The 57,152-nt window shown below is 61.3% G+C and carries 53 protein-coding genes, 1 tRNA gene and 1 pseudogene (2 of these 55 cut by a window edge); 29 read left to right on the top strand and 26 right to left on the bottom strand.

From position 1 onward, the window contains the following. The 3 genes from HX839_RS04765 to HX839_RS04775 all read left to right on the top strand — a co-directional run. Nucleotides 1-976, top strand: partial view of a bifunctional diguanylate cyclase/phosphodiesterase gene (locus tag HX839_RS04765; protein ID WP_102370019.1) — the end only. Its footprint begins 2,768 nt before the window's first position; 976 of the gene's 3,744 nt are visible here — the last part of the coding sequence; its start codon lies beyond the left edge, outside the window; it ends in the stop codon at nt 974-976. Nucleotides 977-991: 15 nt separating this feature from the next. After that, nucleotides 992-1,068 (top strand) — tRNA-Ile (locus HX839_RS04770). Nucleotides 1,069-1,215: 147 nt separating this feature from the next. Beyond that, complete coding sequence (locus HX839_RS04775) at nt 1,216-1,728, top strand: hypothetical protein (protein WP_177066800.1); 513 nt, start codon at nt 1,216-1,218, stop codon at nt 1,726-1,728. Nucleotides 1,729-1,817: 89 nt separating this feature from the next. Here HX839_RS04775 and HX839_RS04780 read toward each other — a convergent pair whose 3' ends face one another. From HX839_RS04780 to HX839_RS04795, 4 genes are all read right to left on the bottom strand, one after another. After that, nucleotides 1,818-2,219 carry a type II toxin-antitoxin system HicB family antitoxin gene (locus HX839_RS04780; protein WP_003211020.1) on the bottom strand — a complete coding sequence of 134 codons (402 nt, stop codon included), beginning with the start codon at nt 2,217-2,219 and terminating at the stop codon, nt 1,818-1,820. A gap of 55 nt (nt 2,220-2,274) precedes the next feature. Next, nucleotides 2,275-2,457: a type II toxin-antitoxin system HicA family toxin gene (locus HX839_RS04785; protein WP_003211022.1), complete on the bottom strand. Its 183-nt coding sequence runs from the start codon at nt 2,455-2,457 to the stop codon at nt 2,275-2,277. A gap of 185 nt (nt 2,458-2,642) precedes the next feature. Further along, complete coding sequence (locus HX839_RS04790) at nt 2,643-3,896, bottom strand: amidase (RefSeq protein ID WP_177066801.1); 1,254 nt, start codon at nt 3,894-3,896, stop codon at nt 2,643-2,645. Nucleotides 3,897-3,906: 10 nt separating this feature from the next. Next, complete coding sequence (locus HX839_RS04795) at nt 3,907-4,332, bottom strand: VOC family protein (RefSeq protein ID WP_003211024.1); 426 nt, start codon at nt 4,330-4,332, stop codon at nt 3,907-3,909. Nucleotides 4,333-4,445: 113 nt separating this feature from the next. Here HX839_RS04795 and HX839_RS04800 point away from each other — a divergent pair, with 113 nt between their 5' ends. Continuing rightward, on the top strand, nt 4,446-5,312 hold the full coding sequence (locus tag HX839_RS04800; RefSeq protein ID WP_003211026.1) for a LysR family transcriptional regulator: 867 nt from the start codon (nt 4,446-4,448) through the stop codon (nt 5,310-5,312). 42 nt (nt 5,313-5,354) lie between these two features. Here HX839_RS04800 and HX839_RS04805 read toward each other — a convergent pair whose 3' ends face one another. After that, nucleotides 5,355-7,715, bottom strand: a complete 2,361-nt coding sequence (locus HX839_RS04805; protein ID WP_177066802.1) for a glucose/quinate/shikimate family membrane-bound PQQ-dependent dehydrogenase — start codon at nt 7,713-7,715, stop codon at nt 5,355-5,357. Between the two features lie 161 nt (nt 7,716-7,876). Between HX839_RS04805 and HX839_RS04810 the strand changes: the two genes are divergently transcribed. The 9 genes from HX839_RS04810 to pqqE all read left to right on the top strand — a co-directional run bounded on the left by HX839_RS04810 (nt 7,877) and on the right by pqqE (nt 16,828). Further along, a complete protein-coding gene (locus HX839_RS04810) occupies nt 7,877-8,359 on the top strand; it encodes an Lrp/AsnC family transcriptional regulator (RefSeq protein ID WP_102604402.1) in 483 nt (160 codons plus the stop codon). Nucleotides 8,360-8,526: 167 nt separating this feature from the next. Then, nucleotides 8,527-10,209, top strand: coding sequence for an NAD(P)/FAD-dependent oxidoreductase (locus tag HX839_RS04815; RefSeq protein ID WP_032899288.1), 1,683 nt, complete (start codon nt 8,527-8,529; stop codon nt 10,207-10,209). Between the two features lie 10 nt (nt 10,210-10,219). Continuing rightward, nucleotides 10,220-11,014 carry a carbon-nitrogen hydrolase family protein gene (locus HX839_RS04820; protein ID WP_177066803.1) on the top strand — a complete coding sequence of 265 codons (795 nt, stop codon included), beginning with the start codon at nt 10,220-10,222 and terminating at the stop codon, nt 11,012-11,014. Between the two features lie 50 nt (nt 11,015-11,064). After that, nucleotides 11,065-13,437, top strand: coding sequence for a pyrroloquinoline quinone biosynthesis protein PqqF (gene pqqF, locus HX839_RS04825; protein WP_177066804.1), 2,373 nt, complete (start codon nt 11,065-11,067; stop codon nt 13,435-13,437). A 159-nt stretch (nt 13,438-13,596) separates the two neighbouring features. Continuing rightward, nucleotides 13,597-13,671 carry a pyrroloquinoline quinone precursor peptide PqqA gene (pqqA, locus tag HX839_RS04830; protein WP_003194766.1) on the top strand — a complete coding sequence of 25 codons (75 nt, stop codon included), beginning with the start codon at nt 13,597-13,599 and terminating at the stop codon, nt 13,669-13,671. A 77-nt stretch (nt 13,672-13,748) separates the two neighbouring features. After that, nucleotides 13,749-14,660: a pyrroloquinoline quinone biosynthesis protein PqqB gene (gene pqqB / locus HX839_RS04835; RefSeq protein WP_003211040.1), complete on the top strand. Its 912-nt coding sequence runs from the start codon at nt 13,749-13,751 to the stop codon at nt 14,658-14,660. Nucleotides 14,661-14,671: 11 nt separating this feature from the next. Beyond that, a complete protein-coding gene (gene pqqC / locus HX839_RS04840) occupies nt 14,672-15,424 on the top strand; it encodes a pyrroloquinoline-quinone synthase PqqC (RefSeq protein ID WP_003211042.1) in 753 nt (250 codons plus the stop codon). Next, entirely contained in the window at nt 15,421-15,696 is a 276-nt protein-coding gene (gene pqqD / locus HX839_RS04845; protein ID WP_003211043.1) for a pyrroloquinoline quinone biosynthesis peptide chaperone PqqD, read from the top strand. Before pqqC ends, pqqD begins: the two co-directional genes overlap by 4 nt. Beyond that, the gene (gene pqqE / locus HX839_RS04850) at nt 15,689-16,828 is read left to right on the top strand and encodes a pyrroloquinoline quinone biosynthesis protein PqqE (protein ID WP_008434380.1); all 1,140 of its coding nucleotides are present in this window, start codon (nt 15,689-15,691) and stop codon (nt 16,826-16,828) included. The genes pqqD and pqqE overlap by 8 nt, the downstream gene beginning before the upstream one ends. 6 nt (nt 16,829-16,834) lie before the next feature. On the opposite strand, the gene HX839_RS04855 is transcribed toward pqqE, so the two are convergent. Together HX839_RS04855 and HX839_RS04860 are read right to left on the bottom strand one after the other, a co-directional pair. After that, nucleotides 16,835-16,993 carry a YqaE/Pmp3 family membrane protein gene (locus HX839_RS04855; protein ID WP_003211049.1) on the bottom strand — a complete coding sequence of 53 codons (159 nt, stop codon included), beginning with the start codon at nt 16,991-16,993 and terminating at the stop codon, nt 16,835-16,837. 186 nt (nt 16,994-17,179) lie between these two features. Further along, complete coding sequence (locus HX839_RS04860) at nt 17,180-18,460, bottom strand: aspartate aminotransferase family protein (protein WP_177066805.1); 1,281 nt, start codon at nt 18,458-18,460, stop codon at nt 17,180-17,182. Between the two features lie 209 nt (nt 18,461-18,669). Between HX839_RS04860 and HX839_RS04865 the strand changes: the two genes are divergently transcribed. After that, complete coding sequence (locus tag HX839_RS04865) at nt 18,670-19,560, top strand: LysR family transcriptional regulator (RefSeq protein WP_003211052.1); 891 nt, start codon at nt 18,670-18,672, stop codon at nt 19,558-19,560. 226 nt (nt 19,561-19,786) lie between these two features. Here the strand turns inward: HX839_RS04865 and HX839_RS04870 are convergent, their stop codons facing one another. The 10 genes from HX839_RS04870 to bioB form a co-directional block, all read right to left on the bottom strand. Continuing rightward, nucleotides 19,787-21,565: an acyl-CoA dehydrogenase C-terminal domain-containing protein gene (locus HX839_RS04870; protein ID WP_177066806.1), complete on the bottom strand. Its 1,779-nt coding sequence runs from the start codon at nt 21,563-21,565 to the stop codon at nt 19,787-19,789. Between the two features lie 122 nt (nt 21,566-21,687). Then, the gene (locus tag HX839_RS04875) at nt 21,688-23,472 is read right to left on the bottom strand and encodes an acyl-CoA dehydrogenase C-terminal domain-containing protein (RefSeq protein WP_177008814.1); all 1,785 of its coding nucleotides are present in this window, start codon (nt 23,470-23,472) and stop codon (nt 21,688-21,690) included. Nucleotides 23,473-23,562: 90 nt separating this feature from the next. Further along, nucleotides 23,563-24,852 (bottom strand): diguanylate cyclase, encoded by a 1,290-nt coding sequence (locus HX839_RS04880; RefSeq protein WP_023659318.1) that lies wholly within the window; start codon nt 24,850-24,852, stop codon nt 23,563-23,565. 204 nt (nt 24,853-25,056) lie between these two features. Continuing rightward, the gene (locus HX839_RS04885) at nt 25,057-26,862 is read right to left on the bottom strand and encodes a phenylacyl-CoA dehydrogenase (RefSeq protein ID WP_087694738.1); all 1,806 of its coding nucleotides are present in this window, start codon (nt 26,860-26,862) and stop codon (nt 25,057-25,059) included. Nucleotides 26,863-27,201: 339 nt separating this feature from the next. Then, a complete protein-coding gene (locus HX839_RS04890) occupies nt 27,202-27,483 on the bottom strand; it encodes a hypothetical protein (protein WP_003211062.1) in 282 nt (93 codons plus the stop codon). Between the two features lie 107 nt (nt 27,484-27,590). Further along, a complete protein-coding gene (gene bioD, locus HX839_RS04895; protein WP_008434374.1) occupies nt 27,591-28,271 on the bottom strand; it encodes a dethiobiotin synthase in 681 nt (226 codons plus the stop codon). Next, entirely contained in the window at nt 28,268-29,077 is an 810-nt protein-coding gene (gene bioC, locus HX839_RS04900; protein WP_177066807.1) for a malonyl-ACP O-methyltransferase BioC, read from the bottom strand. Before bioC ends, bioD begins: the two co-directional genes overlap by 4 nt. Next, complete coding sequence (locus tag HX839_RS04905; protein ID WP_177066808.1) at nt 29,070-29,801, bottom strand: alpha/beta fold hydrolase; 732 nt, start codon at nt 29,799-29,801, stop codon at nt 29,070-29,072. Before HX839_RS04905 ends, bioC begins: the two co-directional genes overlap by 8 nt. Further along, nucleotides 29,794-30,972, bottom strand: coding sequence for an 8-amino-7-oxononanoate synthase (gene bioF, locus HX839_RS04910; protein ID WP_087694742.1), 1,179 nt, complete (start codon nt 30,970-30,972; stop codon nt 29,794-29,796). Before bioF ends, HX839_RS04905 begins: the two co-directional genes overlap by 8 nt. Nucleotides 30,973-31,125: 153 nt before the next feature. Next, on the bottom strand, nt 31,126-32,181 hold the full coding sequence (bioB, locus tag HX839_RS04915) for a biotin synthase BioB (RefSeq protein WP_003211072.1): 1,056 nt from the start codon (nt 32,179-32,181) through the stop codon (nt 31,126-31,128). 89 nt (nt 32,182-32,270) lie between these two features. Between bioB and HX839_RS04920 the strand changes: the two genes are divergently transcribed. The 5 genes from HX839_RS04920 (at nt 32,271) to rarD (ending at nt 37,945) form a co-directional block, all read left to right on the top strand. Beyond that, nucleotides 32,271-33,008, top strand: coding sequence for a ComF family protein (locus HX839_RS04920; RefSeq protein ID WP_008434366.1), 738 nt, complete (start codon nt 32,271-32,273; stop codon nt 33,006-33,008). 57 nt (nt 33,009-33,065) lie between these two features. Further along, nucleotides 33,066-33,830, top strand: a complete 765-nt coding sequence (locus HX839_RS04925; RefSeq protein WP_003211075.1) for a TOBE domain-containing protein — start codon at nt 33,066-33,068, stop codon at nt 33,828-33,830. Between the two features lie 71 nt (nt 33,831-33,901). Further along, entirely contained in the window at nt 33,902-35,800 is a 1,899-nt protein-coding gene (locus HX839_RS04930; protein WP_177066809.1) for a PhoX family phosphatase, read from the top strand. Between the two features lie 178 nt (nt 35,801-35,978). After that, nucleotides 35,979-36,953, top strand: coding sequence for a serine/threonine protein kinase (locus HX839_RS04935; protein WP_087694744.1), 975 nt, complete (start codon nt 35,979-35,981; stop codon nt 36,951-36,953). Between the two features lie 107 nt (nt 36,954-37,060). Next, nucleotides 37,061-37,945 carry an EamA family transporter RarD gene (rarD, locus tag HX839_RS04940; RefSeq protein ID WP_177046495.1) on the top strand — a complete coding sequence of 295 codons (885 nt, stop codon included), beginning with the start codon at nt 37,061-37,063 and terminating at the stop codon, nt 37,943-37,945. 222 nt (nt 37,946-38,167) lie between these two features. Here the strand turns inward: rarD and HX839_RS04945 are convergent, their stop codons facing one another. Together HX839_RS04945 and HX839_RS31515 are read right to left on the bottom strand one after the other, a co-directional pair. After that, nucleotides 38,168-38,686, bottom strand: coding sequence for a glycine cleavage system protein R (locus HX839_RS04945; protein ID WP_003211081.1), 519 nt, complete (start codon nt 38,684-38,686; stop codon nt 38,168-38,170). Between the two features lie 24 nt (nt 38,687-38,710). Next, nucleotides 38,711-38,797: pseudogene (locus HX839_RS31515) on the bottom strand (outer membrane lipoprotein carrier protein LolA); the annotation flags it as partial. A 373-nt stretch (nt 38,798-39,170) separates the two neighbouring features. Between HX839_RS31515 and HX839_RS04950 the strand changes: the two are divergent. After that, nucleotides 39,171-41,348, top strand: a complete 2,178-nt coding sequence (locus HX839_RS04950; protein WP_177020649.1) for a malate synthase G — start codon at nt 39,171-39,173, stop codon at nt 41,346-41,348. A gap of 44 nt (nt 41,349-41,392) precedes the next feature. Here the strand turns inward: HX839_RS04950 and HX839_RS04955 are convergent, their stop codons facing one another. After that, the gene (locus HX839_RS04955; protein WP_177066810.1) at nt 41,393-41,821 is read right to left on the bottom strand and encodes a hypothetical protein; all 429 of its coding nucleotides are present in this window, start codon (nt 41,819-41,821) and stop codon (nt 41,393-41,395) included. A 134-nt stretch (nt 41,822-41,955) separates the two neighbouring features. Further along, nucleotides 41,956-42,402: a response regulator gene (locus HX839_RS04960; protein ID WP_003211086.1), complete on the bottom strand. Its 447-nt coding sequence runs from the start codon at nt 42,400-42,402 to the stop codon at nt 41,956-41,958. A gap of 246 nt (nt 42,403-42,648) precedes the next feature. Between HX839_RS04960 and HX839_RS04965 the strand changes: the two genes are divergently transcribed. From HX839_RS04965 to HX839_RS05000, 8 genes are all read left to right on the top strand, one after another. Then, the gene (locus tag HX839_RS04965) at nt 42,649-44,571 is read left to right on the top strand and encodes a putative nucleotidyltransferase substrate binding domain-containing protein (RefSeq protein WP_003211088.1); all 1,923 of its coding nucleotides are present in this window, start codon (nt 42,649-42,651) and stop codon (nt 44,569-44,571) included. Further along, nucleotides 44,568-45,275 (top strand): PolC-type DNA polymerase III, encoded by a 708-nt coding sequence (locus HX839_RS04970; protein ID WP_003211091.1) that lies wholly within the window; start codon nt 44,568-44,570, stop codon nt 45,273-45,275. The genes HX839_RS04965 and HX839_RS04970 overlap by 4 nt, the downstream gene beginning before the upstream one ends. Nucleotides 45,276-45,535: 260 nt before the next feature. After that, nucleotides 45,536-46,054, top strand: coding sequence for an RNA polymerase sigma factor (locus HX839_RS04975; RefSeq protein WP_134327431.1), 519 nt, complete (start codon nt 45,536-45,538; stop codon nt 46,052-46,054). Next, nucleotides 46,051-47,019 (top strand): FecR family protein, encoded by a 969-nt coding sequence (locus tag HX839_RS04980; RefSeq protein WP_177066811.1) that lies wholly within the window; start codon nt 46,051-46,053, stop codon nt 47,017-47,019. Before HX839_RS04975 ends, HX839_RS04980 begins: the two co-directional genes overlap by 4 nt. Nucleotides 47,020-47,230: 211 nt before the next feature. Beyond that, nucleotides 47,231-49,660, top strand: coding sequence for a TonB-dependent siderophore receptor (locus tag HX839_RS04985; protein ID WP_177066812.1), 2,430 nt, complete (start codon nt 47,231-47,233; stop codon nt 49,658-49,660). 62 nt (nt 49,661-49,722) lie between these two features. Then, nucleotides 49,723-50,826 carry a PepSY domain-containing protein gene (locus HX839_RS04990; protein WP_003209218.1) on the top strand — a complete coding sequence of 368 codons (1,104 nt, stop codon included), beginning with the start codon at nt 49,723-49,725 and terminating at the stop codon, nt 50,824-50,826. Then, nucleotides 50,823-50,999: a hypothetical protein gene (locus HX839_RS04995; RefSeq protein WP_003209216.1), complete on the top strand. Its 177-nt coding sequence runs from the start codon at nt 50,823-50,825 to the stop codon at nt 50,997-50,999. Before HX839_RS04990 ends, HX839_RS04995 begins: the two co-directional genes overlap by 4 nt. A gap of 35 nt (nt 51,000-51,034) precedes the next feature. After that, nucleotides 51,035-51,664, top strand: coding sequence for a glutathione S-transferase (locus HX839_RS05000; RefSeq protein ID WP_008434349.1), 630 nt, complete (start codon nt 51,035-51,037; stop codon nt 51,662-51,664). A gap of 200 nt (nt 51,665-51,864) precedes the next feature. Here HX839_RS05000 and creD read toward each other — a convergent pair whose 3' ends face one another. The 4 genes from creD to HX839_RS05020 are packed head-to-tail and all read right to left on the bottom strand — an operon-like array spanning nt 51,865 to nt 55,884. Beyond that, entirely contained in the window at nt 51,865-53,214 is a 1,350-nt protein-coding gene (creD, locus tag HX839_RS05005) for a cell envelope integrity protein CreD (protein ID WP_177066813.1), read from the bottom strand. Between the two features lie 52 nt (nt 53,215-53,266). Then, nucleotides 53,267-54,706, bottom strand: a complete 1,440-nt coding sequence (creC, locus tag HX839_RS05010) for a two-component system sensor histidine kinase CreC (RefSeq protein WP_008434344.1) — start codon at nt 54,704-54,706, stop codon at nt 53,267-53,269. After that, nucleotides 54,706-55,374, bottom strand: a complete 669-nt coding sequence (gene creB / locus HX839_RS05015) for a two-component system response regulator CreB (RefSeq protein WP_003209207.1) — start codon at nt 55,372-55,374, stop codon at nt 54,706-54,708. Before creB ends, creC begins: the two co-directional genes overlap by 1 nt. Before the next feature lie 9 nt (nt 55,375-55,383). Beyond that, a complete protein-coding gene (locus tag HX839_RS05020; RefSeq protein WP_003209205.1) occupies nt 55,384-55,884 on the bottom strand; it encodes an ATP-dependent zinc protease in 501 nt (166 codons plus the stop codon). 173 nt (nt 55,885-56,057) lie between these two features. On the opposite strand from HX839_RS05020, the gene HX839_RS05025 reads away from it, so the two are divergent. Further along, on the top strand, nt 56,058-56,945 hold the full coding sequence (locus tag HX839_RS05025; protein WP_003209204.1) for an acyltransferase: 888 nt from the start codon (nt 56,058-56,060) through the stop codon (nt 56,943-56,945). On the opposite strand, the gene HX839_RS05030 is transcribed toward HX839_RS05025, so the two are convergent. Continuing rightward, nucleotides 56,942-57,152, bottom strand: partial view of a DUF2780 domain-containing protein gene (locus HX839_RS05030; RefSeq protein WP_003209203.1) — the end only. The gene runs 359 nt beyond the window's last position; 211 of the gene's 570 nt are visible here — the last part of the coding sequence; the start codon falls outside the window, past its right edge; its stop codon occupies nt 56,942-56,944. The two genes, HX839_RS05025 and HX839_RS05030, sit on opposite strands and share 4 nt — an antisense overlap.

Genomic DNA, 57,152 nt, shown 5'->3' on the forward strand with positions numbered 1-57,152 from the left:
TGAGTTCTTCATCAGCGCCAGCATCGGCACCAGCCTGTACCCACGGGACGGAAACGACGTCGCCACCCTGGTCAAAAACGCCGACGCCGCCATGTACCGCTCCAAGGCCAAAGGCCGCAACCGCGTCGAAAGCTACACCCAGGACCTCACCGCGCAAGCCAACGAACGCGTGGCCCTGGAACACGAACTGCGCCGAGCGATCGAGCGCGACGAATTGTCTCTCTATTACCAGCCGAAACTCAGCCTCGACACCCAACAACTGATCGGCGCCGAAGCCCTGATTCGCTGGCGCCACCCCACCTTCGGCGAAGTGCCGCCCGAGCACTTCATTGCCCTGGCCGAAGAGAACGGCATGATCCTGCAGATTGGCGACTGGGTACTGGAGCAGGCCTGCCGACAGATGCACGACTGGCGAGAAATTTTTGATGACTTCGGCCCGCTGTCCGTCAACCTCGCCGGCGCGCAACTGCGCCACCCCAACCTGCTGGCGCGCATCGAGCAACTGCTGCGGGACAACCGCCTGGAGCCTGGCTGCCTGCAACTGGAGATCACCGAAAACTTCATCATGAGCCAGGCCGAAGAAGCGCTGGAGGTGCTGCACCAGCTCAAGCATCTGGGCGTGCAACTGGCCATTGATGACTTCGGCACCGGCTATTCGTCCCTCAGCTACCTGAAACGCCTGCCGCTGGACTTCCTGAAGATCGACCAATCCTTCGTCCGTGGCCTGCCCGACGACCCACACGATGCGGCGATCGTGCGCGCCATCATCGCCCTTGGGCACAGCATGCAATTCACCATCATTGCCGAGGGCGTAGAAACGCCGGCCCAGCAAGCGTTTCTGGCGGCTGAAGGTTGTGAGCAGATGCAGGGCTACATCGTCAGCCTGCCGCTGCCGCCGGACCTTTTCGCCGCTACGTTCCTTCGTATGAGCGTTTCGGACTTTTCGGATGGCACAGCGAAGAAACCATCGCTATAATCCGCGGCCTACTGAGGGCCTATAGCTCAGTTGGTTAGAGCAGGGGACTCATAATCCCTTGGTCGTAGGTTCGAGTCCTACTGGGCCCACCATCTTGAAAGCCGCGCATTGCGCGGCTTTGTCGTTTCTGGCGCGCGTGAGTCGTGCAGCAATGAAACATTAGTTAGTTGTCCCGAACGGCTACGGCACTGACCATGATTCCCAGTCAACGCCAATTCAGCACGAGGGAAACTTGTTCCATGCATCAGCAAAAACGCTCGCCGCGCAACGCAATCCACGGCCTGGGCATACGTGCCACAGCCGCCGTCGTAATCACCCTCGCAACCTTGAGCGGCGCACAAGCCGCCCCCGCCGCCACTGACTCCATCAAGGCATTCAAGCTCTGCACCGGCGCCGACAACAATTCGCACGTACTGGAAGGCACCATCGACCAGAGCATGCGCAATGACGTGACCGCCGTTCACTTCAAGCAAACGGCGGCGCATTCCTCGTATAGCTGGCATAACGACCCGGAGCCACAGTACGTCATGACGCTGTCCGGCACCCTGGCGTTCGTGACACGCGGCGGTGAGAAGTTCACGTTGCATCCGGATGAAGTACTGATCGCCGAAGACAACACCGGCACAGGGCATCGCTGGAATCTGGTGGACGATCAACCGTGGCGGCGAGGGTACGTGGTGCTGAAGCCGGGCGCGCCGGATTCATTTATCCCGAACGATGCTGCCGCTGCGAAGGTGTGCAAGGGGTCGTAGTCTCGCTGATCACACCTCCTCGAATAAAAGAAAGACTTACGCTTTGCGGTGTAAGCCTTTTTTGTACTGCGTGCTCTACCGGCCCGTTATCAAACGGAAAGTTCGCGCAAAGCCGCCGTCGCCAGGAACCCAGAGCGCGAGGCATAGCGATGGTCTTTTTGCACTCGCTCATCGATACGATTCAAAAGTTGCTCAGGCAGTGAGGCGTTGAACCTGACTGACTTGCCCAGGTAAGGAGTGAGATCAAAGTCGATCACCGCCCACACGCCACCCGCAAAGTCCGGATTCTCCAAATGGACGTCGACCTCTCTAGCCTGAGGAAGCCGCTCCTCATCAGCAACCAATCCCTCGAGGTGCAGCGCTAAAGCTTCGCGGACATTATCCAGAGCTTCGGAAAAGGTTGTGCCCGCAGAAAAGCAACCTGGCACGTCCGGGACGGTCACGCTGTAATCTGAATCAGCGTCTTTGTGTATCACCACTGGAAATTTCATTTTTCCTCCTTTGAATGAGCCGCAGCGGGATCATTCACCACATAACCTACGGTCATCACTTCAGGCCTGCTGATTTCAAAATGCTGTGCAAGGTCCCCTTGGCTATCTCTGATTTAGGATGAGGAACCGTCACCCGGCCGGGCTTGGTTGAGTGCTTGAATTGATGGTGACTGCCTTTCGCCGCCACCTCAAACCATCCATCCGCCATCAGCAAGTCAATTACCTCTCTGCTTCTCATCGCGCCCGCTCCACAGTGTGTATCTTACACACCGAAGGTATCCTGCAGCATCTTTTATACACACAGGACACACCAATGAAAAAAGCCCGCTCATTTCTGAACGGGCTCATGCGAAGAATATGATGACGACGCCTATCGCCGCTTCGCCAGCGAACTAATGTCAGTTTTTGTGCCTTGACTGACTCTCAGCTTACCAACGCATTAACAATGACTTGCGCCGTACCTAGCAACGGCGCATCCCCTCTAAACGCCCCAATTACCTGCAACCCCACCGGCAACTCCCCTTCCCCACGCATCACCGGTACATTCACCTGCGGCAAGCCAAACGCGCCCCAGAACTTGATGAAGTCCGACGGGCCCGTGGTCGCCAACCCCACCGGCGCCAGCATCCCGCAGGAAGCACTCAACATCGCATCAAACGGCTGGCAGATTTGCGCAAGCTGCGGGGCCAGTTGTACCAAGCGGGCCTTGGCTGCCGACTCCTGCTCCCAACTCGTCGTCTGGGCGCGCTCGATCATGGCCAACGTCGAGTCGCTGAGTAGTTCGGGATGAGACTGAAACTCCTTGGCCAATGAACGGGCACCTTCGCAATCGTTGATCAACTGGTGATCGTCGAATACTCCGTCGAACGCTTCAGGCAACACGACCTCACTGACAAGAGGCCCCAACCGTGCAACCGCTCGTTCAATAGCCTCGGCCACCAACGGCTGCACATCCGACCAGCGAGAGGTACGGCAGAAACCAAGCCGCAAGGGCCGACGCCCCGCCTCAACAGCCGGAAACCCAGGGATCAACACCCGCGCCACCCGCTCAAGATCACGCACCGAACGGCCATACCAACCCACGGTATCGAAGCTCGGCGCCAGGGGTTTCACGCCTTCCAGCGAGACCAGTCCAAACGACGGTTTGAAGGCATACAACCCGCAATAAGCGGCTGGCTTGAGCAGCGACCCAGCCGTCTGGGTACCCAACGCCAACGGGAAAAACCCGGCCGCCATCCCCGCCGCGGAACCCGCGCTGGAGCTACCCGGCGTGCGGGACAGATCGAGCGGATTACGCGTCGGCCCTGTGTGCATGTAGGCAAATTCGGTGGTGTGGGTCTTGCCCATGATGATCGCGCCCGCCTGTCGTAGCAGCGTCACCACATGGGCATCCCGCGATGGACGATTACCCAGGTAAATCGGCGAATAGAATTCCGTTGGGTGGTCGGCGGTATCAAAGATGTCCTTGACCCCCACGGGCAAGCCCGCCAGCGGACCGGAACAGCCTTCAAGCTGCAACGCCTGCTCGCGCACCGCCTCAGCGTCGAAGGATACAAACGCCTGGATATCTGGTTCGTCGACACCTATGCGCGCAAGAAAGTGTTCAGCAACCAAAGCCGGCGTAATCGCCCCCGAACCCACCGCCTCGGCGATGCCCGTTGCATCCAGGCCATTCATCAAAGCGCCCTCACTTGGCAAACAACTGCCCAATGTCCTTGAACGCCTTGAACTCCAACGCGTTGCCGCACGGGTCAAACAGAAACAACGTCGCCTGCTCGCCCACCTGGCCTTTGAAACGAATATGCGGTTCCAACACAAACTGGGTATTGCGCGCCTGCAAACGCTCCGCCAACGCATGCCAATCATCCCAACTCAACACCACGCCAAAATGCGGCACCGGCACGTCGTGGCCGTCCACTGCATTGGTGTGCGCCGCCTCTTGAGAAGCGGTTTTCGGGTGCTCATGAATCACCAATTGATGCCCGAAGAAGTCGAAGTCGACCCAGTGATCACTGGCACGTCCCTCCTCCAACCCAAACACCTCGCCATAAAACTGCCGCGCAGCCGCCAGGTCGAATACCGGAATTGCCAAGTGAAAAGGAGCCAGTGCCATCAGGTCTAACCTCTATGGGTATTAAGTCCTTGCGAGTCTAGCCTTGCCGTAACCGATGGAAAGACGATAGTTTTCGCAGCGAGCTCAAATTATTTCGATCAATCGAGACGCCCATGCTGCGGGAACTGAAAACCTTTATCGCCGTTACCCGCCATGGCACGTTCGCCGCAGCGGGCATGCATATCGGGCTGACACAATCGGCGGTGAGTGCGCAGATCCGTCAGTTGGAGCAGGTGCTCGGCGTGCAGTTGTTCGACCGAACCGGGCGCCAGGCCACGCTGAACGCGGCGGGGATCCGCGCGCTGCCGCTGGCCAGGGAGATTCTCGAGACGTTCAACCGCATGGCTGTGCCGGTGGATGCCAATGAGTACAGGGGCGAGTTGAAGGTCGGCGCCATCACCACCGCCCAGACCGGCCTGCTGCCCCAGGCTCTGGTGCGTTTGCGCCAGGCGGCGCCGACGGTGGAGTGCAAGTTGGTGCCGGGAGTTTCCCTGGAGCTGCTCAGCCAGGTGGATGCAGGCGAACTCGACTCGGCGATCATCATTCGCCCACCCTTTGACTTGCCCAAGGAACTGCACGTGCAACTGCTGCGCAGGGAGCCGTTTGTGTTGATCGCGCCGCTGACGGTCGAGGGGGATGACCCGCTGCAACTGCTCGCCGCTCATCCTCACGTGCGCTACGACCGGGCTTCGTTTGGCGGGCGGCTGGTCAGTCGCTTTCTGCGGGATCAGCGGCTGGACGTGCAAGTGGCGCTGGAACTGGACGAGATTGAGGCGCTGGTCAAAATGGTCGAATGCGGCCTGGGCGTTTCACTGGTTCCCCACGCCGGACTATGGCTGGACCGATCCCCGCAGGTGCGTGTCATCCCGCTGGGCGAGCTGACCTTTAACCGGGAAATCATCTTGCTGAGCCGCTACAGCCAGCGCAACCTTCCGGTGCCACAACTCTTTGCCCGATGCCTGCTGGCAGACACGATCTAAGACGCAAAAAAAAGCCGCACATCCGTGCGGCTTTTTCACGCCCTATTTCTTGGGCAACGCGTAGGCAATCACATAATCCCCACGGTCCGGCGACTGTCGCGCGCCGCCAGCGGTGAGCACGATGTACTGCGTGCCGGTCTTGGGCGACACGTAGGTCATCGGCCCCGACTGGCTACCCACCGGCAGCCGTGATTTCCAGATCTCGTTGCCGTTGCCGGTGTCGAAAGCGCGCAGGTAGAAGTCCTGGGTGCCGGCGAAGAACAACAGACCAGACTGGGTCGCCAGCGATGCGCCAAGGGTCGGCATGCCAATCGGAATCGGCATGTGCATGCGGATACCCAGCGGCCCGGTGTCTTCAACCGTGCCCACCGGCACTTGCCACATCAGCTTGTGGGTTTTCAGATCGATGGCCGACATAGTGCCAAACGGCGGTTTCTGACACGGAATGCCCGCCGCCGAGAGGAAGCGCTCGCGCATCGCGCCGAATGGCGTACCGTCTTGCGGCACTACGCCCATTTCGATGCCACTGGCACCGGCGGCGATCTTGTCGCGCGGAATCATGTAGTTGGCCAAACCCAGGCGCATGTCGTTGACGAACATATAGTGGGTGTTCGGGTCCACCGACACGCTGCCCCAGTTCATACCCCCAAGCGAACCCGGGAATTGCAGCGCACGGTCCAGGCCTGGCGGCGTATAGACGCCCTGGTGACGCATGCCCTTGAACTGGATGCGGCACATCAGTTGGTCAAACGGCGTGGCGCCCCACATGTCGGATTCGGTCAGCTGCTGATTGCCGATCGAAGGCATGTCCACCGAGAACGGCTGAGTCGGCGAATAACGCTCGCCGGGCACGTTGCCCTGGGGCACCGGGCGCTCTTCAACCCTGGCGATGGGCACGCCGGTTTCGCGGTTGAGCAGGAAGATCTCGCCTTGCTTGGTGACTTGAGCCAGTGCTGGCTGTACGCCGCCGTTGCCGTCCGGAATGTCGTAGAGCAGCGGTTGCGCCGGCAGGTCAAAGTCCCAAAGGTCGTGGTGAGTGGTCTGGAAGTGCCAGCGCACTTGGCCGGTCTTCACGTCGAGGGCGACGATGGAGGAACTCCATTTGTCGTCATAGGCGGTACGTTCACCGGCGAAGAAATCCGGAGTGGCGTTACCGGTAGGCAGGTAGACCAGGCCGAGCTTGGCGTCGTAGGACATGGCCGACCATACGTTCGGCGTGCCGCGGGTGTAGGTCTCTCCCGCAGGCGGACGTTTGGTGGTGTTCGGGTTGCCCGGGTCCCAGGCCCACATCAGTTCGCCGCTGTGCACGTCAAAGGCGCGCACTACGCCTGGCGGTTCACCGGTGGAGAAGTTGTCTGCCACACGCCCGCCCACGATCACCACATCGCCCGCCACCAGTGGCGTCGAGGTTTGCTGGTAATAACCGGGCTTCACTTCGCCCATGTCGGTCTTCAGGTCGACGGTGCCGTGGTCGCCGAAGTCTTCGCAAGGCGCGCCGGTTTCAGCATTGATCGCAATCAACCGGGCATCGCCGGTCGGCAGAAACAGACGTTTCACACAGGCTTTGGCGCCGGCGGGTTGCTCGCTGGCACTGCTGTCGAAATACCCCAGGCCACGGCAACGCTGCCAGTTGGGGCCGCTGCCCTGGGGATCGAATTTCCAGCGTTGGGCACCGGTATCGGCATCCAGGGAAAACACTTTGCCGTAGGCGGTGCACACGTAAACGCTGTCACCGATCTGCAGCGGGGTGTTCTGGTCTTCGGCACCGGCGCCATTGCTCTCGGGGATATCGCCGGTGTGGAAGGTCCAGGCCACCTGCAACTTGTCGATGTTGCCTTTGTTGATCTGGTCCAGCGCGGCAAACCGATTGCCGGCGGTGGTGTTGCCCCAGTGGGCCCAGTCTTTTTGCTCGGTGCCCGGCGTTACCGCAGTCACCGCAGGCTCACTGCTGGCCTTGACCACGTGGGTCGGTACAAACATGTACGCCAGGGTGGCGACCACGCCCAGGCCCAGCAGCCCGGCAACGCCATAGGCGCCGCGCCCGGGTGTCGATCCGGAAGCGCGGGCGAGCTGTGGATAAATCAGCGCGACTACCAGGCCGATGACGGCGAAGGTCAGGACTCGCGAAACCAACGGCCAGTATTCCAGACCGGTATCCCACACCGCCCAGGTCGCAGTCAGCACCAATGCCACGGCGTACAGCCATGCGCCCTGAGGCCGGCGCTTGGCGATCAGCACACCAGAGACCAGCATCGCCAGGCCCATCAGCAGGAAATACCAACTGCCGCCCAGCACTACGAGGTAACCGCCACCGCCTGCCAAACCCAGGCCAATCAAGGCGATCAGCAGGCCCAGCCCAACCAGCAACCATCTGCTGCCGGTGGCAGCCCCAAAGTTATTCATCGCGCAAACGTCCTTCCTGTATACCTAACGCAAAATAATGTACCAAACAGTTACTTTTCACAATCTGGCACAAAATAATGTGTTCGATCAGCGGCGAAAATAAATTCCCGGCCGGGCGGGCAGTATCGCCAGGACCGAGCCTGTAACATGCTCGCCCATTGATGCCCGCGCCGGAGAACACCTTGTCCGCCTCTCACCCTCCCGTCCTCGATGAAATCGATCGCCAGTTGATCGCCGCCTTGCAGATCAACGCGCGTGAAAGTGTGGCCATGCTTGCCCGGCAACTGGGCATCGCGCGCACCACCGTCACCTCACGCCTGGCGCGCCTGGAAAAAACCCAGGTGATTACCGGCTATGGCGTGCGCCTCAGCCAGCGGGTGGTGGACGGTGGTTTGCAGGCCTACGTGGGGATCACCGTGCAACCGCGCTCCGGCAAGGAAGTGCTGCGCCGGATCAGCGCCATGGCGCAGGTTCAGCAGTTATGTGCGGTAAGCGGCGAGTTCGATTACGTGGCCTGGCTGCGCACCGATTCGCCGGAACAGCTGGATCAACTGCTGGACCAGATCGGCAGCGTCGACGGCGTGGAGAAGACCACCACCTCGATCATCCTCAGTAACAAACTGGATCGCGGACAACCAATCTGACCAGCAATCTCGTCATTCTGACTAAAAACAATTCAATCCGACGACACATTGCGTCTTATTAACGAACGCTACGCTCCCTAGAATGGCTGCCATCTTTTCCTATACTCAGCGGGTCGCGCCCCGCCGAGCCGCCAGCAAGGTCAGCCATGAGCATTCCTTCCAGCACCATCAGCAAGACCAATCGCCACCCCGCCACCGGTAAAAAGCCGATCACCATCTTTGGCCCGGACTTCCCGTTTGCCTTTGATGACTGGATCGAGCATCCGGCGGGCCTGGGCAGCATTCCGGCGGCCAACCACGGCGCCGAAGTGGCGATCGTCGGCGCCGGGATTGCCGGGCTGGTAGCCGCCTATGAGTTGATGAAGCTGGGCCTTAAACCCGTAGTGTATGAAGCCTCGAAAATGGGTGGCCGCCTGCGCTCCCAGGCGTTTGAAGGCGCCGAAGGCATCATTGCGGAACTGGGTGGCATGCGCTTCCCGGTGTCCTCCACCGCGTTCTACCACTATGTGGACAAGCTCGGGCTGGAGACCAAACCCTTCCCCAACCCGCTGACGCCGGCTTCCGGCAGCACGGTCATCGACCTCGAAGGCCAGACGCACTACGCACAGAAACTCGCTGACCTTCCTGCACTGTTCCAGGAAGTGGCTGACGCCTGGGCCGACGCCCTGGAAGCCGGCTCGCAGTTCGCCGATATCCAGCAAGCCATCCGCGACCGTGACGTACCGCGCCTGAAAGAGCTGTGGAATACGCTGGTTCCGTTGTGGGACGACCGCACCTTCTACGACTTCGTGGCGACCTCCAAAGCGTTCGCCAAGTTGTCCTTTCATCACCGCGAAGTGTTCGGCCAGGTCGGCTTTGGCACCGGCGGCTGGGACTCGGACTTCCCCAACTCGATGCTGGAAATCTTCCGCGTGGTGATGACCAACTGCGACGATCACCAGCATCTGGTGGTCGGCGGCGTCGCCCAAGTGCCCATGGGCATCTGGCGCCATGTGCCGGAGCGTTGCGCCCACTGGCCCGAAGGCACCAGCCTCAGTTCCCTGCACAACGGTGCGCCACGGGCCGGGGTCAAGCGCATTGCCCACGCGCCGGACGGCCGTTTCGCCGTCACCGACAACTACGGTGACACCCGCGAATACGCCGCCGTGCTGACCACCTGCCAGAGCTGGCTGCTGACCACCCAGATCGAGTGCGACGAAACCCTGTTCTCGCAAAAGATGTGGATGGCCCTGGACCGTACCCGCTACATGCAGTCGTCGAAGACCTTCGTGATGGTCGACCGGCCATTCTGGAAGGACAAGGATCCGGAAACCGGCCGCGACCTGATGAGCATGACGCTGACGGATCGCCTGACCCGCGGCACCTATCTGTTCGACAACGGTGACGACAAGCCGGGGGTGATCTGCCTGTCCTACTCCTGGATGAGCGATGCGCTGAAAATGCTTCCGCAACCCATCGAGAAACGCGTGAAACTGGCTCTGGATGCGCTGAAGAAGATCTACCCGAAAGTCGATATCGCCGCGCGCATCATCGGCGATCCGATCACCGTGTCATGGGAAGCAGACCCGCATTTCCTCGGTGCTTTCAAAGGCGCACTTCCCGGCCACTATCGCTACAACCAACGGATGTATGCGCACTTCATGCAGAAGGACATGCCGGCGGAGCAACGCGGTATTTTCATTGCCGGTGACGACGTGTCCTGGACCCCGGCGTGGGTTGAAGGCGCCGTGCAAACCTCGCTGAACGCGGTGTGGGGCATCATGACTCACTTCGGTGGCAGCACTCACCCGCAGAACCCGGGGCCGGGGGATGTGTTCGACGAGATCGGACCGATCGCACTGCCCGAGTAAGGAGTTGCCCATGCGTGTTGCCCTGTATCAATGCCCGCCTTTGCCGCTGGACGTGGCCGGCAATCTCAAGCGCCTGCATCAGTTGGCGCAAGAGGCCACCGACGCCGACCTGCTGGTACTGCCGGAGATGTTCCTCACCGGCTATAACATCGGCGTGGAAGCGGTCGGCGCCCTGGCTGAAACCCAGGACGGTCCCGCTGCCCAGTCCATCGCCGCGCTGGCGAAAAACTCGGGCGTGGCGATTCTGTATGGCTATCCGGAGCGCGGTGCAGACGGGCAGATCTACAACGCCGTGCAGTTGATAGACGCCAACGGCCAACGCCAGTGCAACTACCGCAAGACCCACCTGTTTGGCGATCTCGACAACTCGATGTTCAGCGCCGGGGACGATGATTTTCCGCTGGTGGAATTGAACGGCTGGAGGCTGGGTTTCCTGATTTGCTATGACCTGGAATTCCCGGAGAACACCCGGCGCCTGGCGCTGGCCGGGGCGGAGTTGATCCTGGTGCCGACGGCCAATATGGTGCCCTTCGATTTCGTCGCCGATGTGACCGTGCGGGCGCGGGCGTTTGAAAACCAGTGTTATGTGGCCTACGCCAATTACTGCGGGCAGGAAGGCGAGATCCAGTATTGCGGGCAAAGCAGCATCGCCGCGCCGGATGGCCAGCGGATTGCCCAGGCCGGTCTGGATGAAGCGCTGATCGTGGGCACACTCGATCGGCAGTTGATGGGCGACTCACGCGCGGCCAATCGCTACCTGCTGGACCGGCGTCCCGAGCTTTATGGTGCGTTGCACAAGCACTGATCCGGCAGGTTTGCGCTAGCATAGGCACTTCCTACGTTTCGGAAGTGCTCATGCCTGCGCCGGCCCACCCTCATCACCTTCAATTGACCCTGGCCAGCGGCCTGCGGGTTTCCTTGCATCATGCGCCGCGCTTGAAGCGCGCCGCGGCTGCCTTGCGCGTTGCAGCGGGCAGCCACGATGTACCCCTGGCGTGGCCGGGACTGGCGCATTTTCTTGAGCATTTATTGTTCCTGGGCACCGAGCGTTTTCCTGCAAGCGAAGGGCTGATGGCCTACGTCCAGCGCCAGGGTGGACAGGTGAATGCCAGCACCCGCGAGCGCACTACCGACTTTTTCTTTGAGGTGCCTGTTACGGCATTTGAAGCCGCACTGGAGCGCCTGGGGGACATGCTCGCCCATCCGCGCCTGGCCCTGGAAGACCAGTTGCGTGAGCGCGAAGTATTGCAGGCGGAGTTTATTGCCTGGTCGCAAGATGCCACGGCGCAACAGCAACAAGCGTTGCTGGGAGGGGTTGCGGCGGATCATCCGTTGCGCGCGTTTCATGCGGGCAACCGGGATAGCTTGGCGGTAGAGCGTGAGGATTTTCAGCAGGCGTTGCGGGATTTTTATGAAGGTTTCTATCATTCCGGGCAGATGACCTTGAGCCTTGCGGGCCCTCAGTCGCTGGTGGAGCTGGAGGCATTGGCGCATCAGTTTGGCGCTGCGCTGAAGACTGCACCTCTGCGGCGACAGACGCCGGCGCCAGCGTTGCTGGCCGGCAATCAACGTACCTATCAACACACCGATGAACACCACTGGCATCAGGTGGTGGCAAGCGAGGCTTCCCCTGAGGCGCTGGATTTCCTCTGCCTGTGGCTGAACACTTCGGCGCCCGGCGGGTTGCTCGCCGAGTTGCAGTCGCGGCAGTTAGTCAGTGCCATTAACGCAACGGCGCTGTATCAATTTGCCGGACAGGCGTTGTTGGATATCAAGTTCACCCTGGACACTCAGGGTGCGCAGCAGACGACACTGATCGAAGAACTGCTGCACGACTGGCTGAGCTTTTTCGCACACAGTGACTGGGCGCCCCTGCGGGAAGAGTACGCCTTGCTGCTTGCTCGCAAACAACAGGTCAGTGGTGCCCTGGCATTGGCCCGGCAGGCCAACGAACTCGTCCTGTCCGAGCAAAGCGCCAGCTCCCTCAAGACCCTGTTGGACTCGCTGCAATTGCCGCCGTCCCGGCACGCCTGGCAACTGCCGCCCACCAATCCGTTCCTGCAGCCGACAGCCAGGGAAGAGCGCCCGGGGCTGATTCGCGGGCAAACCAGCGCCCATCGTGGCCTGCGCACGTTCGCCCAGGATCGCTCCCGTGGGCGGAAGGACCTTTCGGCGCTGACCTTCAGCCAGGCCTTGCCAGGCGACACAGATGAAGGCGCGCTCTACCTGCGCTGGCATCTGGATTCGCCGCTGGATGCAGAGCTTTTCCCACGGCTGCGTGAGAACGCCAGCCAGGCTGGCGTCCAGTTGTCTTTCGAGACAATCGGCGGTCACTGGCAGCTGAAGATGCTAGGGCTGCACGAACCCATGCCCGCGATATTGGAGGAAGTGGCCCGTGAGCTGACCCGCCTCGACGAAAATGCCAGAGCGTCATCGTTCCCGGCACCGGCAATGGCGATCCGACAGTTGCTCAAGGCATTACCCGAGTATTGCGCCGACATCCCAGCTGCACAGCAGGTTGCTGGGCAAGACCGATGGTCAACCGCTCGCTGGCAAGGGCTTGCCGTGGGACTGTCCGCCGCCTGCGAGACGGCGATAAAAAGTGCAGCCGGGAAACTGCCCGGCCAACCCCAAGCGGCTATCAGCGAACTGCCGTCAATCAGCAGCCAGCATCGTTGGCACGAAGTCAGGACCGATTCCAGCGATGCCGCGTTGCTGCTGTTCTGCCCGACAGCCACACGCTCCTTGGCGGACGAGGCTTGCTGGCGCCTCCTCGCACATCTGGTGCAAGCGCCGTTCTACCAGCAACTGCGTGTTGAGCTTCAATTGGGCTACGCGGTGTTCAGCGGCATCCGACAGTACAACGGGCAAACCGGCCTGCTGTTTGGGGTGCAATCCCCAAGCGCGTCTCTTGCGCAAATACTTGATCGCCTGCAGGCGTTCCTGAAGCAACTGCCCGCGCTGATCAACGCCAGCGAACTGTCGAACGATCTGGCCCGGCAATTTTCCCTCGACGCCCTACCCACTTCCCAAGCCGCTGAACTGCTCTGGCACGCGCACTTGGCAGGCCACCCGTCGGATTACATCCAGCAGCTGCAAGATTTCATCCAGACCCGCACCCGCGAGGATTTAATGGTAGCTGCACAGCAACTCAATGCTGCTGCAGGCGGATGGCGCTGTGTGGCCAATGGCGCTTGTGCCGCCGGCTCCTGGCAACGATCTGGCTGATCATTGCCGCTTCGGTAAAAGGCTTTTTCCCGCAGGACAGCGCTATCTTCAAAAGAAGTACGTAACATTCACATGCACACATCTGAACATCTCCGCTTGGAGGTGGACTATATGTATTACTTGGTAGTAAACGTCCCTTCCCTTCGTAGGAGTAAGAACATGACCTGGTCCAAACCTGCTTACACTGATCTGCGTATCGGCTTTGAAGTCACCATGTACTTTGCCAGCCGCTGATTGGCTTTGTATCGCAATGCAACGCCTCGGCTCGCCCGGGGCGTTTTTATTTTTGAGTTGTGTGTAATGGAGCGGCCATGTTTGTCCAGATTCTAGGTTCCGCCGCGGGCGGTGGTTTCCCGCAATGGAACTGCAACTGCGTGAACTGTGCAGGTTTTCGCGACGGCAGCCTGCGGGCCGAGGCGCGTACCCAGTCGTCCATCGCGATTTCCGATGACGGCGTGAACTGGGTGCTGTGCAACGCCTCGCCAGATATCCGCGCCCAGCTTCAAGGCTTCGCCCCGATGCAACCGGGCCGCGCGCTGCGGGATACCGGCATCAGCGCGATCATCCTGATGGACAGCCAGATCGACCACACCACCGGCCTGCTCAGCCTGCGCGAAGGCTGCCCGCACCAGGTGTGGTGCACCGACATGGTCCATGAAGACCTGAGCACCGGCTTCCCGCTGTTCACCATGCTGACCCACTGGAACGGCGGCCTGGCCTGGAACCGCATCGAGCTGGACGCCAGCTTCACGATCCCCGCCTGCCCCAACCTGCGCTTTACGCCATTGCCCCTGCGTAGCGCGGCACCGCCCTACTCGCCTCACCGATTCGACCCACACCCGGGCGACAACATCGGCCTGATCGTCGAAGACCTGCGCACCGGCGGCAAGCTGTTCTATGCGCCGGGCCTGGGCAAGGTTGACGCACCGTTGCTGGAAATAATGGCCGGCAGCGATTGCCTGCTGGTGGACGGCACGATGTGGGACGACGACGAAATGCAGCGCCGTGGCGTCGGCACCCGCACCGGTCGCGAGATGGGCCACCTGGCACAAAACGGCCCCGGCGGCATGCTGGAAGTGCTGGAGCAGTTGCCCAAGCAGCGCAAGGTGCTTATCCACATCAACAACACCAACCCGATCCTGGATGAAGACTCGCCCGAGCGAGCCGAGCTGCTGCGACGCAATGTAGAAGTGGCGTACGACGGCATGAGCATTGAATTGTAGGAGCGAGCCAAATGACTGACACACCGCTGACCACCGCCGAGTTCGAACAGGCCCTGCGCGCCAAGGGCGCCTTCTACCATATCCATCACCCGTATCACGTGGCGATGTACGAAGGCCGCGCCACCCGCGAGCAGATCCAGGGCTGGGTCGCCAACCGTTTTTATTATCAGGTGAACATTCCCCTCAAGGACGCCGCGATCCTGGCCAACTGCCCGGACCGGGAGATTCGTCGTGAGTGGATCCAGCGCCTGCTGGATCACGACGGCGCTCCCGGCGAAGACGGCGGCATTGAAGCCTGGTTGCGCCTGGGACAGGCCGTCGGCCTCGACCCGGATCAACTGCGCTCCCAGGAGTTGGTACTGCCGGGCGTACGATTTGCGGTAGACGCCTACGTCAACTTCGCCCGCCGGGCCAGCTGGCAGGAAGCCGCCAGCAGTTCCCTGACCGAGTTGTTCGCCCCGCAGATCCACCAGTCGCGCCTCGACAGCTGGCCCCAGCATTACCCATGGATCGACCCCGCCGGCTACGAGTATTTCCGCACCCGCCTGGGCCAGGCTCGCCGGGATGTGGAGCACGGTCTGGCCATCACCCTGCAGCACTACACCACCCGCGAAGGCCAGGAGCGCATGCTGGAAATTCTCCAGTTCAAACTGGACATTCTTTGGAGCATGCTCGATGCAATGAGCATGGCTTATGAACTGAAACGCCCGCCGTATCACAGCGTGACCGATCAGCGTGTATGGCATAAGGGGATCACCCTATGAGCTTCGATCGCAGCAAAAAACCGACCTGGCGCCAGGGCTATCGTTTCCAGTACGAACCGGCGCAAAAAGGCCATGTGCTGCTGTACCCGGAAGGCATGATCAAGCTCAACGACAGCGCCGCCTTGATCGGTGGCTTGATCGACGGCGAGCGCGATGTCAGCGCAATCATCGCCGAGTTGGACAAGCAGTTCCCTGGCGTGCCCGAGCTCGGTGAAGACATCGAGCAATTCATGGAGGTTGCCCGTGCTCAGCACTGGATCGAACTTGCCTGACCTGCCACCCAAGCCGGAAATCGGCCTGCCGCTCTGGTTGCTGGCCGAGCTGACCTACCGCTGCCCGCTGCAATGCCCGTACTGCTCCAATCCGCTGGATTTTGCCGAGCAGGGCAAGGAACTGAGCACGGAACAGTGGATCAAGGTATTTCGTGAAGCCCGGGAAATGGGCGCTGCGCAACTGGGGTTTTCCGGCGGTGAGCCGCTGGTGCGCCAGGACCTCGCCGAACTGATCGCCGAGGCGCGCAAGCTGGGTTTCTATACCAACCTGATCACCTCCGGCATCGGCCTCACCGAGCAGAAGATCAGCGACTTCAAGAAGGCCGGCCTGGACCATATCCAGATCAGTTTCCAGGCCAGTGACGAGCAAGTGAACAACTTGCTGGCCGGCTCGAAAAAAGCCTTCGCGCAAAAACTCGAAATGGCCCGGGCAGTGAAAGCCCATGGCTACCCGATGGTGCTGAACTTCGTCACCCATCGGCACAATATCGACAAGATCGACCGCATCATTGAGCTGTGCATTGCCCTGGAAGCGGACTTTGTCGAGCTTGCCACCTGCCAGTTCTACGGCTGGGCCCAGCTCAATCGGGTCGGCCTGTTGCCGACCCAGGAACAGCTGGTGCGCGCCGAACGCATCACCAACGAATACCGCGCCAAGCTCGAAGCCGAAGGCCACCCGTGCAAGCTGATATTCGTCACGCCGGATTACTACGAGGAACGCCCGAAAGCCTGCATGAACGGCTGGGGCAGCATCTTTCTGACAGTAACGCCGGACGGTACTGCCCTGCCGTGCCACGGAGCCCGACAGATGCCGGTGCAATTTCCCAATGTGCGCGACCACAGCATGCAACACATCTGGTACGACTCGTTTGGCTTCAACCGCTTTCGCGGCTACGACTGGATGCCCGAGCCGTGCCGTTCATGTGACGAGAAGGAAAAGGACTTCGGTGGGTGCCGCTGCCAGGCGTTCATGCTGACCGGGGATGCCAGCAATGCTGACCCGGTGTGCAGCAAATCGGAGCACCACGGCATGATCCTCCAGGCCCGCGAAGAAGCGGAGCACGCCACCCAGACCATTGAGCAACTGGCCTTTCGCAATGAGCGCAACTCACGGCTGATCGCGAAAGGCTGAGGTCTTTTAGCGTTTGGCGATGATGTACACCGCGTGCACGATGCCGGGAATGTAACCGCACAAGGTCAGCAGGATGTTCAGCCAGAACGCGCCAGCGAAACCCACTTGCAGGAACACACCCAGTGGCGGCAGCAGAATAGCGATGATGATGCGAATGATATCCATGGGTTCAGCTCCAGAAAATCGGCTCGTGTGAGCCGTACAAGCTAATCGACCTTGGCTGCTGGTAAGGGTTCAGTGGGATCTGGCACTCAGCCATCGTCCAATTCGCGGACAAAAAAACGCCCCCAGCCAAAAGAATCAGGCTGGAGGCGCCGCGTATACCGCGAGACGGTTCAGGAAATATGGGGGTTAAACGGCAATGCCCTTGCGGCATTGCAGCTGTGCAGTGCGCACCCGGGAGAAGGCACGGGCCAGACGCAGGAGCATTTCGTCGACGTTGCTTTTGCTCAATGTGAGCGCCGGGGTGAAGCGCAGGCAATCGGGTTGCGGCGCGCTCAGGATCAGGCCTTCACTGAGCGCGGCGTTTACCACCGCATCTGCCGAATCCTCCGACAGAGTCAGTCCCCACATCAGGCCCTGGCCGCGCAGTTCACCCTGGTCATAGCGATGCGCCAGGCGGGCAAGCCCTTCACCCAGGTAAGTGCCGACCTCGCAGACGTGTTCAAGAAATCCGTGGTTCAGCACCGTATCAAGCACCGCCACACCGGCGGAAGCCATCAGCGCGTTGCCGTGGTGGGTGCCTTCCAGCTCACCCAGCTCAAAACAACACGCTTTGCCCCGTGCCAGCAACGCCGCCAGCGGCACACCGCCCCCCAAGCCCTTGCCCAGGGTGATGATGTCGGCGCGAACGCCATAGTGCTGTTCGGCGAGCAACGTGCCACAACGGCCGGTGCCGGTTTGCACTTCATCAAGGATCAACAGAATTCCCAGCTCACGGCACAGGCGTTCGACACCCTTGAGGTAATGCTCGGTCGCGGGAATGACGCCGGCATCGTTCTGGATCGGTTCCAGCATGATTGCCACGGTTTGCGCATCCACCGCCGCGTGCAGCGCCGGCAGGTCGTTGAACGGCACGTGGCTGAAACCTGGCAACTGGGGCTCAAAACGGTTTTCACTGGCGGCTGCCGAGGCCGACATCGCGGCAAAGCTACGGCCATGGCAACCGTTGCTCGCGGTGATGATGCGATAGGCGCCGCCACGGTGCAGTTGGCCCCATTTGCGCGCCAGCTTGATAGCCGCTTCGCAGGCTTCGGCGCCGCTGTTGAGCAGGTAGGCCTGGTCGCTGCCGGTGCGATGGCACAGGCGGTCGGCGAGGTTCAGTTGAACGCGGTTGTGCAGGCTATTACCGGGATTGATCAGCGATTGGGCCTGATCGGCCAACGCCTGGGTCAGTACCTGCGGGCTATGGCCCAGGCTGTTGGCGCCGCCACCCTGGCTGAAGTCGAGATAGGCGCGGTCTTCGCTGTCCCACAGCCAGGAGCCCTGGCCGCGTACAAACACCTGGGGCGGGCGGGCCACGCTGGGCATCAGGCAATCGCTGGAAAGATCGTCTCGCAGAGCCGGGGTCTTCGCCTCGAGGATCAGATCATCCAGGCTGGGGGCGGGGCGACGCAGGTTGAACAGGTTCATGGATGAACCTCTTTGGCAATCGCACCTTGGTCGGTATTACCGATAAACCCATGGCGGAGGTTTTTTGCCTTGCCTATGCAAACACCGTCAACATAAACACTACTCATCTTGCTTTCCGGCCCTGTAAGCCCTGTGAATAGGCGCTAGACTAGGCGCCTTGGGGGCACTCGGCCATTTCGATTTTCCAGCATTTTCGATAAGCATTACTTATGGATTTCAAGCAACTGCGTTATTTCGTCGCGGTGTACGAAGAAGGCCATGTGGGGCGGGCAGCGGAGCGCCTGTCGATCTCCCAGCCAGCTTTGTCGCAGCAGATTCGCCAGCTCGAGCAAAACCTTGATGTGAGCCTGTTCGAACGCAGCAGCAAGCGCCTGCTGCCGACCCTCGCCGCCCACACTTTGTATAACCACGCCCTGCCCTTGCTCGACGGTATGCAGCACGCGGTGGAAGCACTGCGCAACTTCAAGGGCCAGGCACTGCGCACCTTGGCGATCGGCGTGCTGCAAACCGTGCACACCAGCCTGGTGCCGCAGATGCTCGAACGGGTGCGCAAGGCCCAGCCGCACCTGGTCGTACAGATCTACGAGCTGACCGGGATGGAAATCGAACGCCGGCTGCTCAACGGCTCGCTGGATATCGGCATCAGCTACCTGCCGCCACGCCAGCCGGGGCTGCACGGCGTGCTGCTGTATGAAGATGAACTGAAGGTGGTCATCCCGGCTGATCACCCGCTGCGGGAATTCAAGAAAGTCTCCCTGAAGCAAGCCGCCGAGTTACCCATGTTGCTGCTGGGGGAAGAGTTTCAGGTGCGCCAGATATGGCAAGGTCAATTGGCCAACCTGGGCCGACGCCCGCAAGTGCAGGCCGAGTTGAATACGATGGCGGGGATTCTCGACAGCCTGCCCCATACCAAGCTGGCGACGGTGCTTCCCGGACGCTCCCAGGATGAACACAACAGCAAGGCGTTGCTGTGGAAACCCTTGAGCGAACCACGGGTGCCGTTGAAAGTGGGGTTGGTGTGCCGGGATGTGCAGCGCCAGCAGGCGACGCTGGAATTGTTGCGCACGCTGCTGGAAGACGTGATGAACGCGCCCGCCTGACTTTTTCGCAGGCAAAAGAAAACCCCGCCGAAGCGGGGCTTTGCAGACTGTTTCCCTGACATCCATTTCACTCCGCCTTCCTGGCAGAATCCTACGTGTCCGTGTTGTTGCTTTGCGCTTCCTGCGCGACGTCCATGTGAAGTAGATTATCCGTGGATCCAATTTGGCGATAGAGGACGAATAGCAGCACGTCATGTAAGAGAATGCTTACACGCCCTCCAAGTCCTTAGAACAGTGCTTCATCCAGCAAGAACAGCGATTCGCTACCGGCTTTTACCGAGGCGCTGAGGGACGCGATCCGCGGCAGCAAGCGCGCAAAGTAGAAACGCGCGGTGCCCAGCTTGCTCGCGTAGAAGTCTTCCTGAGCCTCTTTACCCAGAGCCGCCTTGGCCATCAGGGCCCACATGTAGGCATAAGCCATGTAGCCGAACGCGTGCAGGTATTCCACGGATGCCGCGCCGATTTCATTCGGGTTGGATTTGGCGCGGTCCAGCAGCCAGGCGGTCAGTTCGTCCAGGTCATCCACGGCCGCGTTCAGCGGTTTGGTGAATTCGGCCAGTTCGGCGCCGGCAGTGGCGGTGAAATGGCGGATCTCATCAGCGAACAGCTTGTAGAACGCCCCACCGCTGCCGACGATCTTGCGCCCCACCAGGTCCAGGGCCTGAATGCCGTTGGTGCCTTCGTAGATCTGGGTGATGCGCACATCACGCACCAGTTGCTCCTGGCCCCATTCGCGAATGTAGCCGTGGCCGCCGAAAATCTGCTGGCCGTGCACGGTGGTTTCCAGGCCCAGGTCGGTCAGGAACGCCTTGGCAACCGGGGTCAGCAGAGCAACCAGATCGTCCGCGCGTTTGCGGGCGGTGGCGTCTTCGCTGAACTTGGCGGTGTCGAGCTGCATCGCCACATAGGTGGAGAACGCACGGCCACCTTCATTCGAGGCTTTCATGGTCAGCAGCATGCGCCGCACGTCCGGGTGGACGATGATTGGGTCAGCGACTTTGTCCTTGGCTTTCGGACCGGTTGGCGAACGGCTTTGCAGGCGGTCGCGCGCATATTCGATAGCGTTCTGATAAGAGCGCTCACCGGAGGCCAGGCCCTGGATGCCCACACCCAGGCGCTCGTAGTTCATCATGGTGAACATCGCGGCCAGGCCACGGTTCGGCTCGCCCACCAGGTAGCCCACGGCTTCGTCGAAGTTCATCACGCAGGTCGCAGACGCCTGGATGCCCATCTTGTGTTCAATGGAGCCGCAGGTCACCGGATTACGCGCCCCCAGGCTGCCGTCGGCATTGACCATGAACTTGGGTACCAGGAACAGCGAAATACCCTTGGGACCCGCCGGTGCGTCCGGCAGCTTGGCCAGCACCAGGTGGATGATGTTCTCGGTGAGGTCGTGCTCGCCACCGGTGATGAAGATCTTGGTGCCGCTGACCTTGTAGGAACCGTCTGCCTGAGGCTCGGCCTTGGTCCGAATTATCCCCAGGTCAGTGCCGGCATGAGGTTCGGTCAGGCACATGGAACCGGCCCACACGCCGGAGTACATATTCGGCAGGTAAGTGGCCTTGAGCTCTTCACTGGCGTGGGTGTTGATCGACACGCAGGCGCCGGAGGTCAGCATCGGGTACAGGCCGAAGGCCAGGCCCGAGGAGTTGATCATCTCTTCTACCTGGGCCGACACTGCCTTGGGCATGCCCATGCCGCCGTACGCCGGGTCGCCGCCAACACCTACCCAACCGCCTTCAGCGTAGGTTTTGTAGGCGTCCTTGAAGCCAGCCGGGGTGAAGACCGCGCCATTCTCCCAGCGGCAGCCTTCTTCGTCGCCGCCGCGGCTGAGCGGGGCGACGGTCCTGGAGGTGACTTTGCCGGCTTCTTCGAGGATTGCCTCAACGGTCTCGGCGTCGACGGTTTCCGCCAGCGCGGGCAGTTGGGCCCAGAGTTTGGCGACCTCGAAAACTTCGTTGAGGACGAAGCGCATATCGCGCAGCGGCGCTTTGTAGTCAGCCATGGCAAACCTCGTGAGAACTTTAACGTTATTCGGGTGGGGTCGGTTTTACAGACCCCGAGTGTAACCGAACAACTTTTGTGACACATAGGGTCTGCTTGTGACCAACAAGTATTTTACGGTCACTAAAGCGCAAACAGCTCCGCCGGCAGACTCATCAGGCACTCACTGCCCGCCTCCACCGCCGCCCGGTGCGCGGCCGTGCGCGGTAGCAGGCGCTTGAAGTAGAACTCGCAGGTCGCCAGCTTGCCTTGGGCGTAATCGGCATCACCGCTACCGCTGTCCAACTGCTCCTGTGCCACCAGCGCCATGCGCAGCCACAAGTAGGCAAGGATGATGTAGCCGCTGTACATCAGGTAATCCAGGGCTGCAGCGCCGACTTCATCCGGGTTTTTCATGGCTGCCATGCCTACCTTGACCGTCAGCTCACCCCACTGCTGATTCAACTGGTTGAGCTGAGCCACATGGGCCTTGAGTTGCGGATGTTCGGCGTTGGCCGCGCAAAACTTGTGGACGATTTTGGTAAAGCCGCGCAGCAGCTTGCCCTGGCTGCCGAGTACCTTGCGCCCGAGCAAATCCAGGGCCTGGATGCCGTTGGTCCCTTCATAGATCGGCGCAATCCGGCAATCGCGAACCAGTTGCTCCATGCCCCATTCACGAATGAAGCCATGGCCACCGAACACCTGCATGCCGTGGTTGGTCACCTCCAGCCCGGTTTCGGTCATGAACGCCTTGCAGATCGGCGTAAGGAAGGCCAACAGGTCTTCGGCTTCCTGGCGTTGCCCCTCGTCGCCACTCAGGTGTGCGGTATCGAGCAACTGTGCCGAGAAGTAGGTCAATGCGCGGTTGCCTTCATTGAAGGCTTTCATGGTCAGCAACATGCGCCGCACATCCGGGTGGACGATGATCGGATCAGCGGCTTTTTCGGGTGCCTTGGCGCCGGTCAGCGAGCGCATCTGCAAGCGGTCGTTGGCGTACTTGATCGCACCCTGGAAGCTCGCTTCCCCCAGGCAAAGGCCCTGCATGCCGGTGCCCAGGCGCGCATGGTTCATCATGGTGAACATGCAGTTGAGGCCCTTGTTCGCCTCACCGATCAGGAAACCCCGGGCGCCATCGAAGTTCAGCACACAGGTGGCCGACGCCTTGATGCCCATCTTGTGCTCGATGGAGCCGCAACTCATCGTGTTGCGCTCGCCCGAGTCGGCATGGAACTTGGGCACGATAAACAGCGAGATTCCCTTGGTGCCGGCCGGCGCATCCGGCAGCTTGGCCAGCACCAGGTGGATGATGTTGTCACTCATGTCATGCTCGCCGGCCGAGATGAAAATCTTGCTGCCGGTGACTGCATAACTGCCGTCGGCCTGCGGTACGGCGCGGGTCTTGATCAGGCCAAGGTCGGTGCCGCAATGGGCTTCAGTCAGGCACATGGTGCCGGTCCACTGGCCCGCGGTGAGTTTGCTCAGGTAGGTGTTTTTCTGCTCTTCAGTGCCGTGGGCACGGATCGCCGACATCGCACCGTGGGTCAGGCCAGGGTACATGCCCCAGGACGTATTGCTGGAGGAGATCATCTCCGCGAGCACCAGGCCCAGGGACATTGGCAAGCCCTGCCCGCCGTAGGCCGGGTCAGCCGCCAAACCGTGCCAGCCGCCTTCCACGTACTGCGCGAAGGCTTCCTTGAAGCCCTTGGGCGTGGTCACCACACCGTTGTCGAAATGGCAGCCTTCTTCATCGCCGGAGCGGTTCAACGGCGCCAGGACGTTTTCGCAGAACTTCGCACCTTCCTCGAGGATCGCGCCGACCATGTCCGGGCTGGCATCGCTTGCACCCAGCGCGGCGTAGTGGCCGTGGAAGTCAAAGACGTGATCGATCAGAAAGCGCATGTCGCGCAGGGGAGCTTTATAGTCAGGCATGGCAATGTCTCCGGCAGCAGATGCCTTCAACCTACTGCCCCACGGCCCACCGGACAATCACTGTAGGGCCGCTGAATACACCACCATCACTCAACCGGCAGCGCTGTCCATGCGGACCGCGCCGCGGCGGGTCTGCCCCGCAGCGACCACGCAGTTACGCCCCGCGCCCTTGGCGTTGTACAGCGCCTGGTCGGCGGATTTGAGCACTTCTTCAGGGCTGCGCTGCTCGGCCTGGCGTTCGGCCACACCGATGCTGACGGTCACCGACACGCTGGAAGCGCCATTGCCCACACGACGCTGGCGCCCCTGCTGGTCGTCGTGGGGACGGTCCGGGTTACGCAGCTTGATGTCGTAGTTGGCGATGATTTCGCGGATCTCTTCCAGGTGCGGCAGGCATTCATCCAGGGTCTTGCCGGCGAATACCACGGCAAATTCCTCACCGCCATAGCGGTAGGCCCGGCCGCCGCCGTTGACCTTGGACAACTTGCTGGCCACCAGGCGCAGTACCTGGTCGCCCACGTCGTGGCCATGGGTATCGTTGAAACGCTTGAAGTGATCGACGTCGCCCATGGCCAGCACATAATTGCGCCCCAGGCGTTGCATGCGCTCATTGAGCGCGCGGCGGCCCGGCAACCCGGTCAGCTCGTCACGGAAGGCCATTTGATAAGCCTCGTGGGCCACCCCGGCAGCAATCATCAGCATCACCTGGCTGCACATGATGTTCAGGGTGAACGGCAGGATGAACGTCTGCGGCAACATCCAGAACAAGCCCAGCAACCCTACCAGCTGCGCGGCGTGCAGCGGTCTTGGTTGATACCAGTACTGCGCGGCCAGGGTCACAAAACCAATCAGGAACATCGGATAGGACAGCTGGATCAGGCTCATCCAGCGTCCATGCAAGGCGGGCCAGCGAATTTCAGCCAACCAGCTCAACAAGGCATGGGGAAAACTTTGTTCAAGGGCAAGCGCCACGCTGCCTACCGCAAACAGCACCGCGCAGCGTGCGACGAAGTCGCGAAACAGGTGGGTTTTTTCTTGCCAGACCGCGTAGATGCCGAACAGCAACGGTAACAACAGGCAACACAGATGGAAGACCACGGCCGCGTCGTCCCGCACGCGACCGTTATCGCGGTAGTAATCGGTCTGGGTATCCAGCAGGAAATAGACCACGTACACCGTGATCATCAGGAACAGCTCTCGTTGGCGCCGGTAGACCGCGCAGTACGAACCGCCCAGCAGCAGCACGAGGGTCGGCAGCACATTGAACAGTGAAGTGAAGAACACATTGAGATCCTTCACATACGCAGCCGAGAGCCCCGCCAGCAGTAAAAGCAGTGAAGGTAAAAAATGACTGAAACGTACAGCAGACGCGCGCGACAAGGGTAAAGCTCCGACCCACAAAAAAGATGGCACATTGCCTTCACTGATCACAGTTAAGCACATTCAATGTGATGCGTATCACATTGCCATCACTGTAACGGCCGCTCGGAGCAATCCCTGAGTGCGGTACTGTGGTTTTTTATCGCGCAAAAAAAACCGCCGCTCCCGAAGGAGCGGCGGCTTTTGAAGCGAACTGGCCGAGGCTTAGTAGCCCAGGTCGAAGTTCTCTTCTTTCATGTCCATCAGGTTGTTGGCGCCCGACAGCATGGTTGCAACGTGGGTGCGGGTACGCGGCAGGATGCGCTGGAAGTAGAAGCGCGCAGTCTGCAGCTTGGCGGTGTAGAAGCCTTCTTCGCTGGTGCCGGCAGCCAGTTTCTCGGCGGCCAGGCGGGCCATGTCGGCCCAGAAGTAGGCCAGGCAGGCGTAGCCGGAGTACATCAGGTAATCCACCGAAGCGGCGCCGACTTCTTCACGGTCCTTCATGGCTGCCATGCCGACCTTCATGGTCAACTCGCCCCACTCTTTGTTCAGTGCCGCCAGCGGTGCAACGAATTCTTGTACCGCTTCGTTGCCTTCGTTGGCCTGGCAGAACTTGTGGACGATCTTGGTGAAGCCCTTCAGCGCTTCGCCTTGGGTCATCAGCACTTTACGGCCCAGCAGGTCGAGGGCCTGGATGCCGGTGGTGCCTTCGTACAGCATCGAAATGCGGCTGTCGCGAACGTTCTGCTCCATGCCCCACTCGGCGATGAAGCCGTGGCCGCCGTAGATTTGCACGCCGTGGTTGGCGGCTTCAAAACCGACTTCGGTCATGAACGCCTTGGCAATCGGGGTCATGAACGCCAGCAGTGCGTCAGCCTGTTTCTTGGCTTCGTCGTCAGTGCCGTACTTGACCACGTCAACCTGCTTGGCGGTGAAGTACACCATCGCGCGGTTGCCTTCGGCGAAGGCTTTCATGGTCAGCAGCATGCGGCGCACGTCAGGGTGCACGATGATCGGGTCAGCGGCCTTGTCCGGCGCTTTCGGGCCAGTCAGGGAGCGCATTTGCAGGCGGTCACGAGCGTATTTCAGGCCGCCCTGGAAGCCGATTTCAGCGTGGGACAGGCCTTGCAGCGCGGTGCCCAGGCGAGCGGTGTTCATAAAGGTGAACATGCAGTTCAGGCCTTTGTTCGCCGGGCCGATCAGGAAACCGGTGGCCGCGTCGAAGTTCATCACGCAGGTGGCGTTGCCGTGGATACCCATCTTGTGTTCCAGGGAACCACAGGACACCGCGTTGCGTTCGCCAATCGAACCGTCGGCGTTTGGTACGAACTTGGGAACGATGAACAGCGAAATGCCCTTGGTGCCAGCCGGTGCGTCCGGCAGGCGAGCCAGCACGATGTGGACGATGTTGTCGGCCATGTCGTGTTCGCCGGCCGAGATGAAGATCTTGGTACCGGAAACCTTGTAGGAACCATCAGCCTGAGGCTCGGCCTTGGTGCGCAGCATGCCCAGGTCGGTGCCGCAGTGCGGTTCGGTCAGGCACATGGTGCCGGTCCACTCGCCCGACACCAGTTTGGTCAGGTAAGCCTCTTGCTGCTCGGGGGTGCCGTGCTCGGAAATGGTGTTCATCGCGCCATGGGACAGGCCCGGGTACATGCCCCACGACCAGTTGGCCTCGCCGACCATTTCGCTGACCGCCAGGCCCAGGGATTCCGGCAGGCCCTGGCCACCGTGCGCCACGTCGTGGGCCAGGCTTGGCCAGCCGCCTTCAACGAACTGTTTGTAGGCTTCTTTGAAACCGGTAGGGGTCTTAACGCCTGACTCGCTCCAGGTGCAACCTTCGATATCACCCACGCGGTTCAGCGGTGCCAGTACCTGCTCACAGAACTTGGCGCCTTCTTCGAGAATGGCGTCAACCATGTCCGGGGTAGCGTCCTGGCAAGCCGGCAGGCTCTGATAGTGCGCTTCATAGCCAAGCAGTTCGTCACGAACGAAGCGAATATCACGCAAGGGGGCCTTGTAGTCAGGCATAGCGATAAACCTCTGCTGATGTATCTGGGATGAACAACCGCATGGATGTGTTGTGGCGGTCAAACAGTTGTTTGAAACATACGTTTACGACCAATCCTTGTCAAGCGTCGCGCAAACGCCGTTTGTCATGACGCAGGTCAACGTCAGGCACGGCAAGGCCTGCAGCGAAATGCCGCATGACGATTCAGGGGGAAAAAGATTATTGAGCGGTGAAGATCAGTGTGGGAGCTGGCTTGCCTGCGATGCGGGCGCCGCGGTGTATCAGGAGGATCGAGGTGACGCTATCGCAGGCAAGCCAGCTCCCACAGAGATGCCAGCTCGCACGATAAGAGGGGGGGGTTATGCGTAAGTATCGATCAAGGTGCCGAGCATTTCGTCGGAAGCCTTGGCGACTTTGGCGCCCAGTTCAACCTGGAACTTGCCTTGGGCCATCTCGACCATGTTGCTCGCCGAGTTGCTCGCCTGATTGGCGTCTACCGAACGCAAACGATCACTTTGCGCGTCCGAAGGCTGGGAAGTGGCGGCGCTGGCAATCTTGCCGGCGGCCTGGTCGACACGGTTCTGCCCGGTCTGAATCGCGCTCAGTCCCGAGTAAAACGCACTGCTACCAGAGATTTCCATGGCGTGAACCTGCCTATAAGAGAATCGTGAACTGTTATTGAAGCAGACCTACCGGCAAAACGCCCGTCAAAAACACTAATGGCATAATGCCTTCGCGATAGGCAAAACTAGTCAAGCAGGTCCAGTTGCAAGTACGCGGCGACCGCTTCGGCGCTGGGATGCTTGAGCTTGGGCACCCTTCCCAGGCATGGCGCGGGGAGTCGTTCAGCCAGGGTCGCGAGGTTTTCTTCCAGACGAGAGGTCTTGGGGTCGATGATATTGGCCACCCAGCCCGCCAGCGGCAACCCGTCCCGGGCGATGGCTTCTGCGGTCAACAACGCGTGACTGATACACCCCAGCCGCACACCCACCACCAGGATCACCGGCAGCTTCAGCGCCTGGGCCAGGTCCGACAAATTGTCCTGGTCCGCCAATGGCACACGCCAGCCGCCCGCACCTTCGATCAAGGTGAAGTCCGCCTGTTTGGCGAGAACGTGCTGCATGGGCTTCAACAACGACTGCACCGTCAGCGCCACGCCGGCTTCACGGGCCGCCAGATGCGGCGCGATGGCCGGCTCGAAGGCCACCGGGTTGACCTCGGCATAACTCAACGGCAACGAACACTCGGCCAGCAACGCCAGGGCGTCCGAATTGCGCAGGCCCTTGGGCGTCAGCTGGCACCCAGAGGCTACCGGCTTGCCCGCCGCCGTACTTTTGCCGGCTTGCCGCGCGGCATGCAGTAGACCGGCAGCGACGGTGGTCTTGCCGACGTCGGTGTCGGTCCCCGTGATGAAGTAAGCGGCATTCATAGAGGTTTCTCCAGGACGGCGTACACCACTTGATAAGTTGCCGGCAGGCCCTGGGCCTGGCGGAACTGCTCGTAGGCTTGCACCAGTGCAACAATCCGCGCCCGGCCCGTCAACCCTCCTGGGCGCCCCGGGTTCAGATTGTGCGCACCCAACGCTTTCAGTTCGTGGGTCAGGCTGCGCACGTCGGGGTAATGCAACACGTGGGGACACTGCTCCAGAATGCGCACCCGCAAACCACTGGCTGCGCACAGTTGCTCATAAGCACTGAACGGCCGGAAGCGGTTCACATGAACCATGCCATCCGCTGCGCGCCAGCTTTCGCGCAACTCATCCAGCGTACCCACGCAGAGGCTGGCAAATGCCAGCACGCCACCGGGCTGCAATACCCGCCGCGCTTCGCTGAGCACTGCGGCAAAATCCGAGCACCACTGCACCGCCAAACTGGAGTAGATCAGCCCGCAACTGGCGTCCTGCAACGGCAAGCGCTCGGCATCGCCAGCGATGAAATGTTGTGCACCGCCCAGCGGCCGGGCGTGCTTGAGCATGCCCTCGGCGATATCCAGGGCGAAACCCTGGCTACCCGCAAATGACTGGCCCAGCACACGACTGAAATAGCCGGTGCCACTGCCCAGGTCCAGCCAGCGTTGTGGAGAAAGACCTTCGGGCAAACGCCGCAGCAGCTCGCTGCCCACCGCACGCTGCAACTCGGCAACGCTGTCGTAACTGGCGGCTGCGCGGGAAAAGGAGGCCGCTACCTGGCGCTTGTCTGGCAAGCCGCCGGGCAGCACATGGGACAAATCAGTCATCACCGCACTCATGCAAAAAAGCCTGGATGGCCCCCGCCACACCGTGGGGGTCCTCCAGTAGAAAAGCGTGACCGGCCTGTTCAATCAGGCCGATTTCAACGTCAGGCAACAAGGCGAACAACTCACTGGCCACTTCAGCCGGAACCAGCCCGTCCAGCCCGGCAAACAGATGCAACTGCGGCCCTTGAAAGTCGACCAACGCCTGACGGGTGTCCAATCGGCCCAACAGCTCCAGACCACTGAGCAAGGTCTGCGCGGAGGTTTTAGGGGCACCCGCCAGCAATAGCCGAGCAAGTGATCGGGGATCGCTGGAACCCCGGGCGCAAAGCAGACTGAAGCGTTTTAACGTCGCAACCGGATCAAGGCGGCAACCGTCAAGAAACGCAATAAAATCCTCTTCGTGCATGCCATGGTCCCAGCGGGACCAGGCCACGAAGCTTGCGTTGCTGGCAAAGGTGAGCAAACCGCAACAATGATCACCGCGCCGGGCGGCCAACTCGGCAGCAAGCATGCCGCCGAGGGACCAACCACCCAGCCAGACGTCTTGGGGCAAGGTCGAATCCAGCTCATCGAGCCACTCTTGAAGGTCGTCCGACTCCACGTCCGGCAACGGTTCGATCTGCACCTGCAAGTGTTCATCCAGCCCCTGCAACGCCGCCGCCAGCGGTTCCAGCGGCGAAACGCCGAGGCCCCAGCCAGGCAGCAATATCAGTCGATCACGCATGGTCGGGCTCCTGGCCTAACAAGCGGAAACACTCTTCCAATGCGCTTAACAATAGCTGCACCTGGGCGTTGCTGTGGGCCGCCGTCAGGGTCACCCGCAGGCGAGCGCTACCGGCAGGCACGGTCGGTGGCCGAATCGCGGTGACCATCAGCCCGCGCTCGCGCAGCATCTGCGACAAACGCACGGCGCGGGCACTGTCGCCAATCATGATCGGCTGGATCGGCGTGAAACTGTCCATCAGTTCCAGGCCAATCTGCTCGGCGCCCTGGCGGAACTGGCGGATCAGCCCATTGAGATGCTCACGGCGCCAATGCTCGGTGCGCAGCAATTCCAGGCTTTTCAGCGTGGCGCAGGCCAATGCCGGCGGTTGGCTGGTGGTGTAGATATACGGGCGGGCGAACTGGATCAGGCTTTCGATCAGCTCTTCGCTGCCCGCCACAAAGGCGCCAGCGGTACCGAAGGCCTTGCCGAGCGTGCCGACCAGCACCGGCACATCTTCCTGGCTCAAGCCAAAATGCTCGACGATCCCGCCACCGTTGGCGCCCAAAGGCCCGAAGCCATGGGCGTCATCCACCATCAACCATGCGCCCTTGGCCCGGGTTTCACGGGCCAGTGAGGGCAGATCCGCCAGGTCGCCGTCCATGCTGAACACGCCGTCGGTCACCACCAGCGTATTGCCGGTGGCTTTCTCCAGGCGCTTGGCCAGGCTTTCAGCATCGTTGTGCAAGTAGCGATTGAAGCGCGCACCCGAGAGCAAACCGGCATCCAGCAACGAGGCGTGGTTAAGGCGGTCTTCCAGCACCGTATCGCCCTGCCCCACCAGCGCGGTGACGGCGCCAAGGTTGGCCATGTAACCGGTGGTGAACAGCAGCGCCCGCGGGCGACCGGTGAGGTCGGCCAGGGCCTCTTCCAGTTCATGGTGCGGCGTGCTGTGGCCGATCACCAGATGCGAAGCGCCGCCACCCACGCCCCAGCGAGCCGCGCCCGCGCGCCAGGCTTCAATCACTTGCGGGTGATTGGCCAGGCCCAGGTAATCGTTGTTGCAGAACGCCAGCAACGGCTGGCCGTCGACCACCACGTCAGGGCCTTGCGGGCTCTGCAGCAGTGGACGTTGGCGATACAGGTGTTCGGCACGACGAGCCGCAAGACGCGCGGCGAGATCGAAAGACATGAGACCTCGGTAGATCAGGTTGAACGCAGTCAAAAATGTGGGAGCGGGCTTGCTCGCGAAAGCAGTGGATCAGTCAGCTTATGTATTGGCTGACACACCGCCTTCGCGAACAAGCCCGCTCCCACATTTGGATGGCATTCCAAAGTGGACTTATCAAACAGCCGCGTTGTAAAACTGCTCGCTGCTCTTCTGCTCCACTAGCGCCTGCTCGATCGCCGCCTGGTGCACTTCATCGGCGTGCTCTTCACGAGCTTCCGGCAAGATGCCCAGGCGCGAGAACAGTTGCATGTCCTTGTCCGCCTGCGGGTTGGCGGTGGTCAGCAGTTTGTCGCCGTAGAAAATCGAGTTGGCGCCGGCAAAAAACGCCAGGGCCTGCATCTGCTCGTTCATTGCCTCACGCCCGGCCGACAGCCGGACATGGGACTGCGGCATCAGGATGCGCGCCACCGCCAGCATGCGGATGAAGTCGAACGGGTCGATGTCGTCGGCGTTTTCCAGCGGCGTACCGGCGACTTTCACCAGCATGTTGATCGGCACCGATTCCGGATGCTCCGGCAGGTTGGCCAGCTGGATCAGCAGGTTGGCGCGATCGTCCAGGGACTCGCCCATGCCGAGGATGCCGCCGGAGCAGATCTTCATCCCCGAATCACGCACGTACGCCAGGGTTTGCAGGCGCTCACCGTAGGTGCGGGTGGTGATGATCGAACCGTAGAACTCCGGCGACGTGTCGAGGTTGTGGTTGTAGTAATCGAGGCCGGCCTGGGCCAGGGCTTCGGTCTGGTCCTGGTCGAGACGGCCGAGGGTCATGCAGGTTTCCAGGCCCATGGCCTTCACGCCTTTGACCATCTCCAGCACGTAGGGCATGTCTTTGGCTGACGGATGCTTCCAGGCGGCGCCCATGCAGAAACGGGTCGAACCGATGGCCTTGGCGCGAGCGGCCTCTTCGAGGACCTTCTGCACTTCCATCAGCTTCTCTTTTTCCAGACCGGTGTTGTAGTGGCCCGACTGCGGACAATATTTGCAATCTTCCGGACAGGCGCCGGTCTTGATCGACAGCAGCGTGGAAACCTGGACGCGGTTGGCGTCGAAATGCGCGCGGTGCACGGTCTGCGCCTGGAACAACAGGTCGTTGAAGGGCTGCACGAACAGCGCTTTGACTTCGGCTAAAGACCAATCGTGACGCAGGTTGGCAGTGATGCTGGCGCTCATGGGCGATTCCTTGATTATGCTTTGGCAAGCCCTGTGGGAGTAATACCCACAGGTACGACACGGATGCTCGGCATATTTAAGGAAGATTCATGCACTGTCAACTTGAGAACAAACACGAGGTTTACATCTGGTTAAAAAGCAACCAAACCTGTTTAATCTGCGATGAAAGCAGCGGAACGGCCGATCCTGTCTGCAGCGCCTGCGAAACCGAGCTGCCCTGGCTGATGGAACATTGCGAGGTGTGCGCACTGCCGTTGCCGGCGACGGGCCTGGTGTGCGGCCAGTGCTTGAAGCAACCTCAGGCGTTCAAGCAGGTCGTCGCGCCGTGGACCTACAGCTTCCCCATCGACAGCCTGATCAGCCGTTTCAAGCATCAGGCCCGCTGGCCGCTGGGGCATCTGCTTGCGCACCTGTTGGGACAATTCCTGCAACACCGCTATGAAGATGCCGCGCTGGCTCGCCCCGACTGCCTGCTGCCCGTGCCCCTGGCCCGCAAACGCCTGCGGGAACGGGGGTTCAACCAGGCGGCAATGCTCGCCCGCTGGCTGAGTGAGGACCTGAACATCCCCTGGGATGAGCACCTGCTGTCACGGCCGCGTGAAACCGTGGCGCAGCAAGACCTGGACGCCAGGACCCGCAAGCGCAACCTGCACCAGGCCTTCGCCCTGGCCGACGGCGCGCAAGTCAAAGGCCGGCACTTGGCGCTGATCGACGACGTACTGACTACCGGCGCCACCGCCAGCAGTCTCGCCCGCCTGTTAATGGATGCCGGCGCCCGACAGGTGGATGTGTATTGCCTGGCCCGTACGCCCAAGCCCGGCACATGACTTGACTCGCGGGCGCCCTGCCCGCAACGTCAGCCCATTCCATCGAAGCGTGTAACCATGTCCCTGCCAACCCTCTTGAGCCAACACATCGTCCGTCGCCCGCAGCGCATTGCACTGCTGCAACATATTGCCGAACAAGGCTCCATCACCCGCGCCGCAAAGAGCGCGGGGCTGAGCTACAAGGCGGCCTGGGACGCCATCGACGAGCTGAACAACCTGGCGCAAAAGCCCCTGGTGGAACGCAGCGTCGGCGGCAAGGGCGGTGGCGGCGCCAGGTTGACGGCCGAGGGTGAGCGGGTATTACGCCTTTACCAACGCCTGCAGGTGCTGCAAGCCCAGGTGCTGGACTCCGCCGAAGACGCCAGCGACTTCAACCTGCTGGGCCGCCTGATGCTGCGCACCAGCGCACGTAACCAGTTGCATGGCCGGGTGATCGCCATCGACAGCCACGGCCGCAATGACCTGATTCGCCTGGAGCTGGCAGCCGGGCTGCGCCTGGATGCGCAGATCACCCACGACAGCACCTTGCGCCTGGAGCTGGAGATCGGCACCGAAGTCGTCGCCCTGATCAAGGCCGGCTGGCTTGAAGTACTGGCCGTCACGCAGGCAGCAACACCTGGACACAATTGCCTGGAAGGAAAAATCGAGGCCATTCTCGATGCCGAAGACGGCCCCAGCGAGGTGCGGATCACCTTGCCCAACGGCCAGGTTCTCTGCGCCCTGGCCCGGCCCGACGCGCTTGCGCAGATCCATGCCGCCGAAGGCCTGCAAGTGAAGGTGCAGTTCTCCCCCAGTAACGTGCTGCTGGGCACTCCGGTGTAGCGCTTCAAACTGCAACAATTTCGTCACGACTGCTCCCTAAGGTGGCTGCAAAAACCCGCAGGGAGCCTGAAATGAGCCTATTAGAAGAAAACCAAGCCACCGACCTGGAACAGATGGTCGGCCTCACCCGCCGGCGTTTTATCGGTGCCGGCGCCCTGTGCGGTGCCGCGATGTTCCTCGGCGGCAACCTGCTGACCCGCAGTGCCCTGGCGGTCAACGCCGCGTCGAACAGCCCATTGCTGGGTTTCACCAGCATCGCCGCAGCCACCAGCGACACCATCACCCTGCCGCCCGGCTACAGCGCCTCGGTACTGATCAGCTGGGGCCAGCCGCTGCACAAGAACGCGCCGGCCTTCGACCCCAGCGGCAACGGCACCGCCAAGGCCCAGGAACAACAGTTCGGCGACAACAACGACGGCATGAGCCTGTTCGCCTTCCCCGGTGACGACAACCGCGCGCTGATGGCGATCAACAACGAATACACCAACTACCGCTACCTCTACGCCCACGGCGGCGCGCCGCAATCGGCCGAAGACGTGCGCAAGGCGTTGGCCAGCGAAGGCGTGTCGGTGATCGAAGTACGGCGCAAAGGCGACACCTGGCAGTTCGTCCAGGACTCGCGATACAACCGGCGCATCCACGGCAACTCGCCGATCCGCTTCGGCGGCCCTGCGGCGGGCCATGCCTGGCTGAAAACCAGCGCCGATAAAACCGGCAAAAAAGTCCTCGGCACCTTCCAGAACTGTGCCAACGGCAAGACCCCGTGGGGCACGTATCTCACCTGCGAAGAGAACTTCACCGACTGCTTCGGCAGCAGCAACCCGCAACAGACCTTCGACGCCGGGCAGAAACGCTATGGCGTGGTCGCCGCGAGCAAAGACATCAACTGGCACCCCCACGACCCGCGCTTCGACATGGCCAAGAATCCCAACGAACTCAACCGCCATGGCTGGGTAGTGGAAATCGACCCGTTCGACCCGCAATCCACACCGATCAAGCGCACCGCCCTCGGCCGCTTCAAGCATGAAAATGCTGCGCTGGCGGAAACCCGCGACGGCCGCGCCGTGGTGTACATGGGCGACGACGAGCGCGGCGAGTTCATCTACAAGTTCATCAGCCGCGACAAGATCAATCACAAGAATCCCAAGGCCAACAAGGACCTGCTGGACCACGGCACCTTGTATGTGGCGATTTTCGACGCGGGCGACGGCAATGCCGACCATCCCAAGGGCCAGGGCCAATGGGTCGAGCTGACCTACGGCAAGAACGGCATCGACGCCAACAGCGGTTTTGCCAGCCAGGCCGAAGTGCTGATCCACGCGCGCCTGGCCGCCAGCGTGGTGAAAGCCACCCGCATGGACCGCCCGGAATGGATCGTGGTCAGCCCCACCGACGGCCAGGTGTATTGCACCCTGACCAACAACGCCAAGCGCGGCGAAGACGGCCAGCCGGTGGGCGGCCCGAACCCGCGGGAGAAAAACGTCTACGGGCAGATCCTGCGCTGGAAGGCCAATGCCAACGACCATGGCGCGCCGGACTTCAGCTGGGATTTGTTCGTGGTGGCCGGCAACCCGGCGGTGCATGCCGGCACGCCAAAAGGCGGCTCGTCCAACATCAACCCGCAGAACATGTTCAACAGCCCGGACGGGCTGGGCTTCGACAAGGCCGGGCGGTTGTGGATCCTCACCGATGGCGACTACAGCAACGGCGGCGACTTTGCCGGGATGGGCAATAACCAGATGCTGTGTGCCGACCCATCGACCGGTGAAATTCGGCGGTTCATGGTGGGGCCGGTGGCCTGTGAAGTGACCGGGATCAGCTTCTCGCCGGACCAGAAAACCCTGTTTGTGGGGATTCAGCATCCGGGGGAAACCGGTGGTTCGACCTGGCCGGAGCATCTGCCAAATGGCAAGCCACGGTCCTCGGTGATGGCGATTCGTCGGGATGATGGCGGGATCGTCGGCGCCTGATAAGGCCTCTTCGCGAGCAAGCCCGCTCCCACACTTGACCGCATTCCTAAGGTGGAACTCGGTCAAATGTGGGAGCGGGCTTGCTCGCGAAGGCGTCAGAACAGTCACCACCTATCTCGACCCCGGTGCGTTACCATACCCGGCCGGACGCGGCGCCCTGCTGCGCGCAGGAGTTCGCATGGCACACCCGTTTGAAACACTGACCCCTGACCTGGTGCTCGACGCAGTCGAAAGCATCGGTTTCCTCAGCGACGCCCGCATCCTCGCGCTCAACAGCTACGAAAACCGTGTCTACCAGGTCGGCATCGAAGACTCCGAGCCCTTGATCGCCAAGTTCTATCGGCCGCAACGCTGGACCAACGAAGCGATCCTCGAAGAACACAGCTTCACCTTCGAACTGGCCGAGTGCGAAGTGCCGGTGGTGGCGCCGATGATTCACAACGGTGAAAGCCTGTTCGAGCACGCGGGTTTCCGCTTCACCCTGTTCCCGCGCCGTGGCGGACGCGCACCGGAGCCGGGCAACCTCGACCAGTTGTATCGTCTCGGCCAATTGCTCGGCCGCCTGCATGCGGTCGGTTCCACCCGCCCCTTCGAACACCGCGAAGCCCTGGGCGTGAAGAACTTCGGTCACGACTCTTTGAACACCCTGCTGGAAGGCAACTTCATTCCTCGCAGCCTGCTGCCAGCCTACGAGTCCGTGGCCCGCGACCTGCTCAAGCGGGTGGAAGATGTCTACAAGGCCACGCCCCACAAGAACATCCGCATGCACGGCGATTGCCACCCCGGCAACATGATGTGCCGCGACGAGATGTTCCACATCGTCGACCTCGACGACTGCCGCATGGGCCCCGCCGTTCAGGACCTGTGGATGATGCTCGCCGGTGATCGTCAGGAATGCCTGGGGCAACTGTCGGAATTGATGGACGGCTACCAGGAATTCCACGACTTCGACCCGCGCGAACTGGCCCTGATCGAACCGCTGCGCGCCCTGCGCCTGATGCACTACAGCGCCTGGCTTGCACGGCGCTGGGACGACCCGGCGTTCCCCCACAGCTTTCCCTGGTTTGGCAGCGAACGTTACTGGGGCGACCAGGTGCTGGCGTTGCGCGAGCAGTTGTCGGCGCTCAATGAAGAACCGTTGAAGCTGTTCTGATCCCTACCGTCTGGGCCCTGACCTTGGGCCCTACACTTTCAACACACATCCCCTGACAAATATCCTTACAATCGCGGCTTTGTTAGCTGCCTAAGCAAGGATTCTGCATGCAAGCCGCCAACCCCCGTCGCGGGTACATATTGGGCCTGAGCGCCTACGTCATCTGGGGCCTGTTCCCGCTCTACTTCAAAGCCATCGCCAGCGTTCCCGCCGCAGAAATCATCGTCAACCGCGTGCTGTGGTCGGCGCTGTTCGGCAGTGTGCTGTTGATGGTCTGGAAACACCCCGGCTGGTTTCGCGAACTGCGGGACAACCCCAGGCGCCTGGCGATCCTGGCCCTGAGCGGCACCTTGATCGCGGCCAACTGGCTGACCTATGTGTGGTCGGTGAACAGTGGCCGCATGCTGGAGGCCAGCCTGGGTTACTACATCAACCCGCTGGTGAACGTGCTGCTGGGCATGGTGATCCTCGGCGAGCGCCTGCGCCGCCTGCAATGGGTGGCCGTGGGCCTGGCAGCGGTAGGCGTGGCGCAACAGGTTTGGCAAGTCGGCAGCCTGCCGTGGGTATCCCTGGTCCTGGCGGCGACCTTTGGTTTCTACGGGTTGATCCGCAAGCAGGCGCCGGTCAAGGCATTGCCCGGGCTGGTGGTGGAAACCTGGATGCTGGTGCCGATTGCCATCGCATGGTTGCTGTTCAACCCCTCGGCTCACAGCGCACAGATGGAATTCTGGAGCACCTCCGAAGCGTGGTGGCTGGTGGCCGCAGGCCCGGTGACGCTGATCCCGCTGGTGTGTTTCAACGCCGCCGCACGGCATTTGCCCTACACCGCCCTGGGCTTCCTGCAATACGTGGCGCCCACCCTGGTGTTGCTGGAAGCCGTGCTGTTGTTCAACGAACACCTGGCACCCGCCACGCTGATCGCCTTCTGCTTTATCTGGGCCGGCCTGGTGGTTTACAGCATCGACGCCTGGATGACTGTGCGGAAAAACTGATCAAATAACGTACAAACCTCTGCAAGCCACAGCCGGTGTGGCTTGCAGGCATTCACCCCAAGGTTATCCACAGCCTGGTCCCCGGCGTTTGTGCACAAGCCCTTGAAACTGTTCGTTTTTTAGCCAGCTGGCGAAGAGCCACGGCCCGCCTGGGCCGGACGCGGGTCTCTACAGGTTATCCACAGGCCCATGCAAGATTTCCATGCATAACCTTGTGGGCAACTATTCCTCGCTGCGTAGTTCCAGTTCCACCATCAAGTCGTCGGCCAGGGTTTCCAGCGCCGCCTGCAAGGTTTCCAGGGGCAGCGTCAACGGCACCGCCAGCAAGGCTTCGGCGTGGAACAGCAGGTCGCTGCTCATGGGCGCCGGGCGCACGTCGGTGATCAAGCGCTCCAGGTTGACGCCCTGCTTGCTGAGCAGCGCGGTGATGTCGCGAACAATCCCCGGCCGGTCGTTACCGACCAGTTCCATCGCGATGGGTTGCGACTCGCTGGGGGCGAGCGAACTGCTTTCGCCCAGCAGCACGCGAATGCCGTGGGTGGACAAGTCTTCCAGCGCGCCAATCAAGTCCAGCCGATTTTCCGCCGGCACGCTCACCCGCAAAATCCCGGCAAACTGCCCGGCCATGTGCGCCATGCGGCTTTCCAGCCAGTTGCCGCCATGGGCGGCGATGCATTGGGCGATGCGTTCGACCACACCGGGTTTGTCCGGGGCGATGACAGTCAGTACGAGATGGTCCATGGTGTCGTCCTCTTCTTATGATTCTGTAGGAGCGAGCTTGCTCGCGAAGAACGTGAGAGCACCGTTGGGTGTCAGGCATCCCGCGTTATCGTTAACGATCTTCGCGAGCAAGCTCGCTCCTACAAGGTGGACGCAGGCGCCCGCGAAAACAAATCGTGTACCATTTTTATATTTATATGGAACAATCCAATAGTTTTTTGAGAACATCCCGTACCCCACTGTGACCGTACGACCAAAGTGGGTCGCTAAACGACGTATTTAGTCTAATTTTCACAACCGCAACTCATCATGTAGTATGCCCAATCGCGCACTACATAACGTTAGGTCGATGTCTGCCAAGGCAACCACGCACCGCGACGCCGCCCGCCCAGCCGCCTTCTACGGCATGTACTGGTGCAGCGTGTTCACGGTTTACATGGCCAGAGGCTTCATTGGTAAATTGAAAAGCTGAAAAGCGCATAAGCTCCGCAGAGTGAGGCAAGCAATGACTGAACACGTTCAAGTCGGTGGCCTGCAGGTCGCCAAAGTCCTGTTCGACTTCGTGAACAACGAAGCCATTCCTGGTACCGGCATTACCGCCGACCAGTTCTGGGCCGGTGCCGACAAGGTCATCCACGACCTGGCGCCGAAGAACAAAGCCCTACTCGCCAAACGCGACGATTTTCAAGTGCGGATCGACACCTGGCACCAGGCACACGCCGGCCAGGCACACGACGCCGTGGCCTACAAAGCCTTCCTTCAAGATATCGGATACCTGCTGCCAGAAGCCGCGGATTTCCAGGCCTCGACCCAAAACGTCGATGAAGAAATTGCCCACATGGCCGGCCCGCAGCTGGTAGTGCCGGTGATGAACGCCCGTTTCGCCCTCAACGCCTCGAATGCGCGCTGGGGTTCGCTGTATGACGCGCTCTATGGCACCGATGCCATCAGCGAAGCCGACGGCGCCGAGAAAGGCAAAGGCTACAACAAGGTGCGTGGCGACAAGGTCATCGCCTTCGCCCGCGCCTTCCTCGACGAAGCCGCACCACTGGCTGCCGGCAGCCATGTGGATTCCACCGGCTACAAGATCGTCGACGGCAAGCTCGTGGTCAGCCTCAAGGGCGGCAGCAACAGCGGCCTGCGCAGCGATGCCCAGTTGATCGGCTACCAGGGCGACGCAGCCAAGCCGACCGCCATCCTGCTGAAGCACAACGGCCTGCACTTCGAAATCCAGGTCGACGCCAGCACCCCGGTCGGCCAGACCGACGCCGCCGGCGTGAAAGACGTGCTGATGGAAGCCGCCCTGACCACCATCATGGACTGCGAAGACTCCGTCGCCGCCGTCGATGCCGATGACAAGGTGGTGATCTACCGCAACTGGCTCGGCCTGATGAAGGGCGACCTGTCGGAAGAAGTCGCCAAGGGTGGCAAGACCTTTACCCGCACCATGAACGCCGACCGCGTCTACACCGGTGCCGACGGCAAGGAAGTGACCCTGCACGGTCGTTCGCTGCTGTTCGTGCGTAACGTTGGCCACTTGATGACCATCGACGCGATCCTCGACAAGGATGGCAACGAAGTGCCGGAAGGCATTCTCGATGGCCTGCTCACCAGCCTGTCGGCGATCCACAGCCTTAACGGCAACACCAGCCGCAAGAACAGCCGCACCGGTTCGGTCTACATCGTTAAACCGAAAATGCATGGCCCGGAAGAAGCCGCGTTCACCAACGAGCTGTTTGGTCGCATCGAAGACGTGCTGAAGCTGCCGCGCAATACGCTCAAAGTCGGGATCATGGACGAGGAGCGTCGTACCACGGTCAACCTCAAGGCCTGCATCAAGGCGGCCAGCGAGCGTGTGGTGTTTATCAACACCGGCTTCCTCGACCGTACCGGCGACGAGATCCACACCTCCATGGAAGCCGGCGCGATGGTGCGCAAGGCCGCCATGAAGGCCGAGAAGTGGATCGGCGCCTACGAAAACTGGAACGTGGACATCGGCTTGAGCACCGGCCTGCAAGGCCGCGCACAAATCGGTAAAGGCATGTGGGCGATGCCCGACCTGATGGCCGCCATGCTGGAGCAGAAGATTGCTCACCCGCTGGCCGGCGCCAACACGGCGTGGGTTCCTTCGCCGACGGCGGCTGCGCTGCATGCGCTGCACTACCACAAGGTTGACGTGTTCGCCCGCCAGGCCGAACTGGCCAAGCGCGAACGTGCTTCGGTAGACGATATCCTGACCATTCCCCTGGCCCAGAATACCGATTGGTCCGACGAAGAAATCCGCAACGAGCTGGACAACAACGCCCAGGGCATCCTCGGTTACGTGGTGCGCTGGATCGACCAGGGCGTGGGTTGCTCGAAAGTCCCGGACATCAACGACGTCGGCCTGATGGAAGACCGCGCCACCCTGCGTATCTCCAGCCAGCACATTGCCAACTGGTTGCGCCACGGCATCGTCAATGAAGCCCAGGTGATGGAAAGCCTCAAGCGCATGGCGCCGGTGGTGGACCGTCAGAACGCCGGGGATGCGCTGTATCGTCCGCTGGCTCCGGATTTCGACAGCAACATCGCGTTCCAGGCAGCGGTGGAGTTGGTGATTGAAGGGACCAAGCAGCCGAACGGTTACACCGAGCCGGTGTTGCACCGTCGGCGTCGGGAGTTCAAGGCTAAAAACGGCCTGTAAATAAATAAGCCCTGGTCGAGAGATCAGGGCTTTTTTGCAGCAGTTTAAGAAGAACTGAGTTTATAACCGCCATTGAGAACGACCGTATTACCATCCGACTCGAACCGCACATTCAAAAAGTTACCCTTGTGCGTGAAAGCGGTACCGGTCGGGGGGCGTTCAACTTCAAGAAAGATCGTCCCTTCAGTAGGTCCGAAATAATCCTTACCGTCCGGCGCCCGGTAAGTCACGCGCCTGCCCCTTGCCTCGAATTCATGAAGGCCGTTCGGCACATCGTGCCCATAATCCAGGTCAATACGCTCTTGACCTGCCCCAAGCACCGCTGTCCATGACAGGAACCCGAGGACTTCCTTGGTGCTGAAAAACCGAAACTTGCCGGGAGCAAGCACAAGAACAAAAGCATCCCCGGATTGTGCCCTCACCCTTGCGTCCTGCAAGGCCTTATCTTCAACTCGAAAAAGTTTGGTGCTCATAGCGAACTCCTGTTCATGGCTTTGTGAGGCGCTAATCGACGATCAGCACACCCCAAACCAGTAAACAGACGCTCTCAAGCTATTCCTACTGTCAGAATTGACAGTTCTTCGCGAAATCAGACCAATGGCACCGTCTAGGACGCCATCCCCAACTCCCGCTTCACCATCTTCGCCAGCTTCACGCTATCAATCGGCTTGAGCAAAAAGTCCACCACGCTCAAATGCATCGCATCAATCACATCCGGCGCTTCGGCGTCACCCGACATGATGATGATCGGCAGCGCCGCCCGGGTGGATTCGCGCACCTGGCGAATCAATTGCAGCCCGTTGCTCGGCGTCATGCGCAGGTCGGTGATCAGCAAGCCGATGGAGCTGCTGGAACTCAACAAGTCCCATGCAGCCTCGCCGCTGTCGGCGGTCATGCAACGAATGCCGTCCAGGCCAAGAATTTCTGCCAACAGTTCGCGCGCGTCCTTGTCGTCATCCACGATCAAAACCCGTTGTGGCGGCAAATCCGGCTCCTGCATAACAGCACTCAGGGCCTCGCGCTCGGCATCACTCAAAATATCGTGGTCGGACATACGTTTCTCGGCAGTTCTATTCAATCTCCCAGCACAGAAGTCAGACATCGCCGGAAGGGCGAACAATGTGCACTTCGTCGGAAAGTTTGCCTAGTGGGCGTTCTACGGGGTTTGGACGATATTCATGTAAGGTTTTTCCCTAGTAAGTGAGGGCGAATCGCTACCTAGACTTACGTCCAATGGGCACCCGCAGCGCAGGAGTCGACCATGGGGCACGATAACGACAAAAAAACTGCGGTCATAGGTATGAGTAAAGCTGATGCTTTCACACAAGCGGGGAAAACCGCTGTGTTGCAGAACATCCACGGCACCCTGCAATTCCTGCAACGTTTCCCGCCGTTCAACCAAATGGAAAACGCCCACCTGGGATTTCTGGTAGAGCAGTGTCAATTGCGCTTCTACGGCCCCGGCGAGAGCATCCTCAAGCCCTCGGGCGGGCCGGTGGAACACTTCTATATCGTCAAGCAGGGGCGCGTAGTCGGCGAGCGGCCGGACTCGACAGAAACCACCTTTGAAATCACCACCGGTGAATGTTTTCCGCTGGCGGCGCTGCTGGGGGAGCGGGCCACCCGTACCGAGCACAAAGCCGCCGAAGACACCTTCTGCCTGCAACTGAACAAGCCGGCCTTTATCAAGCTGTTCGCCCTTTCCAGCGCGTTTCGCGACTTTGCCTTGCGCGGCGTGAGCAGCTTGCTGGACCAGGTCAACCAGCAAGTCCAGCAAAAGGCCGTGGAAACCCTCGGCACCCAATATTCGCTGAACACCCGCCTGGGCGAATTGGCCATGCGTCACCCGGTCACCTGCAGCCCGCTGACGCCGCTGCGTGAAGCGGTCACGCAAATGCACGAGCAGCAGGTGGGCAGCATTGTGATCGTCGATGAACACAAGGCGCCCCTGGGGATTTTCACCCTGCGGGACCTGCGCCAGGTGGTGGCCGACGGCACCAGTGATTTCAACCAGGGCATCGAGCGCCATATGACCCAGGCGCCGTTTTTCCTCACGCCGGACCACAGCGCCTTCGACGCGGCGATTGCGATGACCGAACGGCATATCGCCCACGTGTGCCTGGTCAAGGATCAGCGCCTGTGTGGCGTGGTGTCCGAGCGTGACCTGTTTTCCCTGCAGCGGGTGGACCTGGTGCACCTGGCGCGCACCATCCGCAATGCGCCCAGGGTCGAAAACCTGGTGGCGATTCGCGGCGAAATCGGCCAGTTGGTGGAGCGCATGCTCGCCCACGGCGCGTCGTCTACGCAGATCACCCACATCATCACCTTGCTCAACGATCACACGGTGTGCCGTGTCATCGAGTTGACCCTGGCCGACAAGGGCGACCCGGGCGTGCCATTCAGCTGGCTGTGTTTCGGCAGCGAGGGCCGCCGCGAGCAGACGCTGTATACCGACCAGGACAACGGCATCCTGTTCGAAGCCCGGGACGCCGCCGAAGCCGCCGAGATTCGCGGGCGCCTGCTGCCGCTGGCACAACAGATCAACCAGAGCCTGGCGCTGTGCGGCTTCAGCCTGTGCAAGGGCAATATCATGGCCGGTAACCCGGAGCTGTGCCTGTCCCGGGCGGAATGGGCGCGGCGCTTTGCCGGGTTTATCCGTGAGGCGACGCCGGAGAATCTGCTGGGTTCGAGCATCTATTTTGATTTGCGGGTGGTGTGGGGCGATGAGCAAGGGTGCGAGCAACTGCGCCAGGGCATTCTCGACCAGGTGGCAGACAACCGTTTGTTCCAGCGCATGCTGGCCGAGAACGCGTTGCGCCAGCGCCCGCCGGTAGGGCGCTTCCGGGATTTTGTGTTGACGCGCAAAGGCGCCGACAAGGCAACTCTCGACCTCAAGGTGCAAGGCCTCACGCCATTTGTCGACGGTGCCCGTCTGCTGGCATTGGCCAACGGCATCAGCGCCATCAACACCCTGGAGCGCTTGCGCCAACTGGTGGCCAGGGAAGTCATCGAACGCCTTGATGGCGCCGCCTATGAAGAGGCCTATCACTTCATCCAGCAAACTCGCATGCAACAACACCAACTGCAAACCCGCGAGAACCTGCCCTACTCCAACCGCGTCGATCCCGACAGCCTCAACCACCTCGACCGGCGCATCCTGCGCGAATCCCTGCGCCAGGCCCAACGCCTGCAAGGCAGCCTGACGTTGCGGTATCAGCTGTGAGCTGGTTTGGCTGGTTGCGCAAACCCAAACCTGGCCTGGATGCGGCGCAACAACGGCGCGTCGAGCAATTGCCCACACCTGGGGAGCTGGGGGACGGATCGCTGCGGGCCCAACGCTGGGTGGTGGTGGACCTGGAAACCAGCGGCCTGAACCTCAATCGCGATCAGGTGCTTTCAATTGGCGCCGTGGTGATCGAGGACGGCGCAGTGGACTTCTCGCAATTGTTCGAACGCACCCTGCACCGGGCCGAGACCAAGCTCAACCCCAGCGTGCTGATCCATGGCCTGGGGCCCAGCGCCATTGCGGCGGGCAGTGACCCGGCAGAGGCGCTGATGGACTTCATGGAGTTTGTCGGCGACAGCCCGCTGCTGGCGTTTCATGCGCCCTTCGATCAACACATGCTGTGCCGGGCACTCAAGGACAGCCTGGGCTATCGCTTGAACCACCCGTTCCTGGACGTGGCCGACATCGCCCCGCTGCTGTGCCCCGACGCCAACATCCGCGAAGCCGGGCTGGATGACTGGATCACGCATTTCAAGCTGCAAGTGGGCGAGCGCCACCATGCCAGTGCGGATGCGCTGGCAACGGCGGAACTGATGCTGATTTTGTTCAGCCGTGCACGGCAGCAGCAGATCGACAGCCCGCACGCGTTACAACAGCGCCTGGGCCAATGGAAACGCCGCAAGCAAGCCCCCTCATTCTAATGGTGGCGAGGGAGCTTGCTCCCGCTGGGGTGCGAAGCGCCCCCAAATCAGCCAACCCATTTCCAACTGAATAAATGCACTGCCTGGATTACGACTGCTGCGCAGCCGAGCGGGAGCAAGGTCCCTCGCCACAGTAAGCGGCATCACCATGATAGATAGCATTACGCCGCCGCCCGACCAACGCCAATTGCACCCGCCTTACACCTCTGCCACAATCGCGAATAATTCTCGTTAGTTTAAACTTTCCGATCGGTGTCGCCTTGTCGTCAATCCAAAGTCCCCACAGTGAGCTTGTTGGCGCGTTGTACCGCGACCATCGCCGCTGGCTGTTGGCGTGGCTGCGACGCAACGTGGCCTGCCCCAGCCGCGCCGAAGACCTCAGCCAGGACACCTTCATGCGCCTGCTGGGCCGTGAAGAACTGCGTGAACCCCGCGAGCCGCGGGCGTTCCTGGTGGCCATCGCCAAGGGCCTGCTGTTCGATTATTTCCGCCGCGCCGCGCTGGAACAGGCTTACCTCACCGAACTGATGCTGATCCCGGAAAGCGAGCACCCGTCCCCGGAAGAACAGCAACTGATCCTCGAAGACCTCAAGGCCATCGACCGCCTGCTGGGCAAACTCTCGAGCAAGGCCCGCGCGGCCTTCCTCTACAACCGCCTCGACGGCATGGGCCACGCCGAAATCGCCCAGCGCCTGGGGGTTTCCGTGCCGCGGGTGCGGCAATACCTGGCCCAGGGTATCCGCCAGTGCTACATCGCCCTGTATGGCGAGCCGCTGTGAGCCCGGTCAGTTCCAAGCCGGTGTCGGCGCGGGTGCTCGACGCGGCCATTGCCTGGCAACTGTCCCTCGACTCGGGCGACGGCAGTGCCGTGGAGCAGGAAGAATTCGCCAAATGGCTGGCCAGCAACGAAGAACACGCCCGCGCCTGGCGCCAGTTGGGCATGCTCGATCAGCGTTTCAGTGTGGCCTCGGGCCCGGCCCGTGCGGCATTGCTGCAGTCACGCGAAGGCATTCGCCGCCGCGTGCGCAAGCTCGGCAGCGGCCTGGCCAGTGTGGTGCTGGTGTGCGGCCTGGCATTGTTCGTCGGCCAGCGCTACGTGCCGCTCAACTATTGGCTGGCCGACCAGCGCACCGCCACCGGTGAACAGCGCACCCTGAAGCTGGCGGATGGCACCGTGATCAACCTCAACACCCACAGCGCCATTGACGTGCGCTTTGACGAGAAACGTCGGCTGATCGTATTGCAGGAAGGCGAGATCCTTGTCGAAACCGGCCACAACGACGCCCGCCCGTTTTTTGTCGAAACCCGCGAAGGCAGCCTGCGCGCCCTGGGCACACGGTTTATCGTCAAGCGCGAGGAAGATGGCACCCGCCTCAGCGTGTTGCAGTCTGCCGTCGGCGCACAGCCTGAAGCGCTGCATCAAGAGCAGATCTTCAAGGAAGGCCAGCAAGTGCTGATGCGCCGCGACAGCCTCGGCCCGATGCTTGCCGTCAGCCCCGGCACCGACGCCTGGACGCGCGGCATGCTGGTGGTGGACAACGCGCGGCTCGGCGACGTGGTTGAGGAACTGAGCCGCTACCGCACCGGCTACCTGGGTGTGGATAAACAAGTGGCAGACTTGCGGATCACCGGCAGCTTCCCGCTGCACGACACCAACCTGGCACTGAACGCGCTGCTGCCGACCTTGCCGGTGCAGATTCAACAACACACGCCGTGGTGGGTGACGGTGGCGCCCAAGCCGTAGGCTCCTGTGGTGCATAGGCCATTGTCATCGCAGGCAAGCCAGCTCCCACAGGTGGAATGCGTTCCCCTGTGGGAGCTGACTTGCCTGCGATGAGGCCCTCAAAAACAGCACTCACCCACTAATAGAAATTATTTTCATCGAGCCCTATCACTTTTTGCATCTCGCTCGGCACATAGGCAATTGAGAAATATTTCCATTCAGGAGCCGCCCTATGTCCCGCACGCTAGACACCTTGTTGCGCCCCAGCCTGTTGGCCGTGGCCATTGCCCTCAGCGCCTCGCTGGCCAGCACCCAGTTGCTCGCCGCCGAACAAGCGTCCAGTGTGCGCGCCTACAATCTGCCGGCAGCGTCGCTGGCCACCACCCTGAACCAGATCGCCAGCCAGGCCGGTTTGGCGCTGACGCTGAACCCGGGGTTGGCAGCGGGCAAGACTTCCGCGCCGGTAAAAGGGCAATTCGATGCACAAGGCGCATTGCGTGAAGCGTTGCGCGGGACCGGGCTGCAACTGGAGCAAAGCAGTGCAGGCACGTTCAGCCTGGTAGCGATCCCGGATGGGGTCGTGGCATTGCCGGAGACCAGCATTACCGGCCAGGCCGACGCGGAAAGCGCATGGGGGCCGGTTGATGGTTACCTGGCGACCCGCACCGCTGCCGGCACCAAGACCGATACCGCACTGGTCGAAGCCCCGCGTTCGATCTCCGTCGCCACTCGCCAGCAAATGCAGGACCGCAACGTCCAGAACCTGGATGACGCCGTCAAATACATGCCCGGTATCGTGTCCGCCAGCTACGGCAGTGACACCCGCTACGACTGGATGCGTGTACGCGGCTTCGAACCCACCCAGTTCCTCGACGGCCTGCCGCTGCCACGCGGCGTGTATGCCAACCCGAAAGCCGAAACCTGGAACCTCGACCGCCTTGCGCTGCTGCGTGGGCCGGCCTCGTCGGTCTACGGCCAGACGCCACCGGGTGGCCTGCTGGATATGGTCAGCCGCCGCCCCAGCGCTGAATCGAGCAATGCCATCCAGGTGCAGTACGGCAGCGACAACTACCGCCAGATCAACTTCGCCAGCACCGGCAAGATCGATGATGAAGGCCAGTTTCTCTACGGCCTCAGCGGTGTGGTGCGCGACGCCGGCACCCAGGTCGATCACATCGACAACAAGCGCTACAACATCGCGCCCAGCCTGACCTGGAATATTGATACCGACACCAAGCTGACGTTCCTGTCGCAGTTCACCCGCGACGATACCGGCGCCACCAGTCAGTTCCTGCCCATTGTCGGCACCAAGATCAAATCGCCGCTGGGGGACATCTCTCATCACAAGAACCTCGGCGACCCGGACTACGAGTACTACGACCGCACCTACTACGCGCTGGGCTACGCCTTCGAGCATCGCTTCAACGATACCTGGCAGTTCAAGCAGAACCTGCGTTACACCAAGTCGGAGCTGGCTTTCCAGCAACTGACCGTGGGTTCCTACGGTTACTCGACCATTGATGCCGAGGGCAATACGAGCCGCGGGTCGACCAACGTCGACGAAAACATCGGCCAGTTCGCCGTCGACAACAATTTCCAGGCTGACTTCGCCACCGGTGATATCACCCACACGCTGTTGCTCGGCCTGGATCACCAGCGCACCGACACCTCGTACCTGTCGATCTTCGGTGACGGCGGCACAGTCAACCTCTACAACCCCGTCAACACCAAGCCGGTGGTGCGTCCGGCGCGCTCCACCGCTTATTACGACTACAACCAGAAAACCATCCAGACTGGCCTTTACGCCCAGGACCAGATGGCCCTGGACCAGTGGCGCCTGACCCTCGGCGGGCGTGAAGACTGGGTGCACCAAGGCACCACCTACTTCAACAAAAACGATGCAACCAATACCGACCGCAGCAAGAACTTCAGTGGCAACGCCGCGCTGAGCTATGTGTTCGATTCGGGCTTCGTTCCGTACCTCTCCTACGCCGAATCGTTCCAGCCAGCGAGTAACGCCAGCGTCTCGCCAACCGAGTCGTACAAACCCACCGAGGGCAAGCAATGGGAGCTGGGGGTCAAGTACCAGCCACCCGGCTCAAATACCCTGCTGAGCGCTGCGGTCTATGACCTGACCCAAAAGAACGTGCTGGTTACCAGCTTCGGTGCCGGTGGCCAGTCGATCACCGACCAGACCGGCGAAGTGAAGGTCAAGGGCCTGGAATTGGAAGCCGTCTCTGACGTGACCGAGAACCTTAAGGTCATCGCGGCATACACCCTGGCCAAATCCGAAGTGCAAAAAGGCCAATACAAAGGCAACCGCCTGCAACTGATGCCAAACCAGCAAGCCTCACTGTGGACCGACTACACCTGGCACGCCGGTGTGCTCGACGGTTTCGGCATTGGCGCGGGTGCCCGCTACACCGGCAATACCTATGGCGACCAGGGCAACACCTGGCTGGGCAAGGCCAATGCCTACACCGTGTTCGATGCCTCCGTGCATTACGACCTCGGCCGCCTGGACAATAGCCTCAAGGGGGCTTCGGTGAAACTGAATGCCACCAACCTGTTCGACAAGGACTACATTTCCACCTGCGATGCTTCCTACTGCTACTACGGCGACCAACGCAGCGTCGTCGCCAGTGCCACCTACCAGTGGTAATCGGCTGAGTTAACAACCGGGCCGCCCCCGTGGGCGGCTTCGGTGTGTCTGAAGGCTAGAAAATGAAAAGCAAAACCATCCGCCGCTGGTCCTTCATCCACACCTGGACCAGCCTCGTCTGCACCGTATTCCTGCTGCTGCTCGCCCTCACCGGCCTGCCGTTGATCTTCCACCACGAGATCGACCACCTGCTGGGCAACGAACCCGAGCTGGCACAGATGCCCGCCGATACCCCACAGCTGAACCTCGAACAGCTTGTTGCCAAAGCCCAGGCCCATCGCCCCGGCGAAGCCATGCAATACCTGGCCTGGGACGAAGACGACAAGAACGGCGTGATCGCGATCATGGCCGCCACCGCCGGCACCGAACCCAATTCCTCCCACACCTTCATGCTCGACGCCCGCACCGGCGAGGCCGTGGAAACGCCGTCGGCCAACGGCGGGCTGACGATGTTCCTGCTGCGCCTGCACGTCGATATGTTCGCCGGGCTGCCGGGCAAGTTGCTGCTGGCGTTCATGGGCATTCTGTTTGTGCTGGCGATCATCTCCGGCACGGTGTTGTACCTGCCGTTCATGCGCCGGCTGAAATTCGCCACCGTGCGCCAGGACAAATCCACGCGCCTGCGCTGGCTCGACCTGCACAACCTGATCGGCGTGGTCACCCTGACCTGGGCGCTGGTAGTGGGCGTGACCGGCGTGATCAGCGCCTGCGCCGACCTGATCATCGCCGCGTGGCGCACCGACAGCCTCAGCGCAATGATCGAGCCTTACAAAAACGCCCCGCCGCTGACCCTGCGCGCCCCCGCCACCGACCTGCTGACGATTGCCGCCAAGGCCGCGCCCGGGATGGAGCCGGACTTTATCGCGTTCCCCGGCACGCGTTTCTCCAGCGAGCATCACTACGCGGTGTTCATGAAAGGCAGCACCCACCTGACTTCACACCTGCTGACGCCGGTATTGATCGACGCCAGCAACCTGCACGTCACCGCCATCGCCGAACGGCCGTGGTACATGGACGCCATGGGCATGTCCCAGCCGCTGCACTTCGGTGACTACGGCGGCATGCCGATGAAGATCCTGTGGGCGGTGCTGGATGTGCTGACCATCATCGTCCTGGGCAGTGGCGTGTACCTGTGGCTGGTGCGGCGCAAGGCGGCCAAGTCATGAAGCCGAGGCAATCGAGTTTCTGGAAGGTATTCGGCATTCCGCTGGCCATCGGGTTGTTGAGTGCTGCCGGATTGTTTGCGGCATTGCTGGGGGACGGCTTGTGGGATTCGCTGAGCTGGGTGGGGCTGGGCATTCCGGCCGCCATAGGTAGCTGGGCGTTGCTCAAGCGTTGAGATAGATTAGCGCTGCCCTTTTCCGAGGAATGCCCATGTCCACCCCCAGCATGACGTTGTTCCACAACCCTGCCTCGCCGTTTGTGCGCAAAGTACGGGTGTTGTTGCACGAGACCGGTCAACTGGACCGCGTGACCTTGCACGCCTGCGTGCCGACGCCTGTCAAGCCTGACGCCGACGTGATCCAGGACAACGCGCTGGGCAAGATCCCCGCCCTGCGCCTGGCCGACGGCAATGCGCTGCACGACAGCCGGGTGATCCTCGATTACCTCGACTACCAACACACCGGGACTCCACTGATCCCCCGTAACGGCCCGGCCCGCTGGCGGCGCCTGACCCTGGCCTCGACCGCCGACGGCATCATGGATGCCGCCGTACTGGTGCGTTATGAAACCGCCATGCGCCCCGAGGAAAAACATTGGGACCTGTGGCTGGAAGGCCAGCGCGACAAGATCCGCCGCGCCCTCGACATGCTCGAACAGGACGCCATCGCCGAACTGGCCGGGCCGTTTGACGTGGCCGCGATCAGCGTGGCGTGTGCACTGGCTTATCTGGACTTCCGCCACCCGGACATGCAGTGGCGGTCGAGCCATCCGAAGCTGGCGGCGTGGTATGCCGAGGTGAGTCAGCGGCCGTCGATGCTCCAGACCCAGCCACCGGCCTAACCTGCTGCAAGGGTTCTTTTGTGGTGAGGGAGCTTGCTCCCGCTGGAGTGCGAAGCGCTCCCAAGATTTTGGGGCCGCTGCGCAGCCCAGCGGGAGCAAGCTCCCTCGCCACAAAAAGCTCCCGGGCCAAAGGGAATAGCGCGTTAATCCTCACCACTAACTGCGCGCCCTCTTGCTGATCTTCCCGCAACCCCAACGACCTACTCATCACCCACCTCCTTGCGTTTGCCCACCCCATACCAATCCAGCTTGCGGGTCAGCACCATCACCGTGCCCAGCAACCCGAACAGCAGCAACGAGCCCATCAACAACGCGTAATCCTCGGCACTCAGCAACCCGTACAGCAAGCCATACAACGCCGCCAACCCTGCTGAAAACCCCAGGCCATGGGCGACACTGCGCAGCACATGGCAGACGTAAAACCCGATCAGCAACACACAGGCCGCCGCCGATATCAGGTAAGCCGGGCCAAACCCGATGTGCTCGGACAACGACAACAGCAGCAGGTAGAAAAACGCCAGGGCAACCCCCACCAGCGCGTACTGGATCGGGTGCACCGCCAGGCTCTTGAGCACCTCGAACAGGAAGAAACCGGCAAACGTCAGGGCAATGAACAGCAGCGCATATTTGATCGCCCGATCGCTCTTGAGGTACTGGTCCACCGGGTCGATAAAGCTCACGCCGAAGCTGCGGCTGTTGAAGTCGTCACAGCCGCGCTCGGCCAGGCAACCGCGCAGTGCTTCTTCCAGGTTGGTGGAGAAGAATGTGGTCTGCCAATTGGCGCTGAAGCCTTGGGCGGTGACCTCGCGCTGGGTCGGCAGGAAGTTGCCGATAAAGCTGGGGTGCGGCCAGTTGGACGCGAGCTTGACCTGGCTGGTCTTGCCCACCGGCACCACTTGCAACTGCTCGGTTCCTTGCAGGCGCAGGTCAAAGGCGAAGTCAAAAGGTGACGGATTGTGGCTGTCCTGCTCGGGCAGCATCACGTGCACACCCTCCCCCAGCCAAGCCACTTGAGTGCCCGGGGAAAACGCCAGTTGCTGGCTGCCCAGCTCCAGCTTCAACGCATTTTCGATGCCGCGAATGTCGCTGATACCCACTGCCAGATACGCCGGCTCAAAGCGGTAATCGGCAAAGTTTTCCGTGATGCCCCACTGCTCCGGCAACACAAACCGCCCACTGATACGGCTGTCGGCGTGGAACAACCGCGCCTGGTAGATGCCCCGGGTGCGCACTTCGGTTTGCACCTGCCCGTCGAGGGCAAATTGCTCCGGCAGGAAATACAGATGACCACGCACCTCGCGGGTTTCTTCGTAGCGTTCGTTGAGCTTTTCATTGAGCTTCCACTCCCGGACGGTCTTGCGATAAGGCACCACCAGCACCGGGCCATTGAGGCGCTGGCTGTAGCTGGAACTGCGGGCGATATCCTGCAAGACGTCGTCGCGCAGTTGCTGACGGTCGGTAATCACCCCGTGGATCATCAGCAACGGAATCAACAACAGCACGATCAGCAGCGCGATGGCGCCCAATTTGAAAAGCAGATTGCGGTTCATGAAGCTCTCCCTGTTTTGATGGGGGAGAGTCTGGCGGGCGCTTAAGGGGGATTTATGAAGGGAATGTGGAGACTGTGTGGAGATGCAGTTTTACCTGCACGCCGCCGGGCACGTTGCCGATCTGCAATGAGCCGCCGTGCAGCTTCATCACCTCTTCGACAAAATTCAGCCCAAGGCCGGTGCTCTTGCGCCCGCTGGCCGGGCGCGGCAGGGAATAGAAGCGCTCGCTCAGGCGCGGCAACGCGTACTCGGGAATGGCTTCGGCCTGGTTGAACAGGGTGAATTCGATCCCGTCATCCAAGGCCTTGGCGCTGAACCGCAATGTGCCACCGGGCGGTGTGAAATCCAGTGCGTTTTCCAGCAGGTTACCCAGTGCCTGGCGCAGCAGGAACGGCTCGCCGTACACCTGCAGATCCGCGTCAATCGCCTGCTCGACCTGCAACCCGGCGCCTTCAATGCGCGCACATTGAGCCCTGAGCACTTCGTCCACCAGCGCCGCCAACGACAGGCTGGCCTGGTCCTCAAGGCCCTGGCGCTGCTCCACCTGCGCCAGGTTCAGCAGGCGCTCGATCAACTGCTGCAAGCGCGCACTTTCGCTGTCGATATTGCTCACGAAACGCTGCTGCTGGTCACGGGACATGTCACCCTGCAACAGTTCCGCCGCACCACGAATCGCCGCCAGCGGGCTTTTCAATTCGTGGGTCAGGGTGTGCACATAACGTTCCACGTACGCCTTGCCTTCCAGCTGGGTGCGCATGTGTTCCACGGCGGTGGACAACTGCTCCAGTTCACCACCGCGATAGTGCGGCAACTCGGCACGCCGGCCTTCACTCACCGCCTGGGCGTACGCCGTCAGCCGGCGCAGTGCGACACTCAACCACCACGACAACAGTGCACCAAACAGCAAGCCCAGGGCGACCAGCCCGGCGCCGTACCACAGCAACCGGTCTTCGGTGCGGTCCACATAGGGTTGCAGTGAACTGTTGGGCTTGGCCACAGTGACCACGCCGATGATCTGCCCGCTATCGCGGATCGGCGCGCCAACGTGCATCACCGATGAGGCAGGGTCGTCCAGTTCGCTGCGGGTCGAGCGCGCACCGTATTCGCCGCGCAGGGTCAGGTACACGTCATTCCACTTCGAGTAATCCTCGCCTACGGCCTCGCCGCTGGAGTCCAGCAGCACAATGCCCTTGGCGTCGGTGACGTAGATGCGGTGGTTGACCTGGTTTTTCGGCAGGCCCCAGATATTCGCGCCGGGCTGACGCTCACCGTAGGCCTTGAGCAGTTCGGGCCAGTGGCTCTGGCCGAGGGTGCCGTTCTTCACATCGTCGCGCAGGATTTCCGCCAGCAGGTTGGCGGTGTCCACCAGGGTTTCCTCGGTGGACTGGCGCACGCCGGGGCGGATTTCCTTCATCACGGTGCTGAGTACGAAGTAGCCTGTCAGGCCGATAAACAATGCGTACACCAGGAAGAACCGAATCCCCAGGCGCATCAGCTGTTGCCCGGGCTGTAGCTGTAGCCAAGGCCACGGTGGGTCTGGATGGGCTCCGCCTCGGGCGCCACCGCGCGCAATTTGCTGCGCACGCTTTTGATGTGGCTGTCGATATTGCGCTCGTAGCCTGCGTCCGCCGCCACGCCCACCGCATCCAGCAGTTGCTCGCGGCTGAACACGCGCTCGGGTTGCTCCAACAGGCTGTGCAGCAGACGGAATTCATGGCGAGTGAGGCTCAGGGGCTGGCCGCGATAACTGATCTGCATGCGCTCCAGGTCCACCTGGAACACCGCCGGAGCAGCACCGGGGCCCACGCGCTTGAGAATGGCCCGTACCCGCGCTGCCACTTCCCGCGGGCTGAACGGCTTGACTACATAGTCGTCAGCGCCGATCTCAAGACCCACCACGCGGTCGATCTCACCGTCCCGGGCGCTGAGGAACATCACCGGTACTTCGCTGAAACGCCGCAGTTGCTTGCAGGTTTCAAAGCCGGTGATATCCGGCAGGCCGATGTCGAGGATGACCAGGTCCGCCGGGGTTTGCCGCTGATGGGCCAGCGCCGCCTGGCCGAGGCTCAACCAGGTGGTGGTGAAGCCCTCGCCTTGCAGGGCGAAAATCAGCGTGTCGGCGATAGCCGCTTCGTCTTCGACAATCAGGATATGCGCCATGGTGTTCCGTCAGCAGTCCGGTTTGTCCGCAGTGTAACGGCGGGCCGGGTTTACCGCAGCGCCGAATTCACGCAGGGCCTTGGCGCCGATCAGCAGCGGGTAGTTGAAGCTGCTGCGGTCGGTGAGGTTGACCTCGACGGTGCGCTTGACGTTGCCCAGGCACATTTCCAGGTCGATCACCGGGCGCTTGGCCACGGTGGCTTCGTCCTTGTCGTCATCTTCGTCGGCGCGGCTCTTGATTTTGCTGATGCGCGACACCTTGTGCTCGTACACCTTGTTGGTGGCGTCCTTGCCGCCGAGGCGGAAGCGTACCCAGTCGTCGCCATCACGGGTGAACGTCTCGATGTCCCGGGCCGACAGCGAGGCGGTCAGCGCGCCGGTGTCCATCTTGGCCTTGAAGGTCTCACCGATTTCCGGCAGTTGGATGTATTCGTAGCGACCGTAAAGGGTCGGCTCGGCGGCCATGACAGGCAAGGCCACCAGCGTTAGCAGGGCAAGGATGGATTTCACGTAGGAGGTTTCCTTGAAATAAGTGGGCCAATTCTAGACTGCAAATTCGCTGCTTAGTTAGATCACAGAGCATACCCAGCCCGCTGTGAAACATTCGTAAGCTTATTTGCGATTTGGTCTCCAGGCCCAAGCTGCTTATCATGGCGGGCCAAAAATGATTCCAAGAGTTACTTATGCGCCGCCTGCTCACCGGCTGTTTCGTCACATTGCTGCTGTTGCTCAACACCCTGGTGCTGTTCGGGCCGCTGATGGTGTTTGCCCTGCTCAAGCTGGTGGCCCCCGGTCGCTTTCGTGACTATGCGTCCTGGGCCGTCATGTGGATCGCCGAAACCTGGGCCGAGATCGACAAGCTGATCTTCGCCCTGTGCATCCCTACCCAATGGGACATTCGCGGCGGCGGCGACCTGCGGGGTGACACTTCTTACCTGGTGATCAGCAACCATCAATCCTGGGTCGACATCCCCGCACTGATCCAGGCCCTCAACCGGCGCACGCCGTTCTTCAAGTTCTTCCTGAAAAAGGAACTGATCTGGGTACCCTTCCTGGGCCTGGCCTGGTGGGCACTCGATTACCCGTTCATGAAGCGCTACAGCAAGGCATTCCTGGCCAAACACCCGGAACTGGCAGGCCAGGACCTGAAAATCACCAAAGAGGCCTGCGAGTTGTTCAAGCGCCAGCCGGTCACCGTGGTGAACTACCTGGAAGGCACGCGGTTCACCCCGGCCAAGCGCAAACAGCAGGCTTCACCCTTCGAGCGCCTGCTCAAGCCCAAGGCGGGTGGCGTGGCGTTCGTGCTCGCGGCGTTGGGTGAACAGCTGGATGCGGTGCTCGACGTCACCGTGGTTTATCCACAGGAAAACATTCCCGGCTTCTGGGACTTGATCAGTGGCGCAGTGCCGAAGGTGATCGTGGATATCCGTACCCGAGAGCTGGATCCGGCGTTGTGGCAGGGGGATTACGAGAACGATCCGGCGTTTCGCCAGACCGTCCAGAACTGGGTCAACCAGCTCTGGATGGAGAAGGATGCGCGCATCGCCCAACTGCGCGCGGAGCGGCCTTAGCCGCCAGTGCCCCAGGCCGAAGCCAGTTTGCCCAGCACCGATTCGCTGGCGCCCTGGCCGCCCAGGTATTTCAGGATAACCGGCGCAAACTGGCCAACCATCCCACTGTCCATGCCCAGCGCGCTGAACGCGGTGTTCAGGTCGTTGGTGTTCTTCACGTTACCCAACACGCCGTCCAGGCCCGAGGTCTTGCTGCCGCCGCTCTGG

It is taken from the genome of Pseudomonas sp. I8001 (assembly GCF_013385345.1).
Taxonomy (GTDB): Bacteria; Pseudomonadota; Gammaproteobacteria; order Pseudomonadales; family Pseudomonadaceae; genus Aquipseudomonas.

What these genes read in the sequence shown, in the direction of transcription:
- HX839_RS04775 (WP_177066800.1), top strand. Translation starts at nt 1,216, where the DNA reads ATGCATCAGCAAAAACGCTCGCCGCGCAACGCAATCCACGGCCTGGGC.
- HX839_RS04780 (WP_003211020.1), bottom strand. Translation starts at nt 2,219, where the DNA reads ATGAAATTTCCAGTGGTGATACACAAAGACGCTGATTCAGATTACAGC.
- HX839_RS04785 (WP_003211022.1), bottom strand. Translation starts at nt 2,457, where the DNA reads ATGAGAAGCAGAGAGGTAATTGACTTGCTGATGGCGGATGGATGGTTT.
- HX839_RS04790 (WP_177066801.1), bottom strand. Translation starts at nt 3,896, where the DNA reads ATGAATGGCCTGGATGCAACGGGCATCGCCGAGGCGGTGGGTTCGGGG.
- HX839_RS04795 (WP_003211024.1), bottom strand. Translation starts at nt 4,332, where the DNA reads ATGGCACTGGCTCCTTTTCACTTGGCAATTCCGGTATTCGACCTGGCG.
- HX839_RS04800 (WP_003211026.1), top strand. Translation starts at nt 4,446, where the DNA reads ATGCTGCGGGAACTGAAAACCTTTATCGCCGTTACCCGCCATGGCACG.
- HX839_RS04805 (WP_177066802.1), bottom strand. Translation starts at nt 7,715, where the DNA reads ATGAATAACTTTGGGGCTGCCACCGGCAGCAGATGGTTGCTGGTTGGG.
- HX839_RS04810 (WP_102604402.1), top strand. Translation starts at nt 7,877, where the DNA reads ATGCCCGCGCCGGAGAACACCTTGTCCGCCTCTCACCCTCCCGTCCTC.
- HX839_RS04820 (WP_177066803.1), top strand. Translation starts at nt 10,220, where the DNA reads ATGCGTGTTGCCCTGTATCAATGCCCGCCTTTGCCGCTGGACGTGGCC.
- pqqF (WP_177066804.1), top strand. Translation starts at nt 11,065, where the DNA reads ATGCCTGCGCCGGCCCACCCTCATCACCTTCAATTGACCCTGGCCAGC.
- pqqB (WP_003211040.1), top strand. Translation starts at nt 13,749, where the DNA reads ATGTTTGTCCAGATTCTAGGTTCCGCCGCGGGCGGTGGTTTCCCGCAA.
- pqqC (WP_003211042.1), top strand. Translation starts at nt 14,672, where the DNA reads ATGACTGACACACCGCTGACCACCGCCGAGTTCGAACAGGCCCTGCGC.
- pqqD (WP_003211043.1), top strand. Translation starts at nt 15,421, where the DNA reads ATGAGCTTCGATCGCAGCAAAAAACCGACCTGGCGCCAGGGCTATCGT.
- HX839_RS04855 (WP_003211049.1), bottom strand. Translation starts at nt 16,993, where the DNA reads ATGGATATCATTCGCATCATCATCGCTATTCTGCTGCCGCCACTGGGT.
- HX839_RS04860 (WP_177066805.1), bottom strand. Translation starts at nt 18,460, where the DNA reads ATGAACCTGTTCAACCTGCGTCGCCCCGCCCCCAGCCTGGATGATCTG.
- HX839_RS04865 (WP_003211052.1), top strand. Translation starts at nt 18,670, where the DNA reads ATGGATTTCAAGCAACTGCGTTATTTCGTCGCGGTGTACGAAGAAGGC.
- HX839_RS04870 (WP_177066806.1), bottom strand. Translation starts at nt 21,565, where the DNA reads ATGGCTGACTACAAAGCGCCGCTGCGCGATATGCGCTTCGTCCTCAAC.
- HX839_RS04875 (WP_177008814.1), bottom strand. Translation starts at nt 23,472, where the DNA reads ATGCCTGACTATAAAGCTCCCCTGCGCGACATGCGCTTTCTGATCGAT.
- HX839_RS04885 (WP_087694738.1), bottom strand. Translation starts at nt 26,862, where the DNA reads ATGCCTGACTACAAGGCCCCCTTGCGTGATATTCGCTTCGTTCGTGAC.
- HX839_RS04890 (WP_003211062.1), bottom strand. Translation starts at nt 27,483, where the DNA reads ATGGAAATCTCTGGTAGCAGTGCGTTTTACTCGGGACTGAGCGCGATT.
- bioD (WP_008434374.1), bottom strand. Translation starts at nt 28,271, where the DNA reads ATGAATGCCGCTTACTTCATCACGGGGACCGACACCGACGTCGGCAAG.
- bioC (WP_177066807.1), bottom strand. Translation starts at nt 29,077, where the DNA reads ATGACTGATTTGTCCCATGTGCTGCCCGGCGGCTTGCCAGACAAGCGC.
- HX839_RS04905 (WP_177066808.1), bottom strand. Translation starts at nt 29,801, where the DNA reads ATGCGTGATCGACTGATATTGCTGCCTGGCTGGGGCCTCGGCGTTTCG.
- bioF (WP_087694742.1), bottom strand. Translation starts at nt 30,972, where the DNA reads ATGTCTTTCGATCTCGCCGCGCGTCTTGCGGCTCGTCGTGCCGAACAC.
- bioB (WP_003211072.1), bottom strand. Translation starts at nt 32,181, where the DNA reads ATGAGCGCCAGCATCACTGCCAACCTGCGTCACGATTGGTCTTTAGCC.
- HX839_RS04920 (WP_008434366.1), top strand. Translation starts at nt 32,271, where the DNA reads ATGCACTGTCAACTTGAGAACAAACACGAGGTTTACATCTGGTTAAAA.
- HX839_RS04925 (WP_003211075.1), top strand. Translation starts at nt 33,066, where the DNA reads ATGTCCCTGCCAACCCTCTTGAGCCAACACATCGTCCGTCGCCCGCAG.
- HX839_RS04930 (WP_177066809.1), top strand. Translation starts at nt 33,902, where the DNA reads ATGAGCCTATTAGAAGAAAACCAAGCCACCGACCTGGAACAGATGGTC.
- HX839_RS04935 (WP_087694744.1), top strand. Translation starts at nt 35,979, where the DNA reads ATGGCACACCCGTTTGAAACACTGACCCCTGACCTGGTGCTCGACGCA.
- rarD (WP_177046495.1), top strand. Translation starts at nt 37,061, where the DNA reads ATGCAAGCCGCCAACCCCCGTCGCGGGTACATATTGGGCCTGAGCGCC.
- HX839_RS04945 (WP_003211081.1), bottom strand. Translation starts at nt 38,686, where the DNA reads ATGGACCATCTCGTACTGACTGTCATCGCCCCGGACAAACCCGGTGTG.
- HX839_RS04950 (WP_177020649.1), top strand. Translation starts at nt 39,171, where the DNA reads ATGACTGAACACGTTCAAGTCGGTGGCCTGCAGGTCGCCAAAGTCCTG.
- HX839_RS04955 (WP_177066810.1), bottom strand. Translation starts at nt 41,821, where the DNA reads ATGAGCACCAAACTTTTTCGAGTTGAAGATAAGGCCTTGCAGGACGCA.
- HX839_RS04960 (WP_003211086.1), bottom strand. Translation starts at nt 42,402, where the DNA reads ATGTCCGACCACGATATTTTGAGTGATGCCGAGCGCGAGGCCCTGAGT.
- HX839_RS04965 (WP_003211088.1), top strand. Translation starts at nt 42,649, where the DNA reads ATGAGTAAAGCTGATGCTTTCACACAAGCGGGGAAAACCGCTGTGTTG.
- HX839_RS04985 (WP_177066812.1), top strand. Translation starts at nt 47,231, where the DNA reads ATGTCCCGCACGCTAGACACCTTGTTGCGCCCCAGCCTGTTGGCCGTG.
- HX839_RS04990 (WP_003209218.1), top strand. Translation starts at nt 49,723, where the DNA reads ATGAAAAGCAAAACCATCCGCCGCTGGTCCTTCATCCACACCTGGACC.
- HX839_RS04995 (WP_003209216.1), top strand. Translation starts at nt 50,823, where the DNA reads ATGAAGCCGAGGCAATCGAGTTTCTGGAAGGTATTCGGCATTCCGCTG.
- HX839_RS05000 (WP_008434349.1), top strand. Translation starts at nt 51,035, where the DNA reads ATGTCCACCCCCAGCATGACGTTGTTCCACAACCCTGCCTCGCCGTTT.
- creD (WP_177066813.1), bottom strand. Translation starts at nt 53,214, where the DNA reads ATGAACCGCAATCTGCTTTTCAAATTGGGCGCCATCGCGCTGCTGATC.
- creC (WP_008434344.1), bottom strand. Translation starts at nt 54,706, where the DNA reads ATGCGCCTGGGGATTCGGTTCTTCCTGGTGTACGCATTGTTTATCGGC.
- creB (WP_003209207.1), bottom strand. Translation starts at nt 55,374, where the DNA reads ATGGCGCATATCCTGATTGTCGAAGACGAAGCGGCTATCGCCGACACG.
- HX839_RS05025 (WP_003209204.1), top strand. Translation starts at nt 56,058, where the DNA reads ATGCGCCGCCTGCTCACCGGCTGTTTCGTCACATTGCTGCTGTTGCTC.